Source organism: Streptomyces marianii, assembly GCF_005795905.1.
GTDB classification, from domain to species: Bacteria; Actinomycetota; Actinomycetes; order Streptomycetales; family Streptomycetaceae; genus Streptomyces; species Streptomyces marianii.
Genome location: NZ_VAWE01000001.1, coordinates 8,176,029 through 8,233,699 on the forward strand (window position 1 = coordinate 8,176,029; position 57,671 = coordinate 8,233,699).

Annotated in this window: 43 protein-coding genes, 1 tRNA gene and 1 pseudogene (1 of these 45 only partly in view); 28 read left to right on the forward strand and 17 right to left on the reverse strand. The window is 71.7% G+C overall.

Annotated features, from left to right (window positions below; all coding sequences use genetic code 11):
- Positions 1 to 405, forward strand: partial view of a DUF4396 domain-containing protein gene (locus tag FEF34_RS36835; RefSeq protein ID WP_234042821.1) — the final stretch only. The gene continues 510 nt to the left of window position 1, outside the view; 405 of the gene's 915 nt are visible here — the last part of the coding sequence; its start codon lies off the left edge, out of view; the stop codon is at positions 403 to 405.
- A 97-nt stretch (positions 406 to 502) separates the two neighbouring features.
- On the opposite strand, the gene FEF34_RS44395 is transcribed toward FEF34_RS36835, so the two are convergent.
- Positions 503 to 913 (reverse strand): hypothetical protein, encoded by a 411-nt coding sequence (locus FEF34_RS44395; protein WP_407698331.1) that lies wholly within the window; start codon positions 911 to 913, stop codon positions 503 to 505.
- Between the two features lie 513 nt (positions 914 to 1,426).
- On the opposite strand from FEF34_RS44395, the gene FEF34_RS36845 reads away from it, so the two are divergent.
- From FEF34_RS36845 to FEF34_RS36865, 5 genes are all read left to right on the forward strand, one after another.
- Entirely contained in the window at positions 1,427 to 2,755 is a 1,329-nt protein-coding gene (locus tag FEF34_RS36845) for an APC family permease (protein WP_199800726.1), read from the forward strand.
- 185 nt (positions 2,756 to 2,940) lie between these two features.
- The gene (locus FEF34_RS36850; RefSeq protein ID WP_407698375.1) at positions 2,941 to 3,786 is read left to right on the forward strand and encodes an IS5 family transposase; all 846 of its coding nucleotides are present in this window, start codon (positions 2,941 to 2,943) and stop codon (positions 3,784 to 3,786) included.
- Between the two features lie 184 nt (positions 3,787 to 3,970).
- Entirely contained in the window at positions 3,971 to 4,801 is an 831-nt protein-coding gene (locus FEF34_RS36855) for a DUF2785 domain-containing protein (RefSeq protein ID WP_199800727.1), read from the forward strand.
- Between the two features lie 563 nt (positions 4,802 to 5,364).
- Positions 5,365 to 5,871, forward strand: coding sequence for a hypothetical protein (locus tag FEF34_RS36860; protein ID WP_138057035.1), 507 nt, complete (start codon positions 5,365 to 5,367; stop codon positions 5,869 to 5,871).
- 268 nt (positions 5,872 to 6,139) lie between these two features.
- Entirely contained in the window at positions 6,140 to 7,702 is a 1,563-nt protein-coding gene (locus FEF34_RS36865; RefSeq protein ID WP_138057036.1) for an MFS transporter, read from the forward strand.
- 227 nt (positions 7,703 to 7,929) lie between these two features.
- On the opposite strand, the gene FEF34_RS36870 is transcribed toward FEF34_RS36865, so the two are convergent.
- On the reverse strand, positions 7,930 to 9,699 hold the full coding sequence (locus FEF34_RS36870; RefSeq protein ID WP_138057954.1) for a S8 family serine peptidase: 1,770 nt from the start codon (positions 9,697 to 9,699) through the stop codon (positions 7,930 to 7,932).
- Positions 9,700 to 10,157: 458 nt separating this feature from the next.
- Entirely contained in the window at positions 10,158 to 12,983 is a 2,826-nt protein-coding gene (locus FEF34_RS36875; protein ID WP_138057037.1) for a helix-turn-helix transcriptional regulator, read from the reverse strand.
- A gap of 293 nt (positions 12,984 to 13,276) precedes the next feature.
- Between FEF34_RS36875 and FEF34_RS36880 the strand changes: the two genes are divergently transcribed.
- From FEF34_RS36880 to FEF34_RS36925, 9 genes are all read left to right on the forward strand, one after another.
- Positions 13,277 to 13,726, forward strand: a complete 450-nt coding sequence (locus FEF34_RS36880; RefSeq protein ID WP_234042823.1) for a hypothetical protein — start codon at positions 13,277 to 13,279, stop codon at positions 13,724 to 13,726.
- Positions 13,727 to 14,804: 1,078 nt separating this feature from the next.
- On the forward strand, positions 14,805 to 19,223 hold the full coding sequence (locus tag FEF34_RS36890; protein WP_171053233.1) for an NB-ARC domain-containing protein: 4,419 nt from the start codon (positions 14,805 to 14,807) through the stop codon (positions 19,221 to 19,223).
- Between the two features lie 7 nt (positions 19,224 to 19,230).
- On the forward strand, positions 19,231 to 20,700 hold the full coding sequence (locus FEF34_RS36895; RefSeq protein ID WP_138057039.1) for a lipase family alpha/beta hydrolase: 1,470 nt from the start codon (positions 19,231 to 19,233) through the stop codon (positions 20,698 to 20,700).
- A 378-nt stretch (positions 20,701 to 21,078) separates the two neighbouring features.
- Positions 21,079 to 21,486: a YciI family protein gene (locus tag FEF34_RS36900; RefSeq protein ID WP_138057040.1), complete on the forward strand. Its 408-nt coding sequence runs from the start codon at positions 21,079 to 21,081 to the stop codon at positions 21,484 to 21,486.
- Positions 21,487 to 21,551: 65 nt separating this feature from the next.
- A complete protein-coding gene (locus FEF34_RS36905) occupies positions 21,552 to 22,199 on the forward strand; it encodes a hypothetical protein (RefSeq protein WP_138057041.1) in 648 nt (215 codons plus the stop codon).
- A gap of 342 nt (positions 22,200 to 22,541) precedes the next feature.
- Positions 22,542 to 23,120 carry a hypothetical protein gene (locus FEF34_RS36910; RefSeq protein ID WP_234042825.1) on the forward strand — a complete coding sequence of 193 codons (579 nt, stop codon included), beginning with the start codon at positions 22,542 to 22,544 and terminating at the stop codon, positions 23,118 to 23,120.
- 294 nt (positions 23,121 to 23,414) lie between these two features.
- Positions 23,415 to 24,539 (forward strand): PP2C family protein-serine/threonine phosphatase, encoded by a 1,125-nt coding sequence (locus FEF34_RS36915; RefSeq protein ID WP_138057042.1) that lies wholly within the window; start codon positions 23,415 to 23,417, stop codon positions 24,537 to 24,539.
- A 483-nt stretch (positions 24,540 to 25,022) separates the two neighbouring features.
- Positions 25,023 to 26,387: a transaminase gene (locus tag FEF34_RS36920; protein ID WP_138057043.1), complete on the forward strand. Its 1,365-nt coding sequence runs from the start codon at positions 25,023 to 25,025 to the stop codon at positions 26,385 to 26,387.
- Between the two features lie 5 nt (positions 26,388 to 26,392).
- Positions 26,393 to 26,833 (forward strand): Lrp/AsnC family transcriptional regulator, encoded by a 441-nt coding sequence (locus FEF34_RS36925; protein ID WP_138057044.1) that lies wholly within the window; start codon positions 26,393 to 26,395, stop codon positions 26,831 to 26,833.
- 536 nt (positions 26,834 to 27,369) lie between these two features.
- On the opposite strand, the gene FEF34_RS36930 is transcribed toward FEF34_RS36925, so the two are convergent.
- The 3 genes from FEF34_RS36930 to FEF34_RS43445 all read right to left on the reverse strand — a co-directional run bounded on the left by FEF34_RS36930 (position 27,370) and on the right by FEF34_RS43445 (position 30,255).
- On the reverse strand, positions 27,370 to 28,872 hold the full coding sequence (locus tag FEF34_RS36930) for a PepSY-associated TM helix domain-containing protein (protein ID WP_138057045.1): 1,503 nt from the start codon (positions 28,870 to 28,872) through the stop codon (positions 27,370 to 27,372).
- A gap of 225 nt (positions 28,873 to 29,097) precedes the next feature.
- A complete protein-coding gene (locus tag FEF34_RS36935) occupies positions 29,098 to 29,790 on the reverse strand; it encodes a hypothetical protein (RefSeq protein WP_138057046.1) in 693 nt (230 codons plus the stop codon).
- Positions 29,791 to 30,045: 255 nt separating this feature from the next.
- Entirely contained in the window at positions 30,046 to 30,255 is a 210-nt protein-coding gene (locus FEF34_RS43445) for a hypothetical protein (protein WP_234043301.1), read from the reverse strand.
- Here FEF34_RS43445 and FEF34_RS43450 point away from each other — a divergent pair.
- The 4 genes and pseudogenes from FEF34_RS43450 to FEF34_RS36955 form a co-directional block, all read left to right on the forward strand.
- Positions 30,157 to 30,431 (forward strand): annotated as a pseudogene (locus FEF34_RS43450) (short-chain fatty acyl-CoA regulator family protein); the annotation flags it as partial. The gene FEF34_RS43445 and the pseudogene FEF34_RS43450 overlap by 99 nt on opposite strands.
- A 168-nt stretch (positions 30,432 to 30,599) precedes the next feature.
- Positions 30,600 to 31,235 (forward strand): metal ABC transporter ATP-binding protein, encoded by a 636-nt coding sequence (locus FEF34_RS36945; protein WP_138057047.1) that lies wholly within the window; start codon positions 30,600 to 30,602, stop codon positions 31,233 to 31,235.
- Positions 31,232 to 32,098 (forward strand): metal ABC transporter permease, encoded by an 867-nt coding sequence (locus FEF34_RS36950; RefSeq protein ID WP_138057049.1) that lies wholly within the window; start codon positions 31,232 to 31,234, stop codon positions 32,096 to 32,098. Before FEF34_RS36945 ends, FEF34_RS36950 begins: the two co-directional genes overlap by 4 nt.
- Entirely contained in the window at positions 32,056 to 32,877 is an 822-nt protein-coding gene (locus FEF34_RS36955; protein ID WP_138057050.1) for a TroA family protein, read from the forward strand. Before FEF34_RS36950 ends, FEF34_RS36955 begins: the two co-directional genes overlap by 43 nt.
- Positions 32,878 to 33,120: 243 nt before the next feature.
- Here FEF34_RS36955 and FEF34_RS36960 read toward each other — a convergent pair whose 3' ends face one another.
- Both FEF34_RS36960 and FEF34_RS36965 read right to left on the reverse strand, forming a co-directional pair.
- On the reverse strand, positions 33,121 to 34,803 hold the full coding sequence (locus FEF34_RS36960) for a class I adenylate-forming enzyme family protein (protein WP_138057051.1): 1,683 nt from the start codon (positions 34,801 to 34,803) through the stop codon (positions 33,121 to 33,123).
- Positions 34,800 to 36,581 carry a CoA transferase gene (locus FEF34_RS36965; RefSeq protein WP_138057053.1) on the reverse strand — a complete coding sequence of 594 codons (1,782 nt, stop codon included), beginning with the start codon at positions 36,579 to 36,581 and terminating at the stop codon, positions 34,800 to 34,802. Before FEF34_RS36965 ends, FEF34_RS36960 begins: the two co-directional genes overlap by 4 nt.
- A 144-nt stretch (positions 36,582 to 36,725) precedes the next feature.
- Here FEF34_RS36965 and FEF34_RS36970 point away from each other — a divergent pair, with 144 nt between their 5' ends.
- Complete coding sequence (locus FEF34_RS36970; RefSeq protein WP_138057054.1) at positions 36,726 to 37,934, forward strand: acyl-CoA dehydrogenase family protein; 1,209 nt, start codon at positions 36,726 to 36,728, stop codon at positions 37,932 to 37,934.
- On the opposite strand, the gene FEF34_RS36975 is transcribed toward FEF34_RS36970, so the two are convergent.
- Together FEF34_RS36975 and FEF34_RS36980 are read right to left on the reverse strand one after the other, a co-directional pair.
- Positions 37,921 to 38,934 (reverse strand): sugar ABC transporter permease, encoded by a 1,014-nt coding sequence (locus tag FEF34_RS36975; RefSeq protein ID WP_325063662.1) that lies wholly within the window; start codon positions 38,932 to 38,934, stop codon positions 37,921 to 37,923. The two genes, FEF34_RS36970 and FEF34_RS36975, sit on opposite strands and share 14 nt — an antisense overlap.
- Before the next feature lie 74 nt (positions 38,935 to 39,008).
- The gene (locus FEF34_RS36980; RefSeq protein WP_234042842.1) at positions 39,009 to 40,202 is read right to left on the reverse strand and encodes an MFS transporter; all 1,194 of its coding nucleotides are present in this window, start codon (positions 40,200 to 40,202) and stop codon (positions 39,009 to 39,011) included.
- A 211-nt stretch (positions 40,203 to 40,413) separates the two neighbouring features.
- On the opposite strand from FEF34_RS36980, the gene FEF34_RS36985 reads away from it, so the two are divergent.
- The 3 genes from FEF34_RS36985 (at position 40,414) to FEF34_RS36995 (ending at position 45,325) form a co-directional block, all read left to right on the forward strand.
- The gene (locus FEF34_RS36985; RefSeq protein WP_138057057.1) at positions 40,414 to 41,205 is read left to right on the forward strand and encodes a hypothetical protein; all 792 of its coding nucleotides are present in this window, start codon (positions 40,414 to 40,416) and stop codon (positions 41,203 to 41,205) included.
- Positions 41,206 to 41,345: 140 nt separating this feature from the next.
- On the forward strand, positions 41,346 to 42,020 hold the full coding sequence (locus FEF34_RS36990) for a sigma-70 family RNA polymerase sigma factor (RefSeq protein WP_234042855.1): 675 nt from the start codon (positions 41,346 to 41,348) through the stop codon (positions 42,018 to 42,020).
- Between the two features lie 1,085 nt (positions 42,021 to 43,105).
- Positions 43,106 to 45,325, forward strand: coding sequence for an MMPL family transporter (locus tag FEF34_RS36995; RefSeq protein WP_138057059.1), 2,220 nt, complete (start codon positions 43,106 to 43,108; stop codon positions 45,323 to 45,325).
- A gap of 231 nt (positions 45,326 to 45,556) precedes the next feature.
- Here FEF34_RS36995 and FEF34_RS37000 read toward each other — a convergent pair whose 3' ends face one another.
- The 6 genes from FEF34_RS37000 to FEF34_RS37025 all read right to left on the reverse strand — a co-directional run bounded on the left by FEF34_RS37000 (position 45,557) and on the right by FEF34_RS37025 (position 51,597).
- Positions 45,557 to 46,756 (reverse strand): vWA domain-containing protein, encoded by a 1,200-nt coding sequence (locus tag FEF34_RS37000; RefSeq protein WP_138057061.1) that lies wholly within the window; start codon positions 46,754 to 46,756, stop codon positions 45,557 to 45,559.
- Between the two features lie 13 nt (positions 46,757 to 46,769).
- Positions 46,770 to 47,981, reverse strand: a complete 1,212-nt coding sequence (locus FEF34_RS37005; RefSeq protein WP_234042864.1) for a sigma 54-interacting transcriptional regulator — start codon at positions 47,979 to 47,981, stop codon at positions 46,770 to 46,772.
- Entirely contained in the window at positions 47,978 to 49,747 is a 1,770-nt protein-coding gene (locus FEF34_RS37010; RefSeq protein ID WP_234042882.1) for an ankyrin repeat domain-containing protein, read from the reverse strand. The genes FEF34_RS37005 and FEF34_RS37010 overlap by 4 nt, the downstream gene beginning before the upstream one ends.
- On the reverse strand, positions 49,744 to 50,274 hold the full coding sequence (locus tag FEF34_RS37015; protein ID WP_138057063.1) for a hypothetical protein: 531 nt from the start codon (positions 50,272 to 50,274) through the stop codon (positions 49,744 to 49,746). Before FEF34_RS37015 ends, FEF34_RS37010 begins: the two co-directional genes overlap by 4 nt.
- Before the next feature lie 66 nt (positions 50,275 to 50,340).
- Positions 50,341 to 50,413 (reverse strand) — tRNA-OTHER (locus FEF34_RS37020).
- A 260-nt stretch (positions 50,414 to 50,673) separates the two neighbouring features.
- Positions 50,674 to 51,597, reverse strand: coding sequence for an NAD(P)/FAD-dependent oxidoreductase (locus FEF34_RS37025; RefSeq protein WP_138057064.1), 924 nt, complete (start codon positions 51,595 to 51,597; stop codon positions 50,674 to 50,676).
- 96 nt (positions 51,598 to 51,693) lie between these two features.
- On the opposite strand from FEF34_RS37025, the gene FEF34_RS37030 reads away from it, so the two are divergent.
- A complete protein-coding gene (locus FEF34_RS37030) occupies positions 51,694 to 52,380 on the forward strand; it encodes an SAM-dependent methyltransferase (protein WP_171053234.1) in 687 nt (228 codons plus the stop codon).
- Between the two features lie 43 nt (positions 52,381 to 52,423).
- The gene (locus tag FEF34_RS37035) at positions 52,424 to 53,023 is read left to right on the forward strand and encodes a TetR/AcrR family transcriptional regulator (RefSeq protein ID WP_171053235.1); all 600 of its coding nucleotides are present in this window, start codon (positions 52,424 to 52,426) and stop codon (positions 53,021 to 53,023) included.
- A gap of 178 nt (positions 53,024 to 53,201) precedes the next feature.
- On the opposite strand, the gene FEF34_RS37040 is transcribed toward FEF34_RS37035, so the two are convergent.
- Entirely contained in the window at positions 53,202 to 53,843 is a 642-nt protein-coding gene (locus tag FEF34_RS37040) for a cyclodehydratase (RefSeq protein WP_138057067.1), read from the reverse strand.
- A 490-nt stretch (positions 53,844 to 54,333) separates the two neighbouring features.
- Here FEF34_RS37040 and FEF34_RS37045 point away from each other — a divergent pair, with 490 nt between their 5' ends.
- From FEF34_RS37045 to FEF34_RS37055, 3 genes are all read left to right on the forward strand, one after another.
- Positions 54,334 to 55,167: a GTP cyclohydrolase I FolE2 gene (locus tag FEF34_RS37045; RefSeq protein WP_234042895.1), complete on the forward strand. Its 834-nt coding sequence runs from the start codon at positions 54,334 to 54,336 to the stop codon at positions 55,165 to 55,167.
- 180 nt (positions 55,168 to 55,347) lie between these two features.
- Positions 55,348 to 56,859 carry an MFS transporter gene (locus FEF34_RS37050; RefSeq protein WP_138057068.1) on the forward strand — a complete coding sequence of 504 codons (1,512 nt, stop codon included), beginning with the start codon at positions 55,348 to 55,350 and terminating at the stop codon, positions 56,857 to 56,859.
- Positions 56,860 to 56,911: 52 nt separating this feature from the next.
- Positions 56,912 to 57,289 carry a 6-pyruvoyl trahydropterin synthase family protein gene (locus FEF34_RS37055; protein WP_138057069.1) on the forward strand — a complete coding sequence of 126 codons (378 nt, stop codon included), beginning with the start codon at positions 56,912 to 56,914 and terminating at the stop codon, positions 57,287 to 57,289.
- Positions 57,290 to 57,671 lie beyond the last annotated feature (382 nt).

Sequence of the window (57,671 nt, forward strand, 5' to 3'; positions counted from 1 at the left end):
TCCACCGTGTTCGCGGAGTGGCTGTCGATGAACTGCGTGATGGGTGCCATGGTGGCCGTGCTCGTGATCATTCGGAGCCATGTGCCCGGTACCGACGACGCGGGCAGCGTCCGCTTCTGGGCCACGTTCTCCGTCGCGGTCCTGGCAGGGCTGGCCTTCGCCTACCCCGTGAACGTCTGGCTGGTGGCCAACCATCTGAAGCACGGCATGGGGACCGTACGGGCACTGGGCGAGGGCGGGGAAGCGGTCCCGGCGGCGACGGCGGCGCCGGTCTCGGCCGGCGCCGGAATGGACATGCCGCAGAGCGAGGTGACCGGGGAGCAGAAGGCCGCGATGGCGACGCTGACCCTCGTCTTCCTCGCCTCCGGTGTCCTGCTGGCGGGCATCTTCGGAGACCTCGGCTGACACGGCCCTGCTCTCCCGAAGCTACGGCGGAGTGACAAGTAGGCCTTTGTGGCGCATCTGGGGGGCGTCTCCCGTTGAGTGAGCTGCCGCGTGGTGGTCACGCGGCGACGACGAAGTCCTGCTGGTAGCGGGCGGTGTGCTGCCGTTCGTGTTCGAGTCGACCGTGATATTCCCAGCACGCGTCGAAGTCGCCGTTGTCGATCACGGCGCGTAGGAGGAGGACGGCTTCGGCGCCGGTCAGACTCCATCTCGCCCCGGTCACATCGAGCCGGTCCTTGATCAAGTAGCGGCAGCATCCCTCGATCACCCCGGTGGCGATCGGCCAGCCCAGGGCCAGCGCGAGGCCATAGCCGAGATTGGGCTGCTTCGCCTTCAGATAGGCGATGGCGCTTTGCAGGCCGGGCAGTTGAGCGGACCTGCTGTCCTCGTGGAGGCCGCGGGCCCGGGCGTGGGCGTTCAGGTCGGCCACGACGCGGCTGGCGTGACCTTCCAGGTTGGTGCGGGCCATGTCCGCGACGTGCGTCTGGCGGGCGGGGCATACCGCGCCAGCACCGCAAGCAGCTGCTCCCGAGCCTCGGCATCCGGCGGACGTTCACCCCGGCGCGCAGCCGGGACCACGGCAGAGGCCACCGCCACAGGCGAGGCCGGCACCGGCTCGACGCGCGGCAACTCACCCACGACCTGGCACGCCGTCGTCATACGGGCCAGCTCCCGCTCGCACGTCGCCAACAGAGCCGCGATCCGCTCCGCCTCCACCCGAAGCCGCTCGGCCTCACCACGGCAGGCCGCCTCCCGCTCCCGCAGAACTCCTCCTCACGAGGTTCGCACCGCAGGGGTGACCGCCGCGGACAACGGCACGAACGGCTCCAACCCCGGCCACAGACTGCCCGGGTGAGGAACACCAAGAAGATGCAGGGGCCCGCCACCGGCAGCCTTCGGCGACTGGGCTGTTCGGCGGCACCCGGGTCGGCTGACCGTGCCGTCGGCGCCCCGCCCGCAGCTCTGCTGGCACCCTGTCAGTATGTCCGACCCGGCCGCCGCGATGCCCCGGGCCGAGCTGACCCCCCGAGACGTCACGGTCATGGTGGTGGGCATCGTCCTGGGCATCGGCATCTTCAGGACGCCCTCGCTCGTCGCCCAGTACTCCGCCGACGAGACCGTCTTCGTGTCCCTGTGGCTGCTGGGCGGCCTCTTCACCCTGGCCGGAGCGCTCTGCTACGCCGAACTGGGTAGTGCGCGCCCGGACGCGGGCGGCGAGTACGCCTTCCTCCGCGCGGCCTACGGGCCCCGCCTCGCACTGTTGTTCGCCTGGGCGCGGTGCACGGTCATCCAGCCGGGCGCCATCGCCGCCGCGGCCTTCGTCACGGGCGACTACGCGAACGTGCTTCTGCCGCTGGGCCGGTACGGTCCCGGCGTCTACGCCCTCGCCTCGATCCTCCTGTTCACCCTGGTCAACCGGGTGGGAACGAGGCCGGGGAAGACCACCCAGAATGTCATCGGGGTGGCCGTCGTCCTGGCCGTCCTCGCCATCGTCGTCTCCGCGTTCCTCACCACCGGCCCGACGCCCCGTCAGGGCACCCCGCAGGACACGACCTGGGCCGGGATCGGCCTGGCCATGATGTTCATCCTCCTGACCTACGGGGGCTGGAACGAGGCCGCCTACCTCTCGGGCGAACTGCACGACGCCCGCCGCACCATGGCCCGGGCCCTGATCGCCGGCGTCCTGATCGTCATCGCGGTGTCCCTCGCGATCAACTTCGCCTATCTGCGCGTGCTGGGACTGGACGGCATCCGCGACTCCGACGTGGTGGGGGCCGCGATGATGCGCGCCGTCGCCGGCAGCACCGGCGAGGCCGTGATGAGCGTCGTCGTTGTGTTGTCCGCCCTCACCACGGTCAACGGACTGATCATCACCGGCTCGCGCTCCTACTACGTCCTCGGCCGCGACCTCGGGGCGCTGAAGTCCATCGGCCGGTGGCGGGAGCGCGGCTCGACCCCCGCCAACGCGCTCGTCCTCCAGGCTGCCGTCTGCGCGGCCCTGGTCGTCTTCGGATCCGCCACCCGGGCGGGCTTCCGGTCGATGGTCTCGTACACCGCGCCGGTGTTCTGGTTCTTCACGCTGCTGGTGGCGCTGTCGCTGTACGTCTTCCACCATCGGGGGACCGGTGGTAGACACCCCTACCGGACGCCGCTGCACCCTGTGACTCCGGCGTTCTTCGCCCTCGCCTGCCTCGGGGTGCTCTGGTCCAGCCTCCTCTACGCCGGCTGGGGCTCGGTCCTGGGCGTGGCGGTCCTCCTGGCCGGCACCCCCCTGCTCCTCGTCCGGACCGCCGGCTCAGACTCTGGCTGATCTCCCCAGGCCGCTCGGCTCTTGACGGCGTCCGCTCGTCGGCACCCGCCGGGCCGACCGGTGCCATGTGCAGTGTCATGTGCCTTACCACCCAACGGGTGTGTCATGAGAAGTTGCCGAGAAGACCTCATCGGATGAGATTGTGCAGGACGGGGATGCTGGCACCTGCGCTGGTCAGTCCGGCGATGATGGAGGCTGCCACGGGAGCGCCAGCGAGGACGGTGAGGCCGCCGATGACGAGGCCGATGACGAGGGCTGTGAGCAGAAAGACGGTGGTGTGCAGGGACGGGAGCGGCTGGGCGGCGGGGTCGCGCCAGCAGAGCCGCGATCCGCTTTACGGACTGTTCCGCAGGTGGCAGCGCCAGGGCGTATGGGCGCGGCTGCTGACGTTGTTGCAGGCGAGGGCCGACTCGTTCGGGCTGATCGACTGGGAAGTCAACGTCGACTCCACGGTCTGCCGGGCCCATCAGCATGCGGCCGGTGCCCGCCGCAACGGCGCTGGGCAGAAGGAACCGCCCGGCGGGGTCGGCCACGAGCCAGACGATCATGGGCTGGGCAGGTCCCGCGGTGGCTTCACCACGAAGATCCATCTGGCGTGCGAGCAGGGCCAGAAGCCGCTGTCGCTGCTGGTAACGGCGGGCCAGCGGGGCGACAGCCCGCAGTTCGAGCCGGTCCTCGAAGCCATCCGGGTGCCCAGGCCCGGCGGTGGGCGCCCCAGACGCAAACCGCTGCGGGTGCGGGGAGACAAGGCGTATTCCTCGCGTGCCAACCGCGCCTACCTGCGCAGACGCGGGATCCGGTGCACGATCCCGGAGCCGGCCGACCAGATCCGCAACCGCACCGCAAGCGCCCTCGGATCCTCCGGTGGCCGCCCGCCGGCTTTCGACCGGCAGGACTACAAGGCGCGTCACGCGGTGGAGTGCGGGATCAGCCGCCTCAAGCAGCACCGGGCTGTTGCGACCAGATACGACAAGCTCGCCGTGCGTTTCGAGGCGGCCGTTCACGTCGCGGCGATCAACCAGTGGGTGTGAACCCCGGCCGTCGGGCCGTGTCATCCCGGCCACCGGGAACGAGCAGCAGACTCAAGGGGAGGTCCCGTAGTCGCCGACTGGCCTGGCTACGGGCAGGTGGTCACCCTGAGCCAGGGCCGCCTGTCGCCCCGCATCCGTCCGATAATCGGTTGCCTTGTCGGAGACGCTCCCCAAAAGTGAGGCAGTGACCAAGACCGACGACATGCCTCCCATCGACGCGGCCCGCTGGCTGTACCTCTACGAGAACGACTGCCCCGCCCCGGCGGCGGCCGAACTTCCGGCCCTCGCCGCAGAACTGGCCGAGGCCCTCCGCCACCCGGACCCAAACATCCGCGACGGTGCCCCCTACGTGGTGCTGCGCACCTGGATCCAACGGGACGTCATCGACAAGCCGATGCGCACCCGGCTGGGCACTGTGATGGCCGACCGGTTCGACGACCCTGAGACCCAGGCACGTACCTTCGCCCCGCTCGTGCTCGACATGATCGTCGGTCGCGGCGACTTCGACCCGACGTGGCTCGCCGCCTTCCGGCGTTGGTTCCCCGCCGAGACGGACTTGCGCGGGTACGACCGCGAACTCGGCTGGCTCCACGCCGTCGCACACGGCGCCGACCTGCTGGGCGCCTTCGGGCTCCATCCGGAGGTCGACCCGAAGGAGATGCTAGACCTGGCGGCGGAGCGGCTCGTGGCCCCGACCGACGAGATCTTCGCCCAGCAGGAAGACGACCGCCTCGCCCAAGGCATCGCCCGCACGCTGACCCGCCCGGAACTCTCCGAGGCCGAGGCCACCGGCTGGCTGGACGCGATTGAGACGGACTTCGCAGCCGGCCGGCGCGGCGTTCCCACCGTGGCCGCGCACACCTCCAACGCCATGCGCACACTCAGGATGCTGTACCTCCTCGCCGACACCGGCGTCCGGATCGACGGCGCCCCCGCCCCCGTACACCCCCCGCACGCAGAAGGGCTGAAGCGGCGCCTGACGGAGGTACTGGCCCTGGTCTTCCAGGGGGCATGACCGCAGGTGCCACCGAGGGGCGCCCATCTCCCAGAGACGTGAGGCGTTCCCATCGATGGGCACTCGACACTAACCAGACCAGCCAGCCCAATGGTTCCTAAAACACGGCCTAACGACAAGGTCATGCCCGGTTTGCAGGTTTCCCAACGGAGTCTGTGAGGGACAAGATTGTGTGGAAGACCGCGGGCTCCGCCGACGGGTGAAGGTTCATGCCGGCAACGGCAGGCCGCTCAGCTCCATCCGCGACGTCCCTGCCGGACGGAGCGCACCCCGGCCCCTCGAGGGCCGCCACCTCCCGGAAGGGCTCCCTCCTCGATGGCCTTTCGGACATACGGGCAGCGGCGCCGGTCGTGGGCTCGTCAAGGGCTCTGGACGAACCGCAGGTCACAGACATCCGCGGTACGTCCGATCTTCGACGCGGTGAGGGGGGCGCACTTGCCCCCCGGTCGACCCGGCTGCGAGCATCCGAGCGCGCGCTGCGGCGACCGGAGCACGGGACAGACGCCGGTCGACCCCCCACCCGTTGGTTCTGCCCGTCGGACGACCAACACAGGAGTGCCTCCATGCTGCGCTCGAAACTCCGGTCCCTGTCAGTCGGCGTCGGCTCGGCCGTCGCCATGGTGGGTGTCGCCCTCGCCCCCACTACGGCATCCGCTGCCCCGGCGCTCCCGTCGCACACCGCGGCCGGCCCTTCAAGCACCCCCTCGCACACGGCCGCCGCCGGGTTCTGGTCGTGCACGGTCCCGCCCGGCTACACGTACAGCAACACCCAGAACACCCTGTCGTGTTCGACCAGTGGCGGGTTCCGGACGATGTACTACGTGCAGCCCCCGGCGGACGGTCTGTGGGCCTGCACCACCATGCCGGGCTTCACCTACAGCAACACCCAGAACACCCTGTCGTGCTCGACCAGCGGTGGGTTCCGCACCATGTACTACCTGCGTACGCCCAAGACGGGCCTGTGGGCCTGCACGGTCCCGCCCGGCTTCACCTACACCAGCACTCAGAACACCTTGTCGTGTTCGACCAGCGGTGGGTTCCGCACCATGTACTACCTTCGGGCCCTCTGACCTCCCGCTCCGCGCGCCGCTCCGGGCGGCGCGCGGAGCGGCGCGGTCGTCGTCGGCCTCGGTGCTCCGGCCGAAGGCCAGACCGCGATCCTTCCGCGATCGCTGCCGGTCCGGCGTACGGCGGACCGGCCGGCACCGGACTGCTGAACATCCCTGCGGCCCGGATCCCTTGGACCGGTACCGCCCCCCGATCCTCCACGGCGGCGCATTCGCGACGGCGGAGCGCTGCGTCTGATCGAATGAACAAGCGCGCTGATACGCTCCGGCCATGTCGTCCGAAAAGCCTTCCCTGCCGGCCCGCCCCTATGGGAGCAAACGCCGGCCGAGAACTCTCCTCGCGGCATATCTCGGGCTGTTCGTCGTCAATGTCAACGTCCTGATCACCTACGTCGGGCTCTTCGACATACAGCGTCGTCTGGGCATGGGGGAATCCGACCTGCAATGGCTCGTGGGGGTCTACAGCATCGGTATGGCGTCGGCCACGATGATCAGCGCCACACTGGCGGACGTCTACGGCAGGAAAATCGTCTACGCGGTGAGCCTGAGCGTCTATGTCGCGTGCTCGCTGGTCGCCGCCACAACGTCAAGCGTGCTCGTCCTGGTGGTGGCGAGAGGAGTTCAGGGGGTTTCGGCCGCTGCGGTCATTGTCACCTCGCTCGCCCTTGTGAGCAGGGTGAGCACCACCCCGGAGGCGAGAACGAAGGCTGTCGGAACCTGGGTTGCCGTGGGAAGCGTGGCAGTGGCCATGGGGCCGCCCGTGGGAGGAATCCTGGTTCAGTTCATGGGCTGGCGCGCCCTCTTCTTCGCTACGGTTCCGCTGTGCGTCGTCGTGCTGGTCATCACACTCCGCTGGGCGTCCGAATCACAAGACGTGTGCATCCGCAGATTTGACTGGACGGGCCAGTTCTTCTTCATCACGACAGTGGCGTCACTGGCCTTCGTGATGATCCAGGGGCCGTCCTTCGGATGGCGCTCGAGTGTCACGCTCTCGCTGCTCGGGCTGAGTGTGCTGGGATTCCTCGCCTTTGTGGTCCGTGAATCGCGTGCCCGTTATCCCATGCTCGACGTCTCGCTGTTCCGTAGCCGGTTGTACTCGCTCGCCGTGGCCACGGTGTTTTTCGCTGCCTTCTGCAACGAAGGGGCGTTCTTCGTCGTGATGCAGTACTACCGCAGTATTCGAGAGTATTCCCCAGTGGCGGTCGGGTTCCTCGTCCTTCCGTTCGCCGCCGGATATGCGGCGGTCGCTCTGAGGGCCGCAAGGCTGCGGAGGAGATTCGGCCTGCGGCGCTTGCTCCTGTCCGGTCAGGCGGGTCTGCTGCTCGGTCTGCTCACCATGGTGTTCGGCTTTCCCGTGGGCAGAGGCACGGTCCTGCTCGGCATGGCCGTCGTCGGTATGGCTTCGGCCCTGGTCATCACTCCGGTTGTGGCACTGGTGCTGGAGGTCATGCCGCCGGACCGGTCGGGCATGGCGTCCGGAATCGTGAACACCCAGCAACCTCTCGGCGGGGCGATGAGCTTCGCCGCACTCGGCACGGTGATGACCGTGTGGCTGGGAGTCACCCTCGGCAGGGACATCGAGCAGGTGATTCCCGATCCGGCCGAGAGCATCGGCGCCAGCCGGGAGATCATTCTGCACGCGGATCCACACACGCATGTGTCGATGAGCGCCCCCGGCGCTCAGATCCGCCACTTCGACGCGCGCCTCGCGGACATCGCAGAGCGGAACTTCATCCAGGCCGGCCAGGTCAGCCTGGGAGTCGCGGCGCTCATCGCCGCCGCCGTTCTCGCCGTGCTCTTCGCGGCGTTCCCCGGCGACGCCGACCGCCCCTGAAACCGGCCGTGCGCCCGGGGCACGACCGGGTGGACGGCCGGGAGTGCCGCGGTGGGCCGGGAGTGCGACGGTGGGGCGGGCAGGGGCGAAGCGCGGCGTCGGGGATTCGGCACCCGCGCCGCGACGCCGTGTCCCCGCGCGTGTCGCCGCGGGATCTCGACCGGAAGCGGGGGAACGCGTGATCTGCCGGTGCCCAGAAGGCACCGGCAGATCAGTGGGCGGAACCGTCAGAAGGTCAGGCCCCAGGAGTCGATGTACCCGGTGTCGCCCGAGTAGACATCGGACACCCGCAGCTTCCAGGTGCCGTTCGCCGCGACCCCGGAGGCGTCGACGGTGTAGGTGGTGAGCAGGTTCGCGGTGCTGTCGCCGGACGCTTCCTTCAGGCGCGCCGACGAGCCGTTCGGGGCGACGATCTCGATGATCAGGTCACCGCGGTAGGTGTGCTTGATGTCCACGTCGATCTTCAGGCTCGACGGGGCGTTGCCGCTGCGCCCGGTCACCGACACGGACGAGGTCACCCAGCTGCCGTTGTCGGGGATGCTGACGTCGGCGGTGTTGCGGAAGACGTTCGAGCCCGTGGGCGTGCCGCCGCCGGCGCCGAGAGCGGCACCCGCGTCGGCGAGGCCGGCGCCGCAGCCACCGGAGCAGGAACCCGGCAGCGTGCGGGCCTTGCTCTTGATCGTCGACTCGATCTGCGCCGGGGTCAGGGACGGGTTGGCGTCGACCATCAGCGCGGCGAGGCCGGCGATGTGCGGGGCGGCCATGCTGGTGCCCTGGTAGGCGACGTAGTTCTCGCTCCCGACACTGCGCGAACCGCTGTTGAGCGTGGAGAGGATGCCGTTGGAGCTGCTCGGCGAGGTCTCGCCACCGGGGGCGGTGATGTCGACGACGGTGCCGTAGTTGGAGTAGTAGGCGCGGTTGCCCTGGCGGTCGCTCGCGGCGACGGTGATGACGTTGCTGCAGCTGGCCGGGTTGAAGTAGGCGGCGTTGGCGTTGTCGTTGCCCGCGGCGACGACGATCGTGGTCCCGCGGCCCACGGCCGCGTTGATCGCGCTCTGGGTGCCGGAGTCGCAGCCGCCCTCGCCGCCGAGGCTCATGTTGATGACGTCCGCGGGGTACGGGTTGTTCGCCACCCCCTGCACGGAGCCGCCGGACGCCCAGGTGATGGCGTCGATGATGTCGGACGTCATCCCACCGCACTTGCCGAGCACGCGCACCGGCTGGATGGTCGCGTCGTGGGCGATGCCCACCACGCCCTTGCCGTTGTCCGCGGCCGCGGCGATCGTGCCCGCGACGTGCGTGCCGTGCCAGGAGTTGTCGATGTCCTGCCCCGGCACGGGCAGGCCGGCCTCGTCGACACCGCACTCGCCGCGGTCCATCCAGTCGCCGGGGTCGGCCGCGTTGCCGTCCCTGCCGCCGCCGTCCTGGGCGATGAACGGGTCGGAGATGAAGTCGTAGCCGCTGACGACGTTGGCGGCGAGGTCCGAGTGCGCGACGTAACCGGTGTCGATCACGGCGACCTTGACGCCCTGTCCGGTGGCCTTGTCCCAGGCCGCGGGAACGTTCATGCCCGCGGTGCTCTCGAAGAGGTCCCACTGGCGGCTGTACTCCGTGTCGTTCGGGGAGACGGCCGTGGCGTACATACGGGTGTCCGGGACGACGTAGGCCACGTCGGGGTCGGCGCGGAAGGCTTCCATGACGTCGGAGGCTTCGCCCTCGTCCAGCTTGCCGCCGAGGTCGAGAAGGGCGGCGCCGGTGCCGAGGCGGCGGTCGAAGCCGACCGACTCACCGGCCTTCTTCCCCTTGGCCTGGGCGTCCTTGTCCGCGGCGGAGTCCGATGCGGCCTCCGCCGCGCGGGACTTGTATCCGACGATCAGGCGTTCGACGGGCGTTTCCGCGGTGGAGCTCGCCGCGGGGGCGGCGGGCTGCGGGGAGGGGGTTGCGGCGGAGGTTGCGGCTCCCGTGGCGAGAAGTGCGGTGGTCGTCACCGCGAGCACGGATATGCGAAAGGGTCTTGAACGGTTCAAGGCGTTGCCTTTCCGGTCTGCTCCCGGCAGGTCGGACCGAATGGGTTGGTTCGGTCATGACAAGCCGGCCCCTGGCCGCGTCAGGGTGATGTGGGGGTCTGTCCAGCCGGGCGGGGCCTCGTGGGAGACCCCGCACACGGCGCAGGCCGGCCGGCGTGCATCAGGTGGTACCTCGCGGCGGATGCAGGTCGACCGGGCAAGTGGAAGGAACCTACGGCCGGAGTCCGCGTACGAATATCCGGGGCCCGGGTACTACGGATACGTGATTAACCTCTGACCAGGCGCTTGCCTGTCCGATTGATCATCGAATGCGCGTGTCATGGTGCGGATCGATCCGAGCGCACAAGCGTATACGCGGAGATGCGGTGACCCGTGAGTGCACGCAGGGATGCGAAGCCGAGGCCGCGCACGGATACGAAGCGGATCGGTCAGGCGTCGCCTGGAGCGCCGACCGTGGCGATCCGCGTCCGCTCCGGCCCCTCCGGCGCGGCCGGCCCCCGCCACTCGGCGAGCTCCTGGCGAGAGGGCGTCCCCTGCTTCCGCATGGCCCGGGCGACGTGCTGCTCGACCGTACGCGGTGACAGATGCAGGATCCCCGCGATCTCCTTGTTGGTGAGCCCGGCCGCCGCGAGCTCGGCGACCTCCCGTTCGCGCGGGGAGAGTTGACCCCCGTACGCGGGACGACCCGGCGGACGGCCCTCCTTGGCCGGCTGGTGACGGCGGAGCACGGCGCGGGCACGGGCGGCATCCCACACCGCGCCGAGCTCGGTGAACAGAGCCGTGCAGGACGTCAGTTCGTCGACGGCGAGGGCGGCGGCCGCTCCGGGATCGTCCTGCCGCTCGGACGAATCACGGACGTCCGCCCCGAACGCCTCGAGCGTGCAGCGTGCCGCTCCCTCGGCGGCCAGCGCCCGCGCGTAGGGGCGCGGTGCGCGATCGAAGGCCGCGGCGGCCTCACGGTACAGGGGGACGGCGTCCAGCGGGCGGCCGTCCACCTCGGCCAGTGCCGCCCGGCTCCAGCTCAACGCGGCCGTGGCGGAGGGCGCGTCCACCCCGGCCAAGCCGGACGACAACTCCTCGACCATGGCACGGGCCGCAGCCACCTCGCCCGCCCGGGCCACCGCCTCGACGGCCCAGGGAGCCAGCTCCGCGGCCCACACCCACACGCCCTTCGCCGCGGCCTTCCGCCAGGCGCTCCCGGCCTCCTCGGCCGCCGCCGGCACGTCCTGACGGGCCAGCGCCAACCGGATCAGGGCTCCGGACGTGGCGGCGGCATGCGGCGCGGCGGCATGCTCGGCCGAGGACGCGTCAGGGCCGGCCAGCCACGAGAGCGCGGCGCCCCAGTCGCCCTGGGCGAGGGCGAGCATCCCGCGGACCATGCGCGCGTCCGCACTGATGACCGGCATGTCGGCGGTCGCGGCGACGAACTCCTCGCAGCGCTCCGCCAGCCCCGCCCAGCGCCCGGTGAACCACTCCAGCAGCAGCCTCGCGCCCAGGGCGGTGTGCTCGGTGTACGGGGCACCACTGCGTGCCGACAGCTCGAGCCCCTCGTGCAGCAGGTCCTCGGCCCCTGCGAAGTGGCCGAGCCACACCGCCGAGTCGGCGGCGTTGCACAGCCCGCGGGCGGCGTGCCGGCGGATGCCGGGGTCGGGGTGGTCGGTGGGCAGCGACTTCAGCAGGTCCCAGCCCTCGGGGTCACCGCAACTCATCGCCAGCCCGGCGCGGTTGGCCCGCACCGCCGTGCGGACGACTTCGTCACCGCTGTCGTCCGCGGCCACCGCGGCACCCTCGAGCCATGCGCGGTGGACGTCGATGGAGGAGCCGGGCCAGTACGGCATCGCGAGCGCCGACATGGCACGTGCGGACAATCCGGGGCGCTCGCTGCGAAGTTCGGCGGCGGCACGCTCCAGCTCGGTCCACCCGGTGCCGCCCATCCCGACCTGATTGCACAGCAGCAGTCCCAGGTCGAGACGGATCTCGCCGCGCAACACGGCGGGAAGGCTCTCGTCCTCCACGATCTGCGAGAGCACCTCGACGGTCTGGTCCGAGCGCAGCCCGTTGACAGCGATGTCAGCCAGTCGCGGCGCCAGCCCGGCCCGGGCGGCACGGGGTATTTCCGGCGACGCGAGGGCCTCCTCCAGCAGCTTGATCGCTGCCTGGTGGTCTCCGGCCCCGGTGGCCAGGGCAGCGGCCCGTTCCACGGCACGCAACCAGGCCTTGACCCGGCCGGCCTCCCGGCGGTGCCGCGCGAGCGACATCCAGGGCACGGGCTGCCTGCGCACCAGCACGTCGGCGGCCCTCGCATGCAGTTCCTGCCGTACGGGGCCGGGCAGCACCCGGCGCACGGCGCGCGCGGCGAGCGGGACGGGCCACCCGTACCGGAGGCCCGCGTACTCGGCGAGCACGGCCGCATCGAGCGCTCCGGCCAGCGCGTCGTCGAGCACGGGGTTCCGCCCGGCTCTCCCCGCGGGCGCGGTTCCGTTCTCGCAGGCGCCGCCGGGCGGCCGACCGGACGTCGCCCCCTCGGCGACCGTCAGCAGTTCCTCCCGCGTCACCGGCTCTCCCAGCACCGCGGCGGCCCACACCACGGCCCGCTGCGACGCGGGCAGCGAGGCCGTCCGGCTCAGCGCCAGTTCGGCGAGGCGGACGGGCACGCCCGCGGCGTCCACGTCGGCCGCGGTGTACCGCTGCAGGTCCCGTTCGCCCAGTACCACCAGCAGGTCCGTCACCACCTGCGCCACACCACCGGACTGCTCGTGCAGCCGGACGACGGCCTCGGGTGAGCATCGGTCGCCGAGGGCGGCCGCCGCGGTCCGCTGCACCTGCTCGGTGGTCCACGGCGTGACCCGGTGCTCGAGGACGACCATGTCGCGCGGGTAGCGCAGTGGCGGGGTGCCCAGCGGCAGACCGGGGTGGGGCAGTTCCTCGGGCCGGTAGAGCACCACGGTCGCGCGCGAGGGTCGGGACCGTTCCAGCAGCAGGCGCAGTGCGCTGCGTTCGGCGGCGTCCGCGCGGTGCAGGTCGTCGACCAGGAGCAGGACCGGCCCGTCGCCTGCCGGCTCGGGCGCGGCGGCGCCCTCGCCGCAGGTCCAGGTGAGCACCTCGGCGCCGGTGGCCTCGGGCAGATCGGCGAGACGCCGTGCGAGGTGGCTCTTTCCGGTGCCGGCGGCTCCGGCCGCAAGGACGAGCAACGGCTCGGCCGTCTCCGACGCGAGGGTCCGTCGCAGCCTGCGCTCCCAGACCGGTGTACTCATGCTGCCTGCCCCCTCACTGACGGCCCCCTCAGCGCCCTTGGCCATATGCCGGCCCCAAGTGTGCCGCATCGCTCGTACGTTCGGTCGAGGAGTCGGGCGGGCCCGCGTCCCGGCAGCTGCCCTCGACCGGACGCCGACGTCCTTCGCGCACGGCGCGGCCGGCCGGTGGGCGGACCGTGACGGCGCGGGTGCGGCGAGCTTCAAAGGGGATTCTCATCTCGCTCCCAGCTCGGCCACAGCCTCGTGTCCGATCTTCGAAGACGACACGGATCCCGGAAGCGGAGGAGTTTTCCATGATGACCAAGAGAGCTCGAGTGGGTCTCGCCATCGCAGGAGTCGCGAGCGTGGGGCTGCTGTTCCCCGCCGTGGCGCTCGCAGAGGACAGCGCTCCGGCCACTGCGACGGAGTCGACCGCGCCTTCCGGTGACACGCCGAATCCGCGGGAGGAGCGCAGGGAGGCCCGGAAGGACCGCATGGAGGAGCGCCAGGAGGAACTGGCGGCCGCTCTGGCGAAGGAACTGGGCGTGTCCGAGGACAAGGTGAAGGCGGCGCTGGAGAAGATCCGCAGCGAGAGGCAGCAGGAGCACAAGGAGGAGCGCGAGAAGCGTCTCTCGGAGCGTCTCGAGAAGGCCGTGTCCGAAGGGAAGATCACCCAGGAGCAGGCCGACGCCATCCTCAAGGCCGCGGAGAGCGGCGTCCTGCCCGGAGGCCCGGGCGGGGGACCCGGTCGCGCCCACGGCTGAGATCGCGGCCGTCCCTCCCCCTACCCGGGCGCGGGGCGGCCGCTGAGCGCATGCGTCGGCCCTGCCGGACGGGACGGCCTACGACGGGTGGTCAGGGCTGTCCCATCCGCCGGGGCCGGGGCCCCGGAAGCCGGTTCCTCGAACTCGGTGAGGTGGCCCCGGCGATGCGGTACCGCACGAGCGCTCCCAGCCCGTCCTGGGGCGAACCGACACCGGTCAGGACCACCACCTCCACCACGAGTTCGGCGTCGAGACCGATGCCGCCCCGGGGCCACCGTGCCCCTCGTCGCTTCGCACTCGTGTCGCAGCTGCCCGGGCCGCGGGAAAGGGCTCCCCGGCCGGGGTGCGGCTGCGGGGGCTCAGCCCCCTGGGTCCGTCCGTCAGAAGGGCGCGCGGGGGCATGACGCAGCTGGGCGTCCGCCCGGCGCGACGCCGGAGCGGAACGGAGCGGCTCCTCCCACCGGCGTCACGACATCCTCGGCCCGGTGGCCGAGCGGCGGTTGCGGAAGGACCGGGCACGCGGTCGTCGAGGAGGGTGACAGGACGATCTGGGCGGCGTACCGGCCGTGGGAGGCACGAACGGCCGCGGCGACGCGCGACCCGCACCCGGTCGACGGAAGGACACTCTGTGTCTTGTTTCGGTAACAGGGCGCACGGGTGAGGTGCTCGCCGCTAGCCTGAAACGGATCGACCATCCGTCCCTCCGCGGCAGTTTCGAACAGGGATTCGCATGTCATTGCAGACTTCGCCACGCGTGGGCGCTCTGGGCGCATCGGTGTGCGCGGCCCGCCCGGCGTGGACCGCGGAGGCGTCCTTCGTCGGAGAACGCCGTACCGCGGTGCGAAGTCCTGTCCGCTGAGGGGATGCTGGCTGCGGGATTGGGCCATGGGGTTGGCTCGATTCCCGTGCTGGTGCAGAAAGAATTCCCGTTCCTGGCGTCATGTTTTCGTGGACGCGCAGGGTTAGCCCGAAAGTGAACGTGTCCCGCGTCGTGCCTGTAGAAGACATTTCGAAAACAGCTCCCCCGACCGGCATTCCTCGTACAGTGGGGGAGGGCCACGGATGGGCTGGGGGTGTGATGGATCCTGCTGTTCTGGCGGCGACATCAGCATCGATCGTGGGGGCGCTGACCACCGACGCCTGGCAGCAGGTGCGGGACCGTACGGTGCGGCTGTTCCGCAGCGTACGCCCCGAGCGGGCCGAGAATCTGTCCGCCCAGCTCGCAGAGGCGCGCGATCTCATGCTGGCCGCGGAGGGCGGTGGCGGAACCCGCGTCGCGTACGAATTGACGGTCACTCTACAGCGTCACCTGCAGGATCTCGTCAGCGACGACTCCCTGGCCGAGCATCAGCTTCAATGGCTCGTCGGTGAACTGCTGACACTGGCACCGGGCCCTGAACCTTCCTCCCCTCATTCGCCCCTGCTGCACCAGACCTTGGGCTTTCAACGCGATTCAGCCGTACAGGGCCAGCAGATCGTGGCACGCACATTCGGACCAGCCCTGCCCGGTCCTCCGTCCGTCGTGTCCGGGCCATGGACGTCGACTCACTCCGTGCTCGACCGGCTCGGCGGTGCCGCGCGGATGCTGCCGCGAGCCGTACCGACGTTCACCGGCCGGGACGAGGAGATGCACGAGCTGCTCCATGTGCCGGACACCACCGAGACCTCGCCCGTGTACCTGCTGCACGGCATGCCGGGGGCCGGGAAGACCGCACTGGCCGTTCGCGCGGCCCATCGGCTCACCGAGCGGTTCCCTGACGGGCAACTGTTCATCAACCTGCGCGGTCACGACCCCGCCGACAGCCCGGCGGTGCCGTTCCAGCTCCTCGGCTCACTGCTGACGGCCGCGGGCGTTCCGCCGGACGTCCAGCCCGGCAGCGTCCACGGACGCGCCGGACTGTGGAGAAGCTGGCTGTCGTCCAAGCGCGTACTCATCGTCCTCGACGACGCAGCCGACTTCAGCCAGGTCGAGCCCATGCTTCCCGGCTATCCCGGGTGCCTGACCCTGGTGACCAGTCGCCTCCACCTCGAGGCCGCCGAGGTGACCAAAGCGGTTCCCGTCGACGTCCTGCCTCCTGAGGCCTCGGCACAGCTCTTCGACCGCCTGCTCAGACACCGCGGGTTCGAAGGGGACGCGCGGGACGTGCCCGAGATCGCCCGCCTCTGCGGCAACCTGCCCCTCGCCCTGGTGCTCGCCGCCGGCGTTCTGCTCGCGCACCCCACCTGGCAGGTCCCGCACCTCGTGGAGGAGCTGTCCCACTCCACCCGCCGTGTCAACCGGCTGACCAGCGGCCGGGACTCCCTCACCAACGCGCTGAGCACATCCGTGCGCAGCCTCGGGCCGACCGAACAGAGATTCCTGCGCTTCCTGTGCATGCACCCGGGCCCGGAGCTGGAAAAGCGAGCAGCCGCCGTACTGGCCGGCACGACGGTGGACTACGCCGACACCTGCCTCGACTCGCTCTACCGCCACAGCCTCCTCACGGAGATCTCGCCGGGGCGCTTCCGGATGCACGTTCTCCTCACCTCGTACCTCAACGCCCTCTCGGCGGAACTGCCGGACGAGGAGGCCGAAGAAGCTCCTCGGCGCCGCCTCGTCGACTACTACCGCCGCACCGCCGTAGCCGCCTACCTCCTCGAAACGCAGCAGGACATCGCCGCACTGGAGATCCCGCTGCCCGAGTCCGCACCGGCCCTCAGCGGCCCCTCCCAGGCCGCGGCCTGGCTGGCATCCGAACTGGACAACCTCGCCGCCTGCACCCAGTACAGCGCGGATCATCCGGAAGCCGTGGCCGACCTCGCCACCATCGTGACCGCCTACCTCCTGCGCGAAGGCGACGACGGCCTGCGCACCGCACACGAACTCGTCCACGCCGGCCGTCGCAGAGTGGCCGGCCGAGGGGACATCCGAGCCGATGCCCTGTTCACCCACCTGTCAGGGCTGCTCGCCATCGCAGGGGGTGATCTCCCCCGTGCCGTGACCGATCTCGGACGCGCCGCGGAGACCAGCCGCGACGACACGTGGGCACTCGGAACGGCACGCGCGCTCTACACACTGCACCTCGCCTTGAGGCTCTCCGACCGACCCGATGACGCCCTCACCGCCCTCGAAGAAGCCGTGCGATGGTTCAAGCACGCCGGCGACCACCAGGGACTTGCCAAGGCCCGACGGAAACTGGCCGCGCTCACGCCGGCCGTTCCGCACGAGCCGGCACCGTCGACGAGTCTGCCCGCCCGGGCGGCGGCGGACGACTTCCTGACTCAGCTCGAGAACCTCACCCTCGCCATGCACGCCCAGCGGGGCGCCGGACGGCGCGACACCGCGGCGCTCACGGACGAACAGGCCGCCGAACCGGGCCTCGTCCTCCCCGGCAGCGGGGGGAGCGGCAAGGAGCCTCCTGAGCCACCGCCGGGTACGGCCGACTTCTTCGACGACGAGCAGCACGATCCGGCCGCGGCCGACGGCAGCGAATCCCAGGCGGACGAGGACGGACTCGTGCAGCCGGATCTCTCCGTGGAGGCCCTGGACGCGGTCGACGACCAGCACATCAACTTCTGGTTCGCCGACGCCCCATCGGACGAGCAACCGCTGCGGACGGGGCAGAACTACACCGGCTGCTTCCAGGTCGGCCCCGACCACCCGGACAACCTGACCGCGGGGGAGCCCGGTCAGCGCATCATCCCCGCCGGCGACATCCCTGACGCCGGACTCCTCACGCACTGGCTCGTGTGGTCCACCACCAGCGAACTGTCCCTGCCCGACGCCGCAGACACCCGGGCAACGGAGAGCATCACGGCAGCGGGCGACACACAGCAGTGGATGGTCGAGTTCGAGCTCCTGATCCCCCCGCAGGGCGAGTCCGAGCAGCGCCTGGTCACCATCACACCGCGCACGCCCGGCACGGCACGCATCGACGTGCAGGTCCTGGTGGGCAACGACCCCTACCGTGACCTGACCATCGAGTTCCCCGTCGACGAGGAGCGGTCGGGTCCAACCTCACCCGACACAGATCTCCCGATCGAGCCTGACGTCCACGCCCCCAGGGACCAGTCTGCGGACGTCCCGACCCCCCGCCACTCCACCCAGCCGACAGCACCGGCAGACACCACCCGTTCCGCCGGCCAGGGCCACAAGGCGTTACGGCCGCGCAAGCTCCACCGCACCCTCCGGATACAGGAGCGCCGGGGCAGGCGCGCCCGCGAGACCGGCCTTCTCGTCCCGCACCAGTGGCAACGAGCGGGCAGCACGCTCTCACTGTTCGTCAACCCGCCCCGCGCCTGGTGGACGATGGAGGTCGACGGCGCGCCCGGCAAGCGCCGCAAGGGGACGATCGCCTGGGCACCGCAACCCGTCGCCGAGCAGAGAGTCCGTGAAGCCCAGGAAGCCCTGGAACGGTTCAGGCAGGAGCGGGGCGACCGGTACAACACGATCACCGCCGCGGACGTCGCCTCCCGGTTGCGGGCGTTCACGCCACGCACCGACTGGTCTCTCGCCCCCCGCGCATCCGAGACGGACCGGCAGGCATGGGGCGAGGACGCCCTCAGCGCCGAACTGCACGACCTCGCCCATGCCGGCCGTCGGCTCTACCACGCCATGTTCCCCCGCAGGAGCGAACTGGAATCGCTCATCAGCGAACTCGCCCCGGGGGACCGGCTGCGCATCTTCTGGGAGCCGGGGGAGCCCCAACACGTCCCGTGGTCCCTCCTCTACCGCGGCAGCCCTCCCGGTACGGGACAACCGGTCGACCCCCAAGACTTCCTCGGCCTGCGCCTGAGGGTCAGCCACGTGCCGTACCCGCTGAGTGGTCCGCGCTCCATCGACAGGCATGGAGCCCGAGCCCATCTCATGTACTGGGGCGGACTGACCGACGACGCGACGCTGAGGACCGCGCAGGAGCACGCGTCGGAGCTCGCCACTTGGCGCCCGCTCGTCCTCCCCAGACAGAAGGACCGCCGCAAGGAAGAGCTCTCGGAGTTCCTCTTCGACCCCGCGCCCGTAGAGCTCATCTACGTCTTCTGCCAGGCCGCGACCGGAGCAGGCAACAGGCCCAGCCTGCGATTCGGCAGCACCAACGACCCCTGTGACGTCCTCAACCTCTCGGACATGGGCGACGCGGACCTCGACGACCACCCGTTGGTCTTCCTCAACGCCTGCGAGACATCAGCAGCGCACCACACCTACAGCAACGAACTGCAGAACATGTTCCTGGGCCGCGGCTGCCGCGCCTACATCGGCACCGAGAGCAAAGTCCCCACCGTGTTCGCGGCCCGCTTCGCCTGCGTCTTCTTCCACTTCCTCTACACCCGGCCCCGCAACGGTGAACCCACCGCCGCCGGGGAGGCACTCTCCCAAGCCCGCAAGTTCTTCTGGGACGAGTACCGCAGCATCGGCGGTCTCTTCTACAACTACGTCAACGACGACCAGATCTTCGTCGCCCACCCCGACGAAGTGGCCGCCCTGCGACAGCCCGGCCAGCACGCCGTTCCGACACGATGAGGTACGTGTGACACCACAGCACCACCCCGACGACATCGCCGGCCGCTACCTCACAGGCGACACACGCACCAGGATGAACCTCATACGCGACCCTGGAGCCGCGACCGCGCTGCGCGGTCTGCTCGGCACCCGCGCGTACACCGAGCTCGCCGAGCTGGCCGGCCCTCGGCCCCAGGAACACCTGGGTGACGACCAGGCCACCAACCTTGTCTTCGTCCCCGGCGTCATGGGCAGCATTCTCGCCAGCACGGGTCTGGGCGGAATCTGGTGGCTCGACGTCAAGTCCCGCCACCGCATCGACAGCCTCGCCCTGTCCGCCGACGGACTCAGCGACGCCCACCCCTCCTTCAAGATCAGCCCCGTCACCGTCGACTCCCTCTACGAGGGTTTCCTGTTCTCGGCCGAAAGGCGACAGAACACCCACCCCCTCGCCTTTCCCTACGACTGGCGCAAGCCCCTCAGCGCCAGCGCCGACCACTTCCACCAGACCGTCCTCGACCGAAGAGCCGCCGCTCACCGGCGGGGCCCCATCGACGTCGTGGCCCACAGCATGGGCGGTCTCGTCGTCCGAACGGCCCTCATGCGGCACCCGGACCTCTGGCGGCACCTCGGCAAGATCGTCTTCCTCGGCACACCGCACTACGGTTCCCCCGCCATCGGCGGCTATCTGAAGAACCACCTCTGGGGCTTCGAGCTCCTCACACTCCTCGGCCGTTATCTCTCCCGCGAGACGTTTCGTACCCTGCACGGCGTCCTCGGCCTGCTGCCCGCCCCCGCCGGCGTCTACCCCGCAAGCTCCGGCGAACGCACCGCAGACACCCCCTACGACCACCCCTGCGGCAACTTCGACTTCTACGACGCCGGCGCATGGTGCCTCAACCTGGCCCCCGCACAGGAACTGCAACTGCAGTCCGTACTCGACGCAGCCGCCCGCCAGCACCACGACCTCCACACCTGGCACCAGTCGCTCGACCAGGCGCTGCGCGACCGCATGGCCGTCATCGCCGGCACCGGCTTCAAGACCCTCTTCCGGCTCGCCTACAACAAGCGCCTGGGAATGCTGTGGCAGCACATGGACCGCATCACCGCACGCATTCCCCACCACGCAGACCGTGATGGGGACGGCCGCGTCCCGCTCGCCTCGGCCCGCCTCCCGTGGACCGCGGAAACACGCTACGTCCACGGCGAGCACAGCAGCCTGCCCAACCTTCCCGATGTCCAGCAGGACGTCTGGCGCTTCCTGAACGACCAGCCCATGCGCCTGCCCACCAGCTCCAAGGCAGTCATGGGCGAGCATCTCGCCGTCGCGGCCGAGAGCATCTCCGCCCTCTCCCTGCCCGAGCCGCCGGCTCAACGCGCCGCCGACGATCCCGGCTACCTCGACATCACCGGCCCCACCGCGGCCGGCCTGGCCGAGCTCGAGAGGCAACTCGACACCGGCAACCTGCAGGACTTCATCCGCACCCGGCTCCTCTGACACCACCCGAGGCATCCGTCCCGTCCCCGGTGGGGCGTTGCAGGAAGTCGCGGGCGGGGCTGACGGGCGTTCGCATCCGTCCCGTAGCCGCTGGTGACGCCGGATGCCCGTCCCCGGTCTCCGGGCGACGGGGACGCAGTACGGCCGGGCCACCCCCACCACCGGCGGTGCCCCTGACGCTCGCCCCCGCGGCAGCACGGCGGGACTCCCGCGTCAGGGTCGGCGGAGGCTGTCCATCCGTCGGGGAGGGGTGTGCCTCGGGGCACATCCGCGAGAGTCCGAAAAGAACCCGGACCGCGATGTCGAGAACCCGCGTCCGGCTCCGTCCCAGCGGTGAACGCGGCCACAATGGGTCGCACGAGCACGAGGAGAACCCCGATGGCCAAGTACCTGCTGCTGAAGCACTACCGCGGCGCCCCGGCTCCGGTCAACGACGTACCGATGGGCCAGTGGAGCCCGGAGGAGATCACCGCCCATGTGCAGTACATGAACGACTTCGCGGCCCGGCTGGAGGAGACGGGCGAGTTCGTCGACGGTCAGGCGCTCGCCCCCGAGGGGGCCTGGGTCCGCTACGACGGCGAGGGCCGCCCGCCGGTCACCGACGGACCGTTCGCCGAGACCAAGGACCTCATCGCCGGCTGGATGATCATCGACGTCGACGGCTACGAGCGCGCCGTCGAGCTGGCAGGTGAGTTGTCGGCCGCCCCCGGGGCGGGCGGCAGGCCGATCCACGAGTGGCTGGAGGTGCGCCCCTTCCTGACCGCGCCGCCCACCATCACGGAGTGACGTCGCCGATGGACGAGGTCCTGCTCGACAAGGCCAGTCCAGAGGGGTCGGTCAGAATGGGGGCCATGACCGACGGAACGACCTGGCTCGCTGCTCCCCGATGCATCGCCTTCGGAGGCTACCGCGTGGTGCTCGCCCGAGGGCTCTCCCCGCATGAGCTCGCCGGGCGCCTCGCGGAGACGGTGTCGTACGGCGCGGAGCACGTGGTCGTGGAGGTGGGGGACCACACCGGGGAGTCTCTTCTGGAGTTCATGGACGACACCTACGGCGATTCCTTCGACGGCATCGGCCTGCGCCTCGGTAGCGCCGGTGACTGGGCCTACGCGGTCGCGTACGGCGGCTGGCCGGGTGAGTTCGGCCCTCCGGACCCGGTGTCGCGCGGCGGGACGCACGTCTGCCTCCTGGAGTACGAGGAGGAGAACGGCAAGCCGGTCCCGCCGCAGTTCGCGTACTTCCACGACGGCCGCCTGCTGAGTGCCTGCAATCTGCATCTGGACGGCTCGTGGGGCTATCGGGGGGTCGAAGGCGACCCCGTGACGGCCGCCCCCTTGCAGGAGTTGCTCACCGCCGCCGGCCTTCCGGACCCGGAGCGGGACGGCAGAGAGGTACACCGCACCGCACTGGGCGTCGTGGAGAAGTACTTCGGGCTATCGCTACCGCAAGACCCGATCGTCAGCGGCGCTTTGCCGGCCGTCCTGGTGGAACCGGCGTAGCCCGCAGCCCATTCTCCGCCCCGCGGTCCCTGCGACGCGTCAACGACGGATCCGTCGCTCCCCGCTCGGACCTCCGGGGTCGCCGAAGGTCGTGGGGTCCGTAGCGGACACCGAGGCCCGCTCCGACAGGACGGGGCGGCTCAGGCTGCCGTGCGCTCCGTTCCCACATGCCGCGCCGCGCGGCCCTTCTCCCCGCTGCACGATGACGGTTCTTCCGCCGGCGGGACACGAGTGACGCCGTGCGGCCCAGCGCCTGGGAGCGGGTGAATGTGCGGGCCTTGCCGAGGGCGGGTAGCCCATAGTGGAGCCCTGCACCTGTTGATCAACAAGAACGGACGGCCTGTGTCTCTGACGACTGCGTACAGCGAATCCTCCACCGCGCGCGTGCCCGGACGGTCCTGGACGGTCCGTCTGACGGGCCACGCGGACCACTCCGCCACGGTCTCCTGCAGTACCGCCGCGTGCCGGATGCCGCCCCGCTCCAAGGACCTCGCGAGCTTGCGCGCGTTCGCCGCCCGGCATGCCGCCGCCCATGCCCGCGCCGCCACCATCCGCCCGAACGCCTCCTGCCACTGCCGTGCCGAGCAGTGCGGCGCCCACCAGGACACCCGCGTGCAGTGCGCCGGATCGGTAGTCATGATCCTCCGCCACGACCCCGCCGTCGGACGCGTCTGGACCGCGGCCGAGGTCTGCGCCGGCTGTGCCCCGCTGCTCCCGCACGCCACCGTCGTCGCCAGCGCCCCACGGCCCCGTCCCACCGCCAACGCGGCCGCGCAGACTATGCCCCGGCTCCCCGCCGCCCGGACCACCACTGCGGTGCCAGGGGGCTTCTCCTCGCCCGGCACACCCGGCGCCGAGAACGACGCCGGCGCCGTGCGGCGGCCCCGGCGCGGCGTCCACGGGCCCGGGCGCCGCTCCTGACGGCCCCGACCCGAGCCCCCGCACCACCCGGGCCAACGAGCCCCGCCGGTACCTGTGGCCACTGGCGACCGTCCTGCGTCTCTGCATCGGGAAGAACGTACCGCTGTGCCTCCTCGGAAACGCACCGACCGCTGAACCCCACTCACGGGACAGCTCTCAGGGGGCGGGGAGCCCCGGGTCCTGGGTGTCCCGAACGGCTGGTCACGGTCCCTCTCGCGCCGCTGCCCCCGGCCCGGCCGCCCGCGCTGACCGAGATGAGTGGAAAGGTGCGCCCGGACCAGGCAGGCTGATGGCATGCGGTCGGTCATCCGCTCATCCGTGCGCCCGCGAGCGGACGGTCACCACCGGGTCCTCTGGGTGCTCGCGCAATGCCTGCCTTTCGCGATCGCGGTCCTGGTGGTGGTCATCGAGCTCACGCCCCTGCATGTCATGTACACGGGACCGCTGCTGACCGCAACACCGGCATTGGCGGCGGTCACCATGGGCCCCAGGGGCACGATCGCGGCTGCCGCCTTCGCGCTTGTCATCAGCGTGATCACCGCCACCTACAACCAGGCCTGGCAGAACCAGCAGGTCTACACCAACCTCCTCGCCCTCACACTGGTGTCTGCCGCGAGCATCACCACCAGTAGCGCCGCCCGCACGCGCAGCGAGAACGAGCTCAACCAGATCCGAAGGATCGCCGTCGTCGCGCAGGAGGTGCTGCTGCGCCCGGTGCCCGCCCGGATCGGCCCGCTGCACGCGGGCAGCATGTACGTCGCGGCCGAGACCGGTGCCCAGATCGGCGGTGATCTCTACGAGGCCGTGCAAACCCGCTTCGGGGTGCGACTCATCATCGGCGACGTCCGCGGCAAGGGCCTTCCCGCGGTGCGCGCCGCCGCTGCCGTGCTGGGGGCCTTCCGGGAGGCGGCCCACTACCAGGAGAACCTGGTGGACGTCATGGAGCACTGTGCGGCGGCCCTGGAGCGGGAGCGCCTGTCGCCGGGCGTGGACCCGGACGCCCGCGTGGAGGGGTTCGTCACGGCGCTGGTGGCCCAGGTCCCGCAGGAGCCGGTGGTCGAGATCGTCAACCGCGGCCATCCGTCCCCGCTGGTGCTGCACCGCGGCAGGGCGGAGGCCCTGACGCCGGGGTGCCCGCTGCCGCCGCTCGGCCTTGATGAGCTCCTGCCCGAGCCGTCCGAGGGCAAGGCGGAGTCCTATCCGTTCGTCCGCGGCGACCGCCTGCTGCTGCACACCGACGGTGTGATCGAGGCACGCGACAGCGACGGCGAGTTCTTCGCGCTGCCCGATGCCTTCGAGGCCGTTCGCGGGAACGCCCCCGGAGAGTTCCTGGACGAGCTCCACCAGGCGCTGACACGGCACTCGTCAGGCTGTCTCGCCGACGATATCGCGATGGTGATCATCGAGAGGGTCGATTAGACGGGGGCGGGCCGCTCCGGGTGGCGCCTGCTTTCGCATCCGCTCCGGCGCATCGCTGCTCCACCGTGCCGACGCGCCGCCCGCCAGGCGCGGCCTCCGGTCCGAGCGCCGGCGCCTTCCTCCGAGGGCCGCGAGCCGTTCCGAGGTCTCCCGGGCGCCACGTCGGGACCGCCCAGGCGCCGGTCCCGCTCCCGCGCGTTCATCCTGCCGAGCTCCGAGTGGCGGGCTGACCAGTGGTCTTCGCGCCGGACGACCGCCTGCGACCGGCACGGAGGCCACGGTCGGCGGTGCCGGTGTGCTGCCGGGGCGCACCGGCGGCGCACATTCGCTGATTCGTCCTCGGGGCCACGTCCGCAGATGGGCAGGGCGAGACGAGGTGGTATCGATTCGATCGTCGCAACACTCATTTCAATCGTGACAGCTAGTGGAGACGACGAATTCGAGTGTATCGTCAAACGTAGACGCCATTGAGGAGGCCTGCACATGTCCATGTCCATCGATCGCACCCGGCTGCGGCAACTGCTCTCCCGCGAGGCCGCCGAGTCGACGGCCCGCAATCCCCGCTCGAAGGCCGCGTACGAGGCAGCCGACCACCTGTTCGGACGGGTGCCGATGACGTGGATGAACAAGAACGCCGGGACCTTCCCCCGCTACCTCGCCGGCGCCCACGGTGCGCGGGTGACCGACATCGACGGCCACGAGTACATCGACTTCTGCCTCGGCGACACCGGTGCCATGGCCGGTCACTCCCCGGCAGTCGTCGCCGACGCCGTCGAGCGCCGATTCCGCGAGCAGGGTGGCGCCACCGCGATGCTGCCCACGGAGGACGCCGAGTGGGTGGGCGCCGAGCTCACGCGCCGCTTCGGCCTGCCCCGCTGGTCCTTCTCGCTCACCGCCACGGACGCCAACCGGTGGGCCATCCGGCTGGCACGGGCGGTCACCGGCCGCCAGAAGATCCTCTTCAACAGCTACTGCTACCACGGAAGCGTCGACGAGTCCCTCATCGTCACCGGACCGGAAGGGCGCGGGGCGACCAGTCGTCCCGGCAACGTCGGCGCTCCGTGCGACGTGACGCTGACCAGTCGCGTCGCCGAGTTCAACGACCTGGAGGGGCTGGAGCGGGAACTGGCGCAGGGGGACGTGGCCGCGGTCCTCATGGAGCCCGCCCTCACCAACATCGGCATCGTGCTGCCCGAGCCGGGCTACCTCGAAGGTGTCCGCGAGCTGACCCGCAGGCACGGCGTACTGCTGGTCAACGACGAGACCCACACCTTCTCCGCCGGCCCCGGTGGCGCCACCGCCGCCTGGGCCTTGGAGCCCGACATCCTCACCATCGGCAAGGCCGTCGCCGGAGGTGTCCCGGCCGGTGCCTACGGCCTGTCCGCCGACCTCGCCGACCGACTTCTCCGCCGTGGGGACCTCGACCTCGTCGACATGGGCGGGGTCGGCGGCACCCTCGCGGGCAACGCCCTGTCCGTCGCGGCCATGCGGGCAACCCTCGAGCACGTGCTCACCGACAGTGCCTTCGCGGCCATGTCCGCGCTCTCCGCCCGCTTCGAGCAAGGCGTCCAGAGCGGCATCGAGAAGCACGGTCTGCCCTGGTCGGTCAGCCGCCTCGGCGCCCGCACGGAGTACCGGTTCACGGCGCCCGCGCCGCGCACCGGTACCGAGTCCGCCGCCGCCTCCGACCCGGAGCTCGAGGACTTCCTGCACCTGTGGATGGCCAACCGGGGGGTCCTCATGACGCCGTTCCACAACATGGCGCTGATGTGCCCCGCCACCACCGAGGCCGACGTCGACGCCCACACCACCCTCTTCGCCGGCGCTCTGGCGGAACTGGCAGGCTGACACCCGTGGACGACATCGACCGCGCCATTCTCCGCGAACTCCAGACGGACGGCCGCATCCCCTACGCAGACCTCGGTCCCAAGGTGGGGCTTTCCCCCTCCGCCGCACGGCAGCGCCTGCAGCGGCTCATCGACACGAAGGCCGTCCAGGTCGTGGGCGTCACCGACCCCATGGCCATGGGCGGCCAGGCCATGGCCATGCTCGGTATCCGCGTCGACGGCGACCCGCGGGCCGTCGCCGACGCTCTTTCCGCCCGTGACGAGGTCGTCTACGCGGTGCTCACCGCCGGGCACTACGCCCTCTTCGCCGAGGTCGTCAGTCCTGGGCCGGCCGACCTGCTCGACTTCGTCAACGACGCCGTCCGGCCCATCGAGGGGGTGGCCGGTGTCGACACCTTCCCGTACTTCGGCATCCACACCCACCGCTTCATGTGGAACGTCGGCTGATCGGTCCCTCACCACCGCTTCCAGCCCACGGCGTCACAGCCGTCCCCGTTCGCGGCACGGTCCGCACCGTACGCCGCGGAGAGTCTCCGGCAGCACCGCCGAGTGCCGGACACCGGCCCGCTCCATGCTGCGGCGTGCCGGGCGCTTGCCGCCGGGCACGCCGCCGCCCACCGGGTCTGTCGGCTGCACCGCATGGACGTGAAGTGGTGGGGCATCAGGGGGGTCCGGGCAGGCGGCCCGTCTCCCCGCCGAACCGCCGCACCGTCCCCGGACGGCCCTCAGCGCTCCGCGTCGGTCGTGCGGCCGGGGGTCGGTGGCCGCTTGTACGAGGTTGTGCTCCAGCCGTTCGAGGGTGTGCGGGGCGGCCGTGCGTTCGCCGTCCTGAGGCCGGCCGTGTACCGCTGATCAGAAGGAGGGCTTGGGGCGCCTTCGCCGAACAAGCGCCCGCCCGAGTCCCGCCACCGCAGGACCGGCGCTTCCACGGCCGTGTCGCCCGCGCTCGTGCGAAGCGCGGGCCACACGGCACGGGACGGGTGTCAGGCGTTCGCCGCCGGACCGGCGGTGCGCCGCCGCCGGACCAGCGCGAGCACACCGTCCAGGACCAGGAAGGCCAGCAGGGACCAGCCCAGCAGCGGGAACGCCCAGCCGACGGCGACCACCAGGGGCACGGTCACGGCCAGGGCGGGCCAGGGCAGGTGCCGCCACGTGCCGCGCGCGGGTGCGCGGCCCACCAGGGCACGGCGGTCCGCCCGGGTGGGCCGGCGCTGCCACCACACGCGGTAGCCGAGCACGATGCCGACGCTCAGCCCGAGCGCGATGACCGCGAGGACGATCTGGTTGGCCAGTCCGAAGAGGGTGCCCATGTGGGCGCGTACGCCGAGGCTGCTGAGCTTGGCCAGCACCGGGTGGTCCGCCCAGTCGACACGCGAGGTGATCTCGCCGCTGTGCGGGTCGACGGCCGCCTTGTCCATGCGGACCGGCCACAGGCCGTCGGTCTGGGCGACCGTCCAGGTGCTCTCCTCGTCGGCCGGCACGCTGAGCTCCACCGGACCGTCGAGACCCGCGGCACGGGCCTTCTCCAGGATCCGGTCGGGGCTGAGTCCCTGCGGAAGGCCGCTGTCCACGGCGTTCCCGCCGGTCTCGTGCCCGTCGGAGCGGTCGGAGGAGCCCTCAGCGGATGCGGTGGTGTCCAGTTCGGGCGCGTATGCGCTCAGGGAGGTGCGCAGTTCGGTGAAGCGTTCGCCGGCGTACGCCGACCAGGTCAGACCGGTGGCACTGAGGACGAGCAGCCCGGCCGAGATCCACACGCCGGTGATCGCGTGGAGGCTGCGGCTGCGGCGCACTCCGCGGGCCCCGCGCTCGGGCAGCAGCATGTCGCGCTTCGCTCCCCCCGCGTAGGTGCGCCGGCGTCCGAACCACAGCAGCAGACCGCCCAGGACCAGCACCCACAGCCAGCTCGCGGCGAGTTCGGAGTACAGCCGGCCCGTCTCCCCGAGGTGGAGGTTGCGGTGCAGGTCGTCCAGCCAGGTCGCCAGGGGCGTCGAGCCGGACCAGGTCGTCAGGGCGCCGCGTACCTCGGCGGTGTAGGGATCGACGTAGACGGTGCGCTGCTTGTCCTGCTCGGCGAGCTCGGGGACGGAGAGCACGATCTTGGTGGTGTGGTCGGCGGCCTCGGGCGGGATGACCGACACGATGCTGCCCTCGGGGTGGGCCTCGCGGGCAGACGCTGTCTGCTCCGTCAGCGGTTTCGGCGTCCCACCCACCTCCTCCACCCGCAGCTCCTGGCTGTAGACGAGCTGGTCCAGCTGGGGAACGGCGGTGTACGCCAGCCCGGTCAGCGCCGCTACCAGCAGGAACGGGGCGACCAGGATGCCGGCGTAGAAGTGCAGCCGGGTCAGCAGGGGCCACCAGCCGGAGCGTGTACGACCGTTGGCGGGGGCGGCGGACGAGGTCGTGCCGGACCGGTCGGACGTGGGCTTCTCGTCCGGGGAGTCGGCGGCTGGAGCTCCGTTGGGAGAGGCGTCGGAGGTGGTGCTCATGAGTGGGTTCAGCTCCTGAAGTCCTGCCCGGCCCGCACGCGGCGGGCCGGGGCTGTTCACTGCCGGAAGGGCGCGCGCCACCGATCGGTCCTCGGCGCGACGAGCGGAGCCGCGCGGGAGCCGGGGGCACGCGTGAGAGCCGCCGTGTGCGGCCGGATGGTCCGGCTTCACGGGCGGTGGGAACACCGGCCGGGCGAGCGGCGCGTCGGCACCGCTGCGGTCGGATCAGTGGGTGAACAGCACAGGCGGACCACGCCGGGCGACCATGTGCTCCAGGACCCGGGTGCGGTACGGCACCTCGCGGTCCGAGCCGCGGTCCAGCGGATGGCGGCGGCGTGCGAGCAACGCCCCGACCCGCGACCACCGCCGCAGCAGGGACAGAGCGTGCAGCGCCGCCGACAGGGGTGCGCCCAGGAGTCGGCACAGCCGCCACACCACGGCCTCCCCCTGGCGCAGCCACCAGGCGGCACCGAGCCCGGCGACCAGGTGGGCGAGCAGCATGAGCGGGCTCAGATGGGCGGAGGCCGTGGCCATGCCGACGGATTCGGCCCCTGCGCCGGCGGCTCCGGTCACGACTTCCGAGCCGTAGGCGCCCATATGCCCTGCATGCGACATGAGTTCGACAGGCTGGCCGTTGGCCGCGGAGGGCGACGTCCGGGAGTGGTCCGGGCCGGTGAACGCGAAGAAAAGGTGCAGCGCGCCCTGCGTGACCGTGACCGCACCCGCGATCTGCCCGAAAGTGCGCTCCCGTCCGGCGAGGCGCCCCGCCGTGACCGCGACGGCCGTGCCGCCGACCGCGAGCAGGGCGAAGGGCGGATGATGCCCGCCGGCCACACTGTGCCCGGTGGCCGCCAGGAGCACGCACACCAGGCTGAACACCGCCACCCGCGTGGCACGGAGCAGGCCACGGTCGGCCATCACTCCTCCTCGCGTTCGTCGGGCGGTCATGCCTCTTCCGCACTACTACGTGTGCGGATCCGTCACCGTTCAATCTCGGCCACGGATGGTGCCCCGACAGCGGTCGGGACGGTCGACGTGACCGAGCCCGTGCGGCGCGTGCTCAAGGGGGCGTATGGGCGCGCACGGCTGGGGCCGGGTGAGCTTACCTTGACCAAGAACAGCCGCGTCGTTGGGCGTGGGCAAGGTCCGATGCGGCGCGGGCCCCGAGTTCCGTCACCGATCGTCGCTCTCCATCGGATACGGCAGGTACGTACGCCGGTCGGCGTCGACGGCCGGACGGTCGGCGAAGAGCCCCTGGCGGTACTGCTCCTCGGGGCCGGGGCGCTGGTGTTGTGGACCGCCCGTGCGAGCGCCCGGCACCGCGGGGGCTGGGGCGAGCCCGGCACGACGTACGCCGTCGGACTCGGCTGCGAGATCCGCCACGCGCACGGCTCGTCCACTCCGACGGCCTGGACCTCACCGGACATTCCGCCGCCACCCCGATCGGCATGGGCTGCCGCATCTGCGAACGCCTCGACTGCCCCCAGCGGGCCGCGCCGCCCCTGGACCGCGCCTCGCGGATCGATCAGAACAGCAGCACCTTCGTGCCGTACCCGGTCGACGCGACCGGAACGGGGGTGACCACCTGCCGGGCCGGACCGGTCTGCGTGAGCAAGCGAAATTCGTCGACTGCCGGGAACTGGCACGCCACTTGGACCGACTACTCACCCGTGGGCGGGCCCGTTGGGCTCGTCCGGGCAATGACGGAGGGCCGGAAGGACACGTGGATGGGCGGGCTGGACATACATATGCGCGGGGTTGCCTGCCGTCACGGCCGCGTCGAAGCAGTCGCCGACATCGATCTCGAGATCGCGGCAGGCGAGACCGTGGCGCTCACCGGGACCAACGGTTCGGGGAAGACGACTCTGCTCCGAGCCGTGCTCGGCCTGCACCGACAGGTGACAGGCACCATTCTCGTCGGAGGACGAGGGGCGACGTCGCCCGCCGAGTGGGCGTGGCGGCGCCGGTCGTGCGCCTGGATCCCGCAGAAGCCGGCCGCCGGGAGGTTTCCCCTTCGAGGGGAGGAACTGCTCACCAGCAGTGGTGCGCCGGCCGAGGCGCAAGAGGCCGCCGACCGGCTCGGCGTCGGCCCGCTGGCGCGGCGCCCGCTGCACACCCTCGCCGGAGGGCAACTGCAGCGCATGTATCTGGCGCGGGCGATCGGTTCCGTGGCGGCCGGCGCGGGGGTGCTCCTGGCCGACGAGCCCACGGCGGCGCTCGACTTCGCGGGGCAGGAGGAAGCAGCCGACGTGCTGACCTCGCTGCCGGTCACGCTCGTCGTGGTGACCCACGACCGTACCCTCGCCGAACGGTGCGACCGCGTGCTCGAGATGGCCGCCGGGCGGCTCCGGGAGGGCCGATGACCCTGGCGACCGCCGACCTCGGAGCACTCCTGCAACTCGTTCCCGTACAGCGCGCGGGCTTCGCCCTCGTGCTCGCGGCCGTCGGCCTGCCGATCGTCGGCGTGATCATCGTCGGGCTCGACATCATGCCCGTGCGCTTCGCGATGATGCACGTCGCCCTGCTCGGCATTGCCGTCGGACTCCTCACGGGTCTCGACCCGATGCTGTGCGCGCTCGTGGCGTGCGCTCTCTCGGGTGCGGGTATCGCCCCACTGGCCCGCACTCCGGACGGGCTGTCCGGCGCCATGGGCCTGCTGATGAGCCTGGCCGTCGCAGCCGCCCTCCTCGTTCTCGCGGTGTCCGGCGTCAACGCGTCCGGAGCCTTCGCCTTGCTGTGGGGCTCCATCCTCTCGGTGGGCGCCGCGGATCTCGTCGTCCTCGGTGTGCTCGCCGTGCTCGTGCCGGGCCTGTTCTGGTGGCGCCGCCGGGACGTGGCGCTGTTGCTCCACGACCGTGAACTCGCCCAGTGCTCGGGCGTTCCGGTGCGTGGCCTCACCGTGGCGCTTCTGGTCCTGGTCGCCGTCGCGGTCGCCGGCGCCATCAAGCTGACCGGCGCGCTGCTGGTCGACGCCCTCACCCTGCTCCCCGCCCTCGCCGCGCGCCGGCTGGGCAGCTCACTCAGGTCGATCACCGTCTGGGCGGTCGGTATCGGCGTCGTGGTCAACGGGGCGGGATTCCTGTCGGCCCTCTGGCTGGACTGGCCACCCGGCCCGGTCCTCGTCCTCACCGCGGGGGCAGTAGTCCTCGCCGTCCACCTCGTACCCGAACGGAGAAACACCTCATGGCGCGCACCCGCGTCCGTATCGCTTCCCTCGTCGCACTGAGCACCGCACTGCTCCTGAGCGCCGGCTGCGGAGGGGAGGGCGACGGCGACACGTCGGCCAGGGCCGGCACCGACGGTGCGAAGGGCGGTGCAAAGGACAAGCCCGTCGTGGTGGTGACCACCACGTGGGAAGGCGCTTTCGCCAAGGCCGCAGGCGCCGAGGACGTGAAGGTCATCGTGCCCCGGTCCGTGCACCACGCCCCCGACTACGACCCCAAACCCTCCGATCTCGCCGCCGTCGCCGGTGCCGACTTCGTGCTGTACGCGCCCTTCGAGCCGTACGCGGCGAAGATCAAGGAAGCAGCGGGCTCGAAGGCGGAGCTCGTCGAAGTCGATCTCGACAACGACGTCGACAAGGTCGGTGCCGAGGTGGCTCGGCTGGGCAAGCTGTTCGGTACGGAGGACGCCGCAGCCCAATGGAAGACCACCTTCTCGGGTGAGTACGCCGAACTGTCCGCCGATGTGAAGGCGGCCTGGCCCGCCGGCAAGAGCCCGAGTGTCGTCACGCAGGTGTTCACCGCCTGGTCGGCGAAGCTCGCCGGAGCGAACGTGGTCGGCACCTACGGTCCCGAGCCCGTGACACCGGCGCAGCTCGCTGACCTGTCGAAGAAGAAGCCCGCCTTGGTCCTGGACAACGCCCACATGTCAACCGGACCGGTGCTGCCCGACTCCGGGGCGAAGCAGGTGAAGATCGTCAACTATCCCGGTGACGACCTGGACCTGCTCCCGGTCTACCGCAACGCGGCAACGGAACTGAAGAAGGCCATGGGCGCGTCCTGAGGCGCGCCGCGCGGGCACGGGCCGTCACAGCCGCGAGGCGGTCCTCCGCCGGCCGACCCTGGGAGCACATGCCGAGGTGTGCGAAAGCATGTGGCCCGTCCGTCCGTTGCGCCCGAGTCGTGGCGGACGTGAGCAGGAACGACGCCTCGCAGGGCCGTGGGAGCACCCCGGCTCTCCGGGAAGCGGCGAGGGGCGGGAGGGCCCGTCGGTGCCCTCCCGCCCTTCGCCCTTGCCTCGAGGCTGTCAGCCGGCTGATACGAGCGAGTCCGTCCCGGCCGTTCCGGGCGACGACGCCGCTGCGGACAGGCGCTCCCGGAGCGCGGCCCGGTCGGGCTTGCCGGCGGGAGTCAGCGGAAGCCGTTCCACCACCAGCAGGTGCTCGGGCCGCTTGCGCTGCTCCAGCCCGCGGGTGGTGAGGTGTTCGCCCAGTTCGTCGAGCGTGGGCGCGTCCGATCCGCGGATCACCACACAGGCCGCGAGTCTCTCGCCCATCAGCGCGTCCGGGACGCCGACGCACACCACGTCCCGGATGAGGGGGTGCGAGGTGAGTTCACGCTCGACCTCGGCGGGGCTGATGTTGGCCCCGCCGCGGATGACGACGTCCTTGAGCCGTCCGACGACGTGGAGAACGCCATCCTCGTCCAGGAAGCCGAGGTCGCCGGTGCGTACCCAGCCGTCGGGCGTGCGGTAGCGGGCGTCGAGGTCCGGTGCTCCCACGTAGCAGAGCGGGGACATCGGTCCGCGGGCGACGATCTCACCGACCCGGCCGTGGTCCAGGACTTCGCCGTCGTCCGGGTCGGTGACGCGGATGTCCGCCACACGGGGATCCGGGCGGCCCGCCACCACGCCGTGACCGTCGGTGGGCGGGGTGCGGTGGCGGAGGCCGGTATGGCAGTTGACGCCGTCCGCGGAGCCGTAGAGGTTCACCACCGGGCAGCCGAACGCCTCGGACGCGGCGCCGGCGGTCGTGCCGTCGAGTGGCGCCCCACCGAGGACCAGGGCTGTGGGAGCGGGGAGTTCCCCGCCCGCTTCGTCGAGCTGGTCGAGCATCATGCGCACCATCGTGGGCACGCCCAGGACGTGCGTGGGCTTGTGGTCCCGTATCGCTGCGAGCGCGCTCTCCGGTGTGAAGTGGTCGAGCAGGACGAGTGTGCCGCCGTGCCGGGCGAGGGTGACTGCGGTGCCGTTGGAACCGAAGGCGGTGGAGAGCGGTACGAGGAACAGGCACCGGGGCGGGGTGCCGTCCGTGATGAGTGAGGCGAGGAAGTTGCCCCGCCCTCCGGCGAGGGCGTTGTGCGAGTAGGCGACCATCTTGGGCTCCGCTTCGGAGCCGGAGGAGACGAGGATCCGGGCCGCGCTGTCGGGGTGGGGGCGCGCCGCGATGAAGCCGCCCCGGTCGGAGCGCATCAGCCGAGCGAGCGGAATCGTCCCTGCGGGGGCGGTGCCCGAGCCCCCGGCGACGACGTGACGCAACGCCGGCAGGGCTGTGGAGAGGGTGAACAGGTCGGCGGCGTGCCGTGTGCCGCGGTGCTCGGTCGCCGCGATGACGGCGACGGCTTCGGCCCGCCGCAGCAGGCACTCGGCCTCCAGGCTCCCGCGGCCGACGGGGAACGGCAGAGCGATCGCGCCCAGCGCCGCGAGTGCGAGATCGGCGATGACCGCGTTGCGATCGTTGGGCAACTGGACGCCGACCACATCACCGGGACCTATGCCCAGATCTCTGAGTCCGCCGGCGAGAGATCGGACCTTGCGGTCCAGGGCGGTGTAGCAGAGTTTGCCCTTGCCGTCGAGGACGGCGGTGCGGTGCGGGTCCGAGATCTGGCGTGCACGGAAGAGGCTGTAGAGGTCGAGGTCGGGGCAGGTCCCGTCGACCACCCATGAGCGGCGGAGATCGGCGGGCAGCAGGTCGCGCAGTTCGACGGTCACACGAAGCTCCAGGGGTCGGGGACGGCGGGTGCACCGTGTGCGTCGCGGCCGATCGAGCCGGCGAAGCGCGGATCACGGTGCAGGCCGGACAGATCGGTGGTGACCGCGGTGGCGGTCAGGCCGTCCGCGTGGAGTTGCTGCACCGCGTCGGCCGTGGTCAGTTCACGCAGGTCGTGTGCGGCCGCTTCGGCAGCCGAGTCGTCGCAGGGGGCGACCCAGCCGTCGGCGGTCGGCAGGGGGCGGCGGAACCCTGCGGGCTTACGGGTGTCCTCGCCGCGGGCCGCTCTGGCCAGTGCGGGAGCAGTCAGGATCTCGGCAGCGCCGAGCAGCGAGGACTCGACGTGCACGCCGTGCCCGGATCGTTCGCGCTGCAGCAGCCCGGCGAGGATCGCCTCCGCTCCCAGCAGCCCGCCCAGGACGTCGAGGAGCGTCATCAGGGAGGGCGCCGGCACCTCGCCCTCGGGGCGCACGGCCTCGCCGACCCCGGTGCGGGCCTGGACCATGAAGTCGGTACCCATCGGGGCATCGGCGATCCGGCCGGCCCAGCCACTGGTGTACGCGTACACCAGGGCGGGATTCACCGAGGCGAGGTCGCTGCTGTCAAGGCCCAGCTCGGAGGCCTTGCCCGGCGCCCAGTTGTGCAGGAAGACGTCGGCTTCGGCCGCCATTTCGCGCAGCCGGCGGCGGTCCGCGTCCGCTTTGATGTCGATCTCGACGGCGTCCTTGCCTCGATTGAGGGCGAGCCAGCGGGCCGAGACGCCTGAGGAGGTGGGCGGCATACCCCGCAGAGGGTCCCCGCCCGGCGGCTCGATGCGGATCACTTCGGCACCGAGCAGCCCGAGCAGATGTGCGGCGAGCGGGGCCTGGATGCGTCTGCCGGCCTCCAGCACCGTGGTCCCGGCCAGCGGACGGCCGGGAGGTGGCGGAGCCGGCGAGCCGGGCCGGTCGCCGGAGGGATCGAGGAGGCTCAGCCGCCAGGGGTCGGCGTCCTCGTGTTCTGCTGCCCTGCCGGCCAGCGTGCCCAGGACGCACACCTGGGCGCCGGCGTTCGACGCGGCCTGCCGGATCCGTTCCAGCGGGTGACGCCGGGTGGTGGCGTGCAGGGCTCGCGGAAAGGGAGCGCAGGCCGTGGCGTACCGGAACTGGAACGGCCGCCATCCGCTCCGGACGGCGTCCGTCGGCGTTTCCAGGGCGCGCCAGAACGTGGCCCACGCGGCCGGGTCCAGGGTCTCGAGTTCGAAGTGGAGACCCTCGGCCGAGGTGAACGGCGGTCCTCCGGCGGCGATGTCGGCGGCTTCACCTTCGTCGGCGCCGGCGGCGGCGAGGTATTGGAAGACGGTCAGCAGTCCGGCGTGGTCGGCCCGGGTGGACACCCGGGCCGGGCCACCGCCTCGTGCCTGAGCCAGCAGACCGGCGAGCAGCCCCTGCACGGTCAGGACGGCGGCGGCGGTGGCGGTGTAGTCGGCCGCCAGGCCACATGGCGCCCCGTGCTTGCGCCCATGCACGCCCATGACGCCGGTCGCTGCCTGAACGGTGGCCTCGTCGACGATGCCGGCCCTCGGCTCCGACCACGTCGTGCGTGCCTCCGCGGGATGGAAGCCTCCGCCGGCCAGGACGGTTTGCCCGGTCGGTGCCGTGCCGGACACCGAGCCGGCTGCCTGCGCACCGAGGCGAAGCAAGTGATCCGTGACGACGCTCGTGATCTCCGGCGGTCCAGACGTGTCGAAACGCAGTGTGTCGAGTGGCCGGACCGTCCTCGTGGTGACTGGTGACGCCATGCCTCTCCTCTCCTGGCGCGACGGTGGCCGCCGCCGGGGGTCGTTCGGAACGCGGGAACTCCCGGGCGTCTCCACCCGACCAGTTCCACGGAGAGGGAGTCGGACGGCCGTTCCCATGGGTTCCCACCCAACTGGAGGAAAACAGTGGCGAGTACAGAGCGAACGACCAGCGGGCATCCCCACGGTGCTGCGGCAACGCAGCACCTGCGGGCACAGGTTGAGGGATTCGTGCGGAACCGGGTGGTCCCGCGGGAACGGGTGCTGGACGCAGGGGGGCCCGAGGCGGGAGGGGCTCTGTCCGAGCTGCGACGTCTGGCCCGCTCCGAGGGGCTGTGGGCGCTTGCGCTGCCCGCGGAACTGGGTGGCGGCGGTCTGACGCTCGCCGCCTACGCCGAGATCGCCGAGGCCGAGGGCGCGAGTGACCACGGTCCCACGGCACTGGGCTCGGCGCCCCTGCTGGACGTGCGGATGCTCGCCCGCCACGGCGGCCCACGGGTCCGGGAGCTCTACCTCGAACGCCTGGTGGCAGGGGAGATACGGTCCTGCTATGCGATGACCGAACCGGACGTGCCCGGCACGGACCCGTTCCTGACTGTCACGCAGGCCGAACAGCGGCCGGACGGGAACTGGTCGATCACCGGCCGTAAATGGTTCACCTCCGGGGCCGCGGACGCCGACCTGGTCACGGTCCTGGCCCGGACCGACGGCACCGCCGGTGACCGAGACGGCCTTTCCCTGCTGCTCGTCCCGACCGCTTCCCCCGGATTCCGGGTGGGGCGCGAGCTGCCCCTGTTCGGCGCCGGTGGGCAGTGGGAGATCGAGCTCGACCGTGTCACCGTGCCCGGCGACCACATGATCGGCGAGCGCGGGCAGGCCTTGGCGGTGGCCGGAGAACGGCTCCAGCTCGGACGTACCCTGCGATCCTTGCGCTGGCTCGGACAGGCCCAACGCGCCTTCGACCTCATGTGCGAACGGGCCGTCGTCCGAACCGGATCCCGCGGTCCGCTCGCCGGTCACCAACTCGTCCAGCAGCACGTATTCGACGCACTTCTCGCCCTGCGTACGACACGACCGCTGGTTCACGAAGCGGTGGCACTCCTCGACGCCGGACGGGACGCGCACACCGAGGTCGGTCTCGCCAAGGTCGCCGCGGCCCGCACGCTCCAGCAGGTCACCGATGCCGCCATCCAGATCCACGGCGCGGCAGGACTCGGTCCGGACACGGCCCTTCCGGCGCTGTTCCGCACCGGCCGAGCCGCCCGCATCCTCGACGGCCCGGACGAACTGCACATCACATCAGTCGCCCGCCGCATCCTGCGCACCTACGAACGGAACCCCGTCACACCTCGCTGACATCGACGAGTCCGCCGACTGCCGCCAGTCCCAGAGCCAGGAAGAAGTCACCCCAGATGAGTTCATGGCGGACCGCAGTGCCCCGTCCGGCGTCGTAGCACCCGTTGAGCAGCATGCCGTGCGGTCGGCCGCCGTGGCCGTCGGACATCTGGGTGCCGACCAGATGGTCCAGTACGGCACCGGCCCGACTCGAGAGCTCCGAGGCTCCCGGCCCGCCGAGGCGCGACAGCTTGAGGAGCGCGACAGCGGTGATCGCGGCCGCCGAGGTGTCCAGAGGCCCCTCCGGTCGCGACTCCTCGGCAGGCGGTACGAACGGCCCCGCAAGGACATCGCCCTCGGCGAGCAACCTCTCGACAACGGCCCGCAGACGCTCGGGCCGCCAGTCCGCCGCCTCGGGACGGTTCAGAGCGTCGGCGACGGCCAGCAGCAGCCAGGCGCGTCCCCGGCTCCAACCCGATGGCGGGTCCGTGCAAGGACGCCACCCCACACCCTGGTCGAAAGCCCATGCCGGGCGCGGGAGACCACCTCCCGCGCCGCCGGCGCCCAGGCTCAGGTCGAGATGGCGATGCAGATGAGAACCGGCCGCAGCCACCCCCTCCCCACCCGCGGCGGCCAGCAGCTGCACCATGCCGGGCACACCGTCGACGCGCGCCAGCAACCGGGGCCCGCCCAGTGCCGACCCCCAGGGCACCAGGCCCAGATCCGGATCCCAGGACTCCAGGCACGCGCGGGCGGCACGCTCGCGCAGCGCCGCGGCCGCACCGTCGTCGGCGGCCAACGCGGTCCCGTACCAGAGGATCAGACCCCGGGTGGCCGTGTCGGCATCGGCCCAGGGCGCGAGTCGTGCCATGCACGACGACGCGGCGGCCCGGTCCTCGGCCGCGCCCGTCCACCGCGCGCGCAGCCAGAGCAGTCCCGCCCAGAAACCACCGGTCCACGAGCCGCGGCCCGTCGTGGTCCAGCGGCCGTCACACGGATCGGCGAACAGCGGGAATCGCATGCCGACCTCGGCCCGGGTAACGGCCGCCCGGTCGAGAACAGACGCCAGCGCGTCCTGTCGGTCCGCCCTCGCCGTCACGCCTTGGACCCGGAGCGCTCATGACGGTCGCGTCCGGCCCAGACGAAGGCGACCGCGGCGGCCGCCGCGAACTCCACCGCCACGCAGAGCCATCCCCATCCGTAGTGCCCCGCTTCGGCAAGGAGCCCGAAGAGCGGGGGCCCGACGGCGAATCCCGCGAAGAACCCGGCGGCGACAAGTGCCGAATCCTGGCCCGCCCGACCGGGGACCGCCCGCTGCACGACCAGCACCATGGACACCGCATTGCCCGCCACCGCGAACACCCCCACTGCCACGGCCGCCACCCATACCAACGGGGGGACGGAGAGTGCCGCCGCGAGCAGCCCGGCCGCGCCGACGGCCCCGGTTCCAAGCCACCCCGGCAGCCACTCGGCACGTCCCGGCCGGGCGGCCTTCGCCCAGCCCACCCGCCCGGCGATCCCGGCGACGCCCAACACGGCGACCAGAGCGGCGGCTGCCGTCGGTCCCAGGTGAAGCTTCCGCGTCCCGAAGAGCGAGAGGTAGGTGTTGACGGAGGCGATACCGCAACCCAGGAACAGGGAGTACACCGCCAGCCAGACGATGTGCCGTCCCCTGCCCAGGGCGGCCGGTGGCACCACGGAGCTGGGCCGTGGCGGATCGGCAGGCAGCGCTCGCAGGGTCCACACCGCTACCATCACGGCCGAACCGGCAGCGGTCCACACCGCCCCTCGCCATCCGATGCCACCTGCCAGAGCCGCGAGAGGCAGCCCGGCCGCGAACGCGCCCAGTTGCACGCCCGACTGCTTCAGGCCGGTGACCGCTCCCCGTCGCTCAGCGGGGATCACGGCCAGAATCGCCTTGTTCGTGGCGGGGTTGGCAAGTGCCTGGGGCAGCCCGCCGAGGGCGACGGCCCCGAGCAGCAACCCGGCCCCGGGCGAGGCGCCGATCGCCGCAAGTGCTGCCGCCGCGACCAGCAACAGTGCAACAAGCCCACGACGAGGGCCGATCCAGTCCACGATCCGTCCGCTCACGGGCGACAGCACCGCCGCGGTTCCGAAGCCGATCGTCGTGGTGAGGCCGAGCAGCGTGGCAGAGATGCCGAGTTCCCCGACCAGGCGAGGGCCCAAGGCGCCGAGGAGGAACAGCTGCAGCATCGAGAACGCCATCGCGCTCGTGAGAACTGCCGTCAGCTCCCGGTCTCCGCGGCCTTCCCCGTCAGACGTCGCCACCGCTGTCCCCTTTCCCGCCGTTCCCCGCCGTTCCCGCCGTTCCCCGCCGCAACCCGTCCTGCGAGCACGAGAGGTAGTCGGGTCGCTCAACTCCCCGGTTCCGCCTGAGTCGTGTGGTGTGCGCCACAAGCCATGGAATGAGATTTCCGCCGTCGGGGATCCGTACCAGCCGGTGCTCTGCCAAGTGAGGGGATGCAAGGATGAGTCCGCCATGACTTCAGGCCGATGTTGCCGCGCGGTACGGGCTGCCACGTTCGCAGCCACCTGCGTGCTGCTCGCCGCCATCGGCCACGTCCTGATGTCGGGAATCCACGTGCCATGGTGGGCCGTGGCAGCGGCGTTCGTTGCCGCATGCGCGACGGGCTGGGCGCTCACCACCTGCGAACGCGGCTTCCTCGTCGTCACCTCGGCCACCGTCCTCACCCAAGGCGCCCTGCACTCCTGCTTCTCTCTCGCCCAGGCGGCCGTGCATCCCCGGCTGCCGCGGAACGCCCCCCTCGGGAGTCAGTGGGTCGACTACCTGCTCTGCGGAACCACTGCTGCCGGCAGCTCCTCCGATCCGGCAGCCTCCGGCAGCGGCCTTGACGCCACCACGCTGACCGAGCCGGCTCACCTACTCGTCTCGGGTACGCACGCCGGGACGCCCAGCGCCGGAACGCACCTCCATCACACCGCGCAAGCCATCACCGAGAGCGCTGCTCCGGCGGTCGGACACGCCGTCAGCGGCCACGCCTCACCCTTCGGCATGCTGGCCGCGCACCTGGCCGCAGCAGTGCTGTGCGGCGTCTGGCTCGCTCATGGCGAGCGGGCCTTCTTCCGCCTGCTGCGCGCATTCGCCGGTTGGCTGCTGGCTCCGCTGAGGACGATGCACCGTCCCCTCGTGCCGGCGCACCGCTCGCGCATCCGTGTCCGCAGGTCGCGCCAGTCGACACCGCCGCGCGACATGCTGCTCGTCAGCGCCTTCACCACTCGGGGTCCACCCGCGAGGATCGCTGTCGTCTGACAGCCGGCTCCTCGAAGGCACGCCCCTCGCGTGCTTCGGGCATCGGCCATGCCATCCGGCAGGCCGTACCACTCACCGGACTCACGCCGTCTCGCAGCGGCGCCGGATCCCCCGAAGGACCTCTGGCGATGAGACTTGCCATGACCCTGCAATCCGACCCTGACCAGCTCGATCACGGGATCGATGCCGACGCGGCAGTGACTCGATTGGCCCTCACCGCGCGCGCCGGCGACCCCGATGCCGTCGAGGAGTTCGTGCGGGCCCTCCACCACGACATCTGGCGCTACGTCGCCTACCTCAGCGCCGACAGACAGGCGGCGGACGACCTCACCCAGGAGACTTTTCTCAGGGCTCTGGGCAGCCTCCACCGGTTCGAAGGGCGCTCCTCGGCCCGCACCTGGCTGCTCTCGATAGCCCGGCGCACCGTGGTGGACAGCCTCCGGCACGCGGCTGCACGTCCCCGTCTGTCCGATCGGGACGATTGGCAAGCGGTGGCCGAGGAGACCCAGCCGCGTGGAACGCCGGGGTTCGAGGACGGGATCGCGCTCGCCGAGCTCCTGGCGCAGATTCCGGCCGAACGCCGGGAGGCTTTCGTCGTCACGCAACTCCTGGGCCTTCCCTACGCGGAGGCGGCCGAGGCGATGGGCTGCCCGATCGGGACGGTGCGCTCGCGCGTGGCCCGCGCTCGCACGTCACTGATCGGGCTTCTCACGGACGGCGACGCGCCGATGGCTGCCCGGAATCGCGTATCCCCGGGGGACCAGGGACAGCGTTCAGCGGCCAAGACGTGGAGCGTGATGGCAGCCGTGGCCTGATGTGCGATCGGGGCCGGGGCTCGTCGTCCCTGTCGGCGGAGAGCCCCGGCCCGCCCATCAGCGTGAGTACGCCGCCCGGAGTGCGTCGCCCGCTGCCCCCGACTCCTCAACGGCCTTCTGTCCGCTGGGCGGTCAACCGCCTGTCAGGCGCGCAAGGCGTGTAGCGGATACGCAGCCGGGTGGGATGCGGGAGTGGGCCGGGGCCGGGAGGGCGCTGAAATGCAGGCCCGACAGGTCGCCGGCAGCCGAACGTCATCCCGGGCTCGCGGCGGTGGTGACGAGCGGCAGCCAGGCCCCATTCGGCCGCCATCACGGCACTGATGCCGTCGTACCCGCGTACGAGTCCGGAGCCGACGGGCATCGCGGTGGAAGTCGCGGGCCCGGACGGCGTCGGCAGCCACCGGCGCATGGGTCGTTCCGTTCCCGCGGGGGACCCGTCCGCCGTCAACCCTCCCTGGATATCGGGATCCCGGGGATCGGGACCGGCGGTCCGGGTTCAGGACTCTTCGCTGGGTGGCGCTCAACGCCGGTTGAGGCCGCGGGCTCCCACCTGCGTTGATCATGTCGCCGACGTCCTCCTTGTGCACCCATGACCGGCTCCGGCGCGCCTGGAGCGTACGGACGAGGCGAGGCCGGATCGGCCGAGGGGAGCAACGGCCGCCGGCACCGACCGGGCCGCGCTACCCTCCGTCGGCACCGAACCGGCCGCCGGAACCGTGCGGTTGACAGGTCCCGTCTCCGGCGCCCGGGCCGCCATCAGGGGGCATCCACGTTCACGAGGGCCCGACGTGCTCGGGGGCGCCTTGGATCGTCCGGAGCGGCCCTGGGGGAACGCGACGGCCGGGCCGGCTGACAGGCACTGGTTCGGTGAGGGAACAAAATGTGGCGTACACCCATCCTCGGATCTACTCCTCGGGGGAGAGGGGCGCGGAGACGCGCTACACCCAATGCAGTACGCCGGTCCAGCCCCAGGGACGGATCAAATGAGGAAGAACCCGGGCGAGCATGAACGGGTAGCCCGGTCAGAACCCCTCCATCCCATCTGCCGGGTCTCGTCCTGCCCGCATCCGACGGATTGGTCCCAGGTGGCTACGTTCCTCTATCGACTCGGCCGACGCGCGTTCCGGCGCCGCGGTCTCATCGCCCTGCTGTGGGTGGCCGTACTCGTGGGCGCCGGCGTTGCAGCGTCCGCCGCGCCCGCCCCTCCCGAAGACTCCTTCTCCATGCCCGGCACCGAGTCCCAGAAGGCGTTCGACCTGCTCGACGAGCGTTTCCCGGCGGCCGGCGCGGAAGGCGCCACGGCGCGTGTCGTGATACGCGCCCCCGAAGGCGGGAAGATCTCCGACCCGGCCGGGAGAGCCACGGTCGAACAGCTGGTCACCGCCCTCGGCGGCGGCCCGCAGGTCGCCTCGGTGGCCGACCCGTTCGAGGCGGGCGCCGTCAGCCAGGACCGCACGACCGCGTACGCCTCGGTGACGTACACGGTCAATGCCATGGAGCTGACCGACCAGGCCCGCGAGTCGCTCACCGCGGCCACCGACGACGCGCGCAGCGCCGGCTTCACCGTCGAAACCGGCGGCGACGCGGTCATGGCCGAGCAGGAGATGGGCGGCACCGCTGAGCTGATCGGCCTCGGTGTTGCGGCCGTCGTGCTCCTGCTGACCTTCGGCTCCCTCGTTGCGGCCGGAATGCCGCTGCTCTCGGCGATCATCGGTGTGGGCATCGGCATCTCCGGTATCGGAGCGCTCGGCAGCACACTGGAGTTGTCCGCCACGACCTCCACGCTCGCCATGATGATCGGCTTGGCGGTCGCCATCGACTACGCCCTGTTCATCGTCTCGCGCTACCGCGCCGAGATCGCCGAGGGCCGCACGCCCGAGGAGGCCGCGGGACGCGCGGTCGGCACCGCCGGCTCCGCCGTGGTCTTCGCTGGGCTCACCGTCGTCGTGGCCCTGGCGGGACTCGCGGTGGTCAACATCCCGATCCTCACCAAGATGGGTCTGGCCGCCGCCGCCACGGTCGGCATCGCCGTGCTGATCGCGCTCACCATGACCCCGGCGCTGCTCGGCTTCGCCGGCAGGAGGGCACTCAGCCGCAGGGACCGCAAGGCGGCCGCCGGGCAGCGGACGGCGTCCGCCGAGCCGAAGCTCGGCACTCGCTGGGCCCGCTTCGTCCTGCGCCGTCCGGTGACCGTGCTGCTCACCGCGGTGATCGGCCTCGGCGTCGTTGCCGTGCCGGCCACCAGTCTGGAACTGGGCCTGCCGGACGAGGGCAGCTCGGCACCCGACACCACCCGGCGCAAGGCCTACGACATGCTGTCCGAGTCCTTCGGCGCCGGGTTCAACGGCCCGCTGATGGTCACCGTCGACACGCGGGGCGCCGACGACGCGAAGGCCGCCGTCGCGACCGTCGGCAAGGAGATCACCGACCTGGGCGAGGCCGCCGCCGTCACCCCGGCGAACTTCAACGAGCAGGGTGACACCGCCGTCCTCACCGTCGTGCCCAAGACCGGGCCGAGCGACGCGGCCACCGAGGAGCTGGTCAGGGACATCCGCTCGCTGTCCGACGGCATCAGGTCCGAGACGGGCGCCACCGTCCTGGTCACAGGCATGACCGCGATGACGATCGACTTCTCGCAGACCCTGGACGATGCGCTGATCCCGTACCTCGCCCTGGTCGTCGGCCTGGCCTTCCTGCTCCTGATGCTGGTGTTCCGCTCCGTCCTCGTCCCGCTGAAGGCGGCCCTGGGCTTCCTGCTCTCGGTGGCGGCGGCGCTCGGCGCGGTGGTCGCGGTGTTCCAGTGGGGCTGGCTCGCGGACGTGTTCGGCGTGGACCAGCCGGGTCCGATCATGTCGATGATGCCCATCTTCATGATCGGCGTGGTCTTCGGCCTGGCGATGGACTACGAGGTCTTCCTCGTGACCCGCATGCGCGAGGCCTACGTCCACGGATCGTCCGCCGCCGAGTCCGTCACCACCGGCTTCACCCACGGCGGTCGGGTCGTCGCGGCAGCCGCGATCATCATGATCAGTGTCTTCTCCGGCTTCATCATGGAAAACGACGACATGATCAAGATGATGGGGTTCGGCCTCGCCATCGCGGTCCTCTTCGACGCCTTCGTCGTGCGCATGGCCATCGTGCCCGCCGTGCTCGCCCTGCTGGGCACCAAGGCGTGGTGGCTCCCCACGTGGCTGGACCGCATCCTGCCGAACGTCGACGTCGAGGGCGAAAGGCTGCGCAGGGAACTCGGCGACACCGCCGAGTCCTCGGAACCTGCCCGCGAGCCCGACACGGTCGGGGTCTGACGGGCACAGGCGAGGACGCGGCTGCTCCACGGCGGCCGCGTCCTCGCGGACGGAACCCGACCGCAAGGTTCCCCACGGTGGTTCCACGGTCCACCCCCGGACCCGGGTGCCGCGCACGCGTCTGTCTGCCCTGGTCGCCGCCCGGTACTCGTCCCCGACGCCGCGCGTGGTCGCCGACGTCGTGGACCTGTGCGTGCGCCAGGGCCGTGCGGCCCGAGGCGTCGCCGAAGTTCAGAGCCCGTCCGCTGGGACCCGTACCGTCTCCACCCAGCGGGGAGGGGCCGGAGCGGCGGAGCCGATCAGCGCGGCGACGACCCGGCAGGAGGAGAGCCCGGCGTCGGGCCAGGGCGTTTGACCGTCCGTCAGGACGACGACGAAGTCGGGCCGGTCGGGCCGGGCGAGGGCCGCCCCGATGCCGACGCGCATGTCCGTGCCCCCGCCGCCGGCCAGTTCGACCTGGTCGGCCGAGGTCACCCGGGACACGGTGTGCACATCGGCGTCGCACGCCAGCACCGTGACCCGGTTGCCCCGCACTCCGACCTCCCGCAGCACTCCGGTGATCTCGGCCATGGCGGCGGCGAGTTCGTCCTCGCCCATGGAGCCGGAGGTGTCCACCACGACGGCCACACGCGGCAGCGGGCGGCGCAGGCTCGGCAGGATCACCCCGCGCAGCGCCGGGGTGCGGCGGGACGGGCGACCGTAGGTGTAGTCGACGGCGCCGCCCGCCCATGCCGCGGCCGCCCGTACCGCGCCGGACAGCGCCTGCCGCCAGTCCGCGGTGGGTTCCAGGACCTGTTCCGCCCAGCGCCGCCAGCCCGCGGGGAGAGTGCCCCGCGCTCGCTGGTGGGCCCGCATGGCCTCGGCGGTGACGCGGCGCAGGGCCTCCGCCTCGGCCGGGCCGAGGCGGGCGGGGCCGTGCGGTGCGCCCAGCTCCCACGGCACGGTCTGGCCGTGGGCGCCGGACCCGCAGTCGGGTGTGCGCACGCTGGGCGGGAGCCGGTCGACGTACGCCTCGAACAGCTGCCCTTCAGGCAGGCCGAAGCTGCGAGGCTCCATCCGCCCCTCTGGGAGGGGAAGACCGTCGGCGAGGAGGTCGTCGTTGATCTCGCAGTCCTGCGCGACGTTGACGCGGTAGCGGTCGAGCCGGTCGGCCAAGGGGAGCCTGTCGGCCCGGCCGTGGTGGTCGCGCAGCAGGTGGGACGCCTCGTGCACCCACACGGCGGCGAGCTCCGGTACGGGGGTCGCGTCCACGAAGGCGGGAGACACGTAGCAGCGCCAATGCCGGTCCACTCCCATGGTCGGGACCTGGCGGGACGGGACCACCGTCAGGGCGTACAGAGCCGACGCCAGGTACGGGCGTTCGGTCGCCGCGCGGTAGCGGGCGGCGAGCAGTCTGGTCATGTCGAGCGTCGGCTCCGGCCCGTGGCTCATGGCAGCCGAGCCCTCAGCCGCCGGTCAGGGCGCCGGACTGCCGGAGCAGTTCCAGGAACGCGTCGATGCCCGCGGGCACGGGCCAGCCGGGGCGGCGCATCGCGGCGAGATCGGTCGCGGCGCGGGCGGCAACGTCGGGCACGCCCGCGTCGACGGCCTTGGCGAGGACCGTCCAGCCCGCCTCCCAGCGTTCACGGGTGAGGTCGCTCTGGACGGCAGCCACCACAGCGATGAGGAAGGCCAACTGCCGGTCGCCGCGCTCGGGCAGGGCGAAGGCGTCCGGAGCGGCCAGTACCCGGTCCGGGTCCGGCAGGTCCAGGTGCTCCAGGAACGACAGCAGTTCGATGCCCGCACCGTCGCCGACGGCGCCCGTGAGCGCGGCCGCCAGGGCCTCGCGTCCGGCCCCGGTCGCGTAGCCGACGGCGAGCATCCGCAGCGCCATCTCCCAGGTACGGGGCGAGGGCCAGGCCCGGCCCCGGCTCTCGGCGTCGCCGGGCATGTGGTGGACCAGTCCGGGGCGAGCGGTGAGGAAGGCGGAGACCACACCGCGGGCACGGGCTGCCGCGCCGGGTGCCTTCGCCGGGTCGACGACGGGAACGGCCAACTCCGGCCAGGTGCCGGCCATTCCCCGGGCGACGATGCGCGGGTCGTGGGTCCAGCTCAAGTGCACGAACCGGTTGGCGAGCGGCGGGCTCAGGTGCCAGCCGTCGGCCGCACTCGACGGCGGGTTGGCGGCGGCGACGATCCGGACGGCCCCGGGCAGTGCCAGGCTGCCGACGCGGCGCTCGAGGACCACGCGCAGCAGCGCTGCCTGGACGGCGGGCGGCGCGGAGGACAGCTCGTCGAAGAAGAGCAGACCGTGCCCGGCGCGGGCGAGGCGGACCGCCCAGTCGGGCGGGGCCATGGGCACGCCGGCGGTGGCGGGCTCGTCGCCGACGACGGGCAGGCCGGAGAAATCCGACGGCTCGTGCACGCTGGCGATGACCGTCTCCAGTGGCAGGCCGAGCCCGGCGGCCAGCTGTTCAAGTCCGGCGGACTTGCCGATGCCGGGCTCGCCCCACAGCAGCACCGGCTGGTCGGCCGTCACCGCGAGGGCGAGGGCCTCCAGCCGGGGGCTGGCGGACGGCTCGGTACGCGTGGTGCCCAGACTGCGGTTGAGCGCGTCGGCAGCGGCGAGCGACCCGGCCGGGTGGGACGGGCCGGGCAGGCCGGTGGTGGCGGTCACGTGTGCGTGCCCTCATCGGTCGTGTTCATCGTCCTGGTCGCCGAGACGCGAGCCCGTGCCTCCCACCTGTCGTCGCCGAGGCCGGGGTGCTCCGTGCGGACTCGGTCGCGGAGGAAGGCCAGGTCGCCCCTCCTGCGGAGTTTGATGACGTGGGCCAGGGACATGCCCGACGGGTCCACCGAACCGATGCTCGCTCCGGCGGCGATCAACGCCTCCACCAGGGTGCGCGATCCGCCTTCGGAGGCGGCCGTGAACAGCGGCGTCCGGCCGGACCTGTCGGTGGCTTCCAGGTCCGCTCCCGCCGCCAGCACCCGGGGCAGCAACTCCTCGTGGTCCAGGAGGTGGAGGGCGTGCAGCAGGGTACGCCCGGCACCGTCCCGAACGTGCGGGTCGACGCCCGCGTCCAGGAGGGCCAGCACGCCCGGGGCGTCGCCGTGCTCGGCGCGCCGGAAGAGATCGGCCCGCTGGGCGCGCAGTGCCTTCGGCAGTCGGCCGGAGTCGGACGCCCAGGCCGGCTGCACGGCGAAGCAGCCGGTGACGGCGCCGCCGAGGGCGCGCAGGGCGCGTTCCCGGCGCTGTTCCTCCTCGGCGTGGGGCATCCGGAGGCCGCCGTCGGCCCAGGCGACCCGGTGCCACTCGCCACGGCAACGCACGCGGAACGGTTCGGGGGCTTGCGGACCGGGCGGGCCCGCGGCGCCGTCGGCGACCTCCAGGGCGGGGAACAGAGCCCCGGCGACCAGAGGGTGCAACCGCGCGGGTGCCACCTGCCCGCTCCGGACGAGATCGAGGTCGGGCAGTCGGCGCCAGAAGGCTTCGGGCACGTGCGGCACGGTGGCGAGCCGGTCGGGCGGGGCCAGGCTCGCCCGGAGCGTTCCGGCCGGGCCGGGCTCGGAGAGCTCCAGCAGGATGGCGGCACCGTGGTTCCGCGGGATCTGGAAGCGGCTGCACCCTCGCCTCCGGGCGAGCAGCCGGAACTCGGGGGTCAGTCGGGGGAGGTTGAGGGGGCTCCCGCGCAGCAGGGACTCCGGGTCGACGCGATACCAGCTCCTGGTCGCGGGCGGGTTCAGGTCGAGGCCGATGCCGGCGGCGGCGAACGCCGCTTCCAGTTCGCCGTGTTCGTGCAGCCGGGTGATCCACTCGGTCCGGGCCGCGGGATCGTGGGAGCCGGGATCGGCCGTGGGCAGCCCCTCCGGTGGCAGAGGCGTGCCGTCGGCGCGGCAGAAGGGTGCCCGGTCCCGGCCGCCGCCGCACCGCTCGCGGAGCGCGGCCGTGTGCCGGGCGTCCCACAGGTGCCGGGCCGAGGTCCAGTCGTGGACACGGGGACCGGTGTCGCCCAGGAACTCCTGGACTCCGGCGACCGCGCAGTGCAGCACGAGCCGTTGGGGGCCTTCCGGCCGGCCCGGGGTCGTCACGAAGAGCAAGGGTCCGGCCGGCCGATCGGCGGGCGGACCGTAGCGGGCCAGAAGAACGGTCCTGCCTGGGACGAGCCGGGTATGTCCGCCTCGCACGTAACGGGGCAGATGCCAGCGCAGCAGGTCGGGCACGAAGTGGCGCAGGTCGTCCAGGAGATCGGCGGCGGTCTCGCCGCCGTGCCCGGCGGCGATCTCCGCCGGGACGAAGGCGATGTCGACGCGGGCGGCGGCGCAGGCGGCGGCCCAGTCCCCGGCGAGGCGGTGTGCGGTGGCCTGCTCGATCATCCACGGGGGCACGGCATAGTGGCGGATCCGTCGCCAGGCCGCTGCTGCTTCGGGCGGGAAGGAGCTCACCGGTGGACACTTCCTTTCACACGCGGGTCGTGGTGTGCGATGGGTCCGGAGACGGGCCGCAGCCGCTGGTGGTGGCGGCGCTTCCCGCCGCGGGGGAGACCGGGGCCGCGCCCCGTGCACTCCAGGGGCGAACCTTCGGGAACGGCGGCCGGGAGCACCTTGGTGCCGCGGCGGGTCGGGTCGGTATGGTGCGGTTCCCGACGGATCAGCGGGCTGCCGGGCAGGGCGCCGGCCACCGTGCGGGCGCCGGTGCTGCCGATCGCGTTGGCGCCGAGCGGCACATGCGCGGCGTGCGGGGTGGAGGCGGCCACGGGCAGCGGACGGGTCGCACCGTTCGGGCGCGGACCCTGCCCCCACGGGTCGGCACGGCCGTCGGGACTCAGGGGACCGAGCCGGAACTCCTCATGGGAGCAGTCCGGTTGACCGGCTTCCAGCCCGGTCGGCAGCGGGGCGAGGGCGGCAGGGGCGGCGAGCGGGATGCCGGGGTGCTCGATCGAGGGGCGGCGCACGGGGGTCGGCTGCGTCATCACCACTCCACCGGTGTGTGTCGCCGGTGTCCGGCGTTCGGCGTCCTCCACAGGGAATAAGGGCGGCAGGACCGACCGGATTCGAACCGGCGTCCTCCTACTTGACGTTCGGGCGCGACGACCACTGCGCTACGGTCCTGCCAGGCGTGATCATAGCGACCGATCGCACATGTGGTCGACGCCCTTCGTCATGGGGCCCACACGCACCTCCCGCCCTCGGCTCGCCGCCGGTGTCCTGCCCCGGAGATCCGTCGGCTGGAGCGGTCGACGACGGCCTTCCACGTGTGGGGTCGGGGACGGGACGCCGTGCACCGCTTCCGGTGCGGGCCTTCCCGTCCCCGACCGTCCCGTAGGCGGCTGGAAGCGCGACCGGTGCGCTCGCCCGGGGTGCCGGGGAGGTCAGGCCAGGTGGGCGAAGTGGATGGCGTCGGCGGCGGCACTTCCGGCGGTGACGGCGGGAACTGCTCCCTGTTCCCAGGTTCTTCCGGTCAGGTCACCGGCGGCGTAGAGGCCGGAGATGCTGGTCTGGCGACCGTCGTCGACGGTGACGCAGCCGCCGTTCATGGCGAGGCCGTGGTCTTCGGCGAGGCGTTCCACCAGCGGGACCTGCCGCTGCGGCCGCGGCCAGAGCAGGGTCCCCCGATCCAGGAGGGTGCCGTCGGCCAGCTCCACGGTGTGCAGGTCGCCGTCGGTGTGGTGCAGGCGGGTGATCTCGCCCTGGACGAGGTCGCTGCCCTGCTTGCGCAGGCCTCGGCGCAGTTCGTCGGCGCCGGGCAGCGCGGACGGGGCGATGGCGATGGCGTCGTCGGTCCAGGCGCGGAAGGCGGTGGCGGCCATGCCGAGGTAGAGGGGTTCGTCGGAGACCAGGGCCCAGGTGCGGTCTGCGTTCTCCTCGCCGATGCAGAACGGGCAGTGGATCACCGTGCGGCCCCAGCATGCGTCGAAACCCTCCACGCCGTCGGGGCGCTGGTCGATGACGCCGGTGGCCAGGATGACGTTCCGGCCCCACACCGTGTTGCCGTCGTCCGCTCGTACCTGGAATCCGTCGCCGTTCAGCGGGGTGATCTCGGTGACCGTGGCGTCGAGCCGCCGGGCCAGTCCGTAGCGGCGCAGCTCCTCCCAGGCGCGGGAGCGCAACTCGTCGGGGGTGGCGCCTTCCAGGCCGATCAGGCCGTGCACGCCGCGGGAGGCGGCGTTGCGGGGCGGGGCGGGGGACTCGATGACCAGGGTGCGCTGCCGGTAGCGGGTCAGGGTCAGCGCGGCGGTCAGGCCGGCGGGCCCTCCGCCGATGATCACGGTGTCGTACTGGGCGGTGGGGTCCACGGGGGTGCCTCCGAAGGGATTGACGAAAACGAATGACCAGTGGTCATACTACTGACCAACGGTCATTCGCTTGATCCCATTCCCGCTGGAGGAACTGTGACCCACAACACCGGCCACGCTTGCGGCACGCACGACAGTGGCCACGCCCACGCCCACGGGCCCGGGGCGACCTCGTACCCGGACTTCGAGTGGGACGATCTCTACACCGGCGACGGAAGCGACACCTCCGATCCCGACCCCACGCTCCTCGCCCCGGCCGACGACCTCCCTCCGGGTAGGGCCCTGGACCTGGGCTGCGGTTCCGGCGGCAACGCCCTCGCGCTCGCCGAACGCGGCTGGCGCGTCACCGGAGTGGACCTCGCTCCCCGCGCCATCGCCTCCACCCGCGCCGGCGCCTGTGCCCGCGGCCTCGACGGCCGGGTCGAACTGGCCGTCGCCGACAGCGCCACCTGGCAGCCCGAGGTGGCCTACGACTTCGCCGTCAGCTCCTACGCCCTGCCGCCCCGCGGCCCGGCCCGCACCGCGACCCTCGCCGTCCTGGCCACCGCACTCGCTCCTGGCGGGACCCTGGCCCTCGGCGAATGGGACGAGGAGGCCTGCGACTGGGCCGAGCCCGGGGACCTGGTCACCCTCGCCGAGCTGACCGAAGCCCTCACCGGACTCGGCCTGGACGTCGTGCGCGCCGAACGGAGGGTCGTGCCGAGGATCCAGCACCCCGGCGAGGACCACGCGGTCATCGTCATCGCCCGCAAGCCGCATGACACCCTGGAGGCTTCCGGCTGACCGGCCACCGGTCGGTCGGCCAACCGACGACGTAGGAGGGACCGTGCCCGCGGACAAGTCCGCCCCCGCCCAGCCCACCGGCCGCTTCCAGCCCCCGGACGTCCGCCGCCGCCAGATCCTCGACGCCACGGCCGCACTGCTGCTGGACGACGGCTACGAGGCGCTGACCGTCAGCAGGGTCGCCGCCCGCGCCGGGGTCGCCAAGGGCACGGTCTATCTCTACTTCGGCTCCAAACAGGAACTCCTCGCCGCCCTCCAGGCGGAGATGTGGGACCGCGTGCTCCAGCAGCCCACCGCGCTCCTGAAACAGCCCGGCTTGACCTGGACCGAACGCCTCGACGGCCTCGTCGCCGCCTGGGTCGCCGCGGAACAGGACCACCACGAGCTCTACCACCGGCTCTTCCACGAACCCGGCGGCAGCACCGAGGAACCCATGACCGCCGCCCGCGACCTGCTCGTCACCCTCCTCGCGGAAGGCCACGCGGCAGGTGAGTTCGACGTCCCCGACCCCGAACTCACCGCCGACTTCCTCACCCACGCCTATGCCGGCCCCTGTCACCACACCCGGACCGACACCGACGTGACCACCGCCGTGCAAGGCCTCTTCCGCCGCGTCGTCGCCGCCCACCCGGCGGTGCCGTGAGCCGCCCCCCACCGCGGACTGACCGTCGAACCGCGCGACCGTCAGGTCCGCACGGGGCGTGTGCGGGCGGTGCGCTCGGTTGCCGCGCCCGCCCGTCCGCGCCCGGTGCGCCCGCCCCGACCTGGTGGTGACGCGGAAGACGCCGAGGGCTCCGGTGGCCTCCCGTCGGCCTCCCGGGTCAGCCGATGGCCGTGGAGGTGAGCACCGGGTTGGGGGAGGGGTAGCAGGCTGTCGGCACGCTGACGGTGACGAAGAGGATCGGCACGCTGGCGGTGAAGGTGAGGCCGGGACTGCTGTAGCTGGAGCCGGCGAGCCGTGTCTCGACGGCCCCGCCGGATGTCCCGGCAGTCAGGTCCATGGTCAGCGCCGGCAGGGTGAAGGATCGCCCACCGCCGATCGGTCCGGGCACCGACATGACGATCTCCCCGCCGCTCACGCTGACGGTGGGGGTTCCCGAGCCGATTCCCGAACCGCCGGTGAGGCGGGCGCCGGTCAGTGTCGCGTTGGTCGGGAGGGGGGCCTTGAGGGTGATGTTCTTGATCGACTTGACCGTGTAGCCGCTCACCGACCCGGGGACGGTCATCGGTTCGGGGGCCAGCGTGACGGAGAGGGAGCCGCCGGGCGTGACGGTGTCCGGCGCGCTGGCGTCGACACCGGCGGAGAGGTCGAACGTCTGTGCGGAGCCGATCGGCGGGCTGGCCTGGCAGGCCATGTCGAGGGTGGTGCCGGCGGCCGAAGCGGGGCTCATGGCCAGGCAGGTGAGTGCCAGAGCCGCAGCCCCTGCCATCGGCAGGCGTAAGTGTGCTGGTCTCTGTGTCATGACCGTCCTCCTCGGGGTTCGGGTGCACGTCGAGCGGAGCGTCGGCGTGCGGCGTGTCGCGTGCATGACAGCACTTCCAGGATGTGATGTACAGGGCTGTGCGTCCGCCGTCGTCCTCCCGTCCTCCCGTGCCGGCCCCGGCGCTCCGCGGCACCCGGGGCGGCGCCGGGAACCGCTGTCCGTACGGCGCGGTCCGCCGACGGCACGGGCCCGGTCCGCGGCCGGGCGGACAGAGGTCCACGGCGCGCGGGCCGGGCGGCGTTCGCGGTCCGTCCGCGCCCACCCGGGCCGGTGGGAGTCCGCTCGTGCGTGCCCGGTGTCCTCCGGCCGGGGGAAGGCCGTCTCAGGTGACGGGGTGGCCGATCGACGGTATGCGGAGCCGACGCCGGGCGTGAGCCTGGAGTGGCACTCACCCGAAGCCTCTGGACGAGAGGGGGGAACCGCAGTCCGGTTCCGGCACCTCGCCCAGACCCCACGAAGGGACAGGCCGATGCTCCGAACCCGCGCAGGCGACTCTCACTCGCCCTGCCTTGCTCCCGCTGCCACGGCCGGCGATCTGCACGACGTCCAGAGCGAACGAGACGGGCGCGGCATCGAGATCGACCAGGTCGGTATCAGTGGACTCCGGTACCCCGTGACGTTCGACGACGGCGACCTCCGCCAGCAGGGCATAGCGGACGTCATGGTCGCCGCACGGCTGCAGCACGACCGCCGAGGCACGCACATGAGCCGCATGGTCGCGCTCGTGCACGAGTTCCTCCAGGACTTCGACCCGAGGGCCGTCGGCACCGTCCTGAAGGCCGGCGCGGCAGCCCTCGACACCCCCGGACTCTCGATGCACCTCTCGACGAGCATCGCCCGCGAGGTCGTGGCGCCCGCCAGCGGAATCCCGTCCTGGGCCGTGCACGATGTCCTGTTCGCGATGCACTGGGACGCGGGTCTGGTGCGTCTGGACACCTCCGTCACCTGCGAAGTCACCAGTCTGTGTCCCTGCTCGAAGCACATCTCCGACTACGGCGCCCACAACCAGCGCAGCGAGGTGACACTGCGTGTGACGGGCGAAGGGGACTCGGCGTACCCGGCCCGGGTGCGCGAGCTCGTCGGCCTCGCCACCGCGTGTTCCTCGGCGCCCGTCGTCCCACTGGTGAAGCGCCCCGACGAGCGCGTGCTGACGATGCAGGCCTACGACAACCCGGTCTTCGTCGAGGACATGGCGCGAGAGGTGTCCGCCGCCTGCCGCAGCCGCGACCTCGCCCACCGGGTCACGGTGAGGAACCTGGAGAGCATCCACAGCCACGACGCCGTCGCCGTGGTGAACGGCTGACACGCCGCCCGCCGCCGCTCGGTCCGAGCGACGGCGGCCACACAGAGGTCCGAACGTCCCGGGCGGTGTGCCGACCGACCGCGACGGGCGCCGGACCCCCCGACGGCCCCTTCCGACGGAGCCTGTGCCGTGGCCGGAAAGGCTCACCGGCATGTGTCGGATGATCCGAGGAGATGTCAGATGGATCGGCCCGCCCGCGCGTTTCCCGTGCCCACGGCCCCACCCGCCCTTCCGCCCGGGCGAGGACGGGCGCCGTCGTCCGGGCCGGCTTCGCTGCGGACGCCGCTGGCGATACTCACCGCCGCACAGTTCCTGGTGATGTTCAGTGCGTCGAACATCAACATCGTTCTCCCGGCCATCGGCGAGACCATGGACCTGCTGCCCGTGGACCTGTCCTGGGTCGTCACCGCGTATGTGCTGGCCATCGCCGCCCTGCTGCTCCCGGCCGGAGCGGCCATGGATATCACCGGCCGGCGCAGGCTTCTCCTGACCGGGCTGGCCGTGCTCTGCGGCTCGTCCGCCATGGCCGGCCTGGCGGGCGGTGCCGGAACGCTGATCACGGCGCGGGCACTGCAGGGAGCCGGGGTCGCCCTGGCGGAGCCCGCGGTGCTCTGTCTCCTCCTGGCCCTCGTCCCCGAACCCCGCAGGAACAAGGCCCTCGGAATCCTGGGAGTGGGTGCCTCGCTCGGCGGTGGGACGGGAGTGCTGCTGGGCGGGCTGCTCACCGAAGCCGTGGGCTGGCGGGGCATCTTCTACGCGACGTCGGCCCTCGCTCTGCTACTCGCCCTGGCGTGTGCAGCGGGTGTACCGGCCGACGCCGGGAGCGGCCGCAGGCTGTCCCGCCACGATCTGAAGGCAGCCGCCCTGATGCTGGTCGGGCTGCTCGCCCTCGCCTACGGGATGACCGAGGCCGGGCGCTCCGGCTGGACGCGCCCCGCCGTACTGCTGCCGCTGGGCGTCGGCACCGTACTGCTCACGGCCTTCGCCGCTTCCGAGAAGCGCAGGGATCGTCCGCTGCTGCCCCTCCGTGTGTTCTCCACAGGACTCGTGGGTCCCGCAAACATCGCCATGGCCGTCCTGGGAGCGGTGATCACGGGAATGTTCTTCTTCCTCTCCCTGTACCAGCAGCAGATCCTCGGCGACGGCCCGAAGGCCGCCGCCCTGTGCCAGATCCCCCTCTCGGTGGCCGCAGCCCTCGGTTGCACACTGGCGCCCCGGCTCGCGCGACGCGCAGGTCCGCGTACGGCCCTGGGGATGGGACTGGCCGCACTGGCCGCGGGGCTGCTCTGGCTCGGAGGAGTGCCGGGGGAGGGGACCTTCCTCCAGGAGGCCATGGCGCCGTCACTCCTGATCGGCGCTGGGCTGGGTATCGCGTTCGTGCAGATCACGCAGGCTGCCACGGCGGGGGTACCGCATCAGGACTCGGGGCCGGCCAGCGGCCTGGTGACCACCGCGAGAATGATCGGAGGGGTGTTCGGCCTCGCGCTGCTGACCGGCCTGGCCGCTTCCAGGACCGCCGCGGCCGACCCTCTCGCCTCCGAGGTCCGGGCCCTGCACGAGGGCTACCAGGCGACGTTCACAGTCCTCGGTCTGGCCGTCCTCGCAACCGCGCTCTTCCTTCTCGCGGTCTTCGTCCGTCGTCGGCGCGCACCGAGAGGAGCGGCCCCGGCCCCGGGGAGCGGACCGGCGTAGCCGTACTTCGCTCCCGTTCCATGATCCGTCAAGTACCAGGCAGGAGTTCACCATGCTGACCATATCCAAGGAATTCCACTTCTCCGCGAGCCATCAGCTCGATCGGTTGCCGGAGGGACATCCGTGTGCCCGGATGCACGGACACAACTACATCCTCGTCATCGAACTGACGTCTGCGCCGGATGAGCTGACGGATGCCGGATTCGTACGCGACTACCGGGACTTGGCCGAGTTCAAGGACTGGATCGACTCCGCTCTGGACCATCGCCATCTGAACGACTGCGTCCCGGGCCGGAACCCGTCCGCGGAACAGATAGCGATGTGGGTGCACGAGACGTGGTCGCCACGCATTCCCGAACTCAGCGCCGTGCGTGTGTCGGAGACCCCGAAGACCTGGGCCGAGTACCGACCGGTGAGCGAGGGGAGCTGACGTTTCGTCAAGGTACGCCGGCCTCCTCATGCGTCCGGGCCCGGGCCGCACCCGGATCGCTGCAAGCCCGGGCCGTACGCGTCCCTCCGGTGCGGTGAAGGCACCCGACCGGCGACGTGTACGCGTCCCTCCGCTCTTCGTCCTCCGTTTCCGGGCCTGGGCTGCCACCGGAACCGGCCGTCGGCACCGGTGACGTGGGCCGGAGCGGTGTGCCGGGCAGCCGTGAAGGGGTGCAGGTGCAGGTGCAGGTGCAGGTGCAGGACGGCGGACTCGGAAACTCCTGTGGGCATGTCGACGGGGCGCGGAGCGATCCGCCTCGGCCCCGGTGGCAGTCCGCCGAGCCACTGTGAGGACGCGCCGATGACATGTACGCCGATGCTGA

What these genes read in the sequence shown, in the direction of transcription:
- FEF34_RS44395 (WP_407698331.1), bottom strand. Translation starts at nt 913, where the DNA reads ATGGCCCGCACCAACCTGGAAGGTCACGCCAGCCGCGTCGTGGCCGAC.
- FEF34_RS36845 (WP_199800726.1), top strand. Translation starts at nt 1,427, where the DNA reads ATGTCCGACCCGGCCGCCGCGATGCCCCGGGCCGAGCTGACCCCCCGA.
- FEF34_RS36850 (WP_407698375.1), top strand. Translation starts at nt 2,941, where the DNA reads ATGATGGAGGCTGCCACGGGAGCGCCAGCGAGGACGGTGAGGCCGCCG.
- FEF34_RS36860 (WP_138057035.1), top strand. Translation starts at nt 5,365, where the DNA reads ATGCTGCGCTCGAAACTCCGGTCCCTGTCAGTCGGCGTCGGCTCGGCC.
- FEF34_RS36865 (WP_138057036.1), top strand. Translation starts at nt 6,140, where the DNA reads ATGTCGTCCGAAAAGCCTTCCCTGCCGGCCCGCCCCTATGGGAGCAAA.
- FEF34_RS36875 (WP_138057037.1), bottom strand. Translation starts at nt 12,983, where the DNA reads ATGAGTACACCGGTCTGGGAGCGCAGGCTGCGACGGACCCTCGCGTCG.
- FEF34_RS36880 (WP_234042823.1), top strand. Translation starts at nt 13,277, where the DNA reads ATGATGACCAAGAGAGCTCGAGTGGGTCTCGCCATCGCAGGAGTCGCG.
- FEF34_RS36890 (WP_171053233.1), top strand. Translation starts at nt 14,805, where the DNA reads ATGGATCCTGCTGTTCTGGCGGCGACATCAGCATCGATCGTGGGGGCG.
- FEF34_RS36900 (WP_138057040.1), top strand. Translation starts at nt 21,079, where the DNA reads ATGGCCAAGTACCTGCTGCTGAAGCACTACCGCGGCGCCCCGGCTCCG.
- FEF34_RS36905 (WP_138057041.1), top strand. Translation starts at nt 21,552, where the DNA reads ATGACCGACGGAACGACCTGGCTCGCTGCTCCCCGATGCATCGCCTTC.
- FEF34_RS36915 (WP_138057042.1), top strand. Translation starts at nt 23,415, where the DNA reads ATGCGGTCGGTCATCCGCTCATCCGTGCGCCCGCGAGCGGACGGTCAC.
- FEF34_RS36920 (WP_138057043.1), top strand. Translation starts at nt 25,023, where the DNA reads ATGTCCATGTCCATCGATCGCACCCGGCTGCGGCAACTGCTCTCCCGC.
- FEF34_RS36930 (WP_138057045.1), bottom strand. Translation starts at nt 28,872, where the DNA reads ATGAGCACCACCTCCGACGCCTCTCCCAACGGAGCTCCAGCCGCCGAC.
- FEF34_RS36935 (WP_138057046.1), bottom strand. Translation starts at nt 29,790, where the DNA reads ATGGCCGACCGTGGCCTGCTCCGTGCCACGCGGGTGGCGGTGTTCAGC.
- FEF34_RS36945 (WP_138057047.1), top strand. Translation starts at nt 30,600, where the DNA reads ATGGGCGGGCTGGACATACATATGCGCGGGGTTGCCTGCCGTCACGGC.
- FEF34_RS36950 (WP_138057049.1), top strand. Translation starts at nt 31,232, where the DNA reads ATGACCCTGGCGACCGCCGACCTCGGAGCACTCCTGCAACTCGTTCCC.
- FEF34_RS36955 (WP_138057050.1), top strand. Translation starts at nt 32,056, where the DNA reads ATGGCGCGCACCCGCGTCCGTATCGCTTCCCTCGTCGCACTGAGCACC.
- FEF34_RS36965 (WP_138057053.1), bottom strand. Translation starts at nt 36,581, where the DNA reads ATGGCGTCACCAGTCACCACGAGGACGGTCCGGCCACTCGACACACTG.
- FEF34_RS36975 (WP_325063662.1), bottom strand. Translation starts at nt 38,934, where the DNA reads ATGCGATTCCCGCTGTTCGCCGATCCGTGTGACGGCCGCTGGACCACG.
- FEF34_RS36985 (WP_138057057.1), top strand. Translation starts at nt 40,414, where the DNA reads ATGACTTCAGGCCGATGTTGCCGCGCGGTACGGGCTGCCACGTTCGCA.
- FEF34_RS36990 (WP_234042855.1), top strand. Translation starts at nt 41,346, where the DNA reads ATGACCCTGCAATCCGACCCTGACCAGCTCGATCACGGGATCGATGCC.
- FEF34_RS37000 (WP_138057061.1), bottom strand. Translation starts at nt 46,756, where the DNA reads ATGAGCCACGGGCCGGAGCCGACGCTCGACATGACCAGACTGCTCGCC.
- FEF34_RS37015 (WP_138057063.1), bottom strand. Translation starts at nt 50,274, where the DNA reads ATGACGCAGCCGACCCCCGTGCGCCGCCCCTCGATCGAGCACCCCGGC.
- FEF34_RS37040 (WP_138057067.1), bottom strand. Translation starts at nt 53,843, where the DNA reads ATGACACAGAGACCAGCACACTTACGCCTGCCGATGGCAGGGGCTGCG.
- FEF34_RS37045 (WP_234042895.1), top strand. Translation starts at nt 54,334, where the DNA reads ATGCTCCGAACCCGCGCAGGCGACTCTCACTCGCCCTGCCTTGCTCCC.
- FEF34_RS37050 (WP_138057068.1), top strand. Translation starts at nt 55,348, where the DNA reads ATGGATCGGCCCGCCCGCGCGTTTCCCGTGCCCACGGCCCCACCCGCC.
- FEF34_RS37055 (WP_138057069.1), top strand. Translation starts at nt 56,912, where the DNA reads ATGCTGACCATATCCAAGGAATTCCACTTCTCCGCGAGCCATCAGCTC.